Annotated in this window: 55 protein-coding genes, 1 tRNA gene, 3 pseudogenes and 1 riboswitch (2 of these 60 running past the window's edge); of the genes and pseudogenes, 25 read left to right on the top strand and 34 right to left on the bottom strand. The window is 63.2% G+C overall.

Translation table 11 applies throughout. The annotated features are described in order from the left end of the window. The 5 genes from A7X77_RS08925 to A7X77_RS08945 all read right to left on the bottom strand — a co-directional run. Positions 1–50: the start of an ABC transporter ATP-binding protein gene (locus A7X77_RS08925; protein WP_064682589.1), read on the bottom strand. 754 nt of this gene lie to the left of the window's left edge; only the first 50 of its 804 coding nucleotides appear in the window; it begins with the start codon at positions 48–50; its stop codon lies off the left edge, out of view. A 7-nt stretch (positions 51–57) separates the two neighbouring features. After that, entirely contained in the window at positions 58–1,050 is a 993-nt protein-coding gene (locus A7X77_RS08930; protein WP_082928794.1) for a FecCD family ABC transporter permease, read from the bottom strand. Positions 1,051–1,091: 41 nt separating this feature from the next. After that, entirely contained in the window at positions 1,092–2,096 is a 1,005-nt protein-coding gene (locus A7X77_RS08935; RefSeq protein WP_064682591.1) for a FecCD family ABC transporter permease, read from the bottom strand. Positions 2,097–2,115: 19 nt separating this feature from the next. After that, complete coding sequence (locus tag A7X77_RS08940) at positions 2,116–3,081, bottom strand: ABC transporter substrate-binding protein (protein ID WP_064682592.1); 966 nt, start codon at positions 3,079–3,081, stop codon at positions 2,116–2,118. A 146-nt stretch (positions 3,082–3,227) separates the two neighbouring features. After that, entirely contained in the window at positions 3,228–4,322 is a 1,095-nt protein-coding gene (locus tag A7X77_RS08945) for an adenylate/guanylate cyclase domain-containing protein (protein ID WP_064682593.1), read from the bottom strand. A gap of 180 nt (positions 4,323–4,502) precedes the next feature. On the opposite strand from A7X77_RS08945, the gene A7X77_RS08950 reads away from it, so the two are divergent. Further along, a complete protein-coding gene (locus tag A7X77_RS08950; protein WP_010004126.1) occupies positions 4,503–4,727 on the top strand; it encodes a hypothetical protein in 225 nt (74 codons plus the stop codon). 84 nt (positions 4,728–4,811) lie between these two features. Here A7X77_RS08950 and A7X77_RS08955 read toward each other — a convergent pair whose 3' ends face one another. Next, positions 4,812–5,132 carry a GCG_CRPN prefix-to-repeats domain-containing protein gene (locus A7X77_RS08955; RefSeq protein WP_064682750.1) on the bottom strand — a complete coding sequence of 107 codons (321 nt, stop codon included), beginning with the start codon at positions 5,130–5,132 and terminating at the stop codon, positions 4,812–4,814. A 184-nt stretch (positions 5,133–5,316) separates the two neighbouring features. Beyond that, the gene (locus tag A7X77_RS08960) at positions 5,317–5,763 is read right to left on the bottom strand and encodes an SRPBCC family protein (protein WP_064682594.1); all 447 of its coding nucleotides are present in this window, start codon (positions 5,761–5,763) and stop codon (positions 5,317–5,319) included. A gap of 292 nt (positions 5,764–6,055) precedes the next feature. Next, positions 6,056–6,200, top strand: a riboswitch (FMN riboswitch). Positions 6,201–6,280: 80 nt separating this feature from the next. On the opposite strand from A7X77_RS08960, the gene A7X77_RS08965 reads away from it, so the two are divergent. Together A7X77_RS08965 and A7X77_RS08970 are read left to right on the top strand one after the other, a co-directional pair. Beyond that, positions 6,281–6,715, top strand: coding sequence for a 6,7-dimethyl-8-ribityllumazine synthase (locus A7X77_RS08965; RefSeq protein WP_064682595.1), 435 nt, complete (start codon positions 6,281–6,283; stop codon positions 6,713–6,715). Between the two features lie 145 nt (positions 6,716–6,860). Further along, positions 6,861–7,550, top strand: a complete 690-nt coding sequence (locus tag A7X77_RS08970; RefSeq protein ID WP_064682596.1) for a VOC family protein — start codon at positions 6,861–6,863, stop codon at positions 7,548–7,550. Positions 7,551–7,783: 233 nt separating this feature from the next. Here the strand turns inward: A7X77_RS08970 and A7X77_RS08975 are convergent, their stop codons facing one another. Further along, positions 7,784–8,560: a DUF1194 domain-containing protein gene (locus A7X77_RS08975; RefSeq protein WP_064682597.1), complete on the bottom strand. Its 777-nt coding sequence runs from the start codon at positions 8,558–8,560 to the stop codon at positions 7,784–7,786. A 105-nt stretch (positions 8,561–8,665) separates the two neighbouring features. Continuing rightward, positions 8,666–9,568, bottom strand: coding sequence for a LysR family transcriptional regulator (locus A7X77_RS08980; protein ID WP_064682598.1), 903 nt, complete (start codon positions 9,566–9,568; stop codon positions 8,666–8,668). 187 nt (positions 9,569–9,755) lie between these two features. On the opposite strand from A7X77_RS08980, the gene A7X77_RS08985 reads away from it, so the two are divergent. Together A7X77_RS08985 and A7X77_RS08990 are read left to right on the top strand one after the other, a co-directional pair. Continuing rightward, a complete protein-coding gene (locus A7X77_RS08985; protein WP_064682751.1) occupies positions 9,756–10,481 on the top strand; it encodes an SDR family NAD(P)-dependent oxidoreductase in 726 nt (241 codons plus the stop codon). Next, complete coding sequence (locus A7X77_RS08990; protein WP_064682599.1) at positions 10,475–10,963, top strand: RidA family protein; 489 nt, start codon at positions 10,475–10,477, stop codon at positions 10,961–10,963. Before A7X77_RS08985 ends, A7X77_RS08990 begins: the two co-directional genes overlap by 7 nt. A gap of 56 nt (positions 10,964–11,019) precedes the next feature. Here the strand turns inward: A7X77_RS08990 and A7X77_RS08995 are convergent, their stop codons facing one another. Next, complete coding sequence (locus tag A7X77_RS08995) at positions 11,020–11,559, bottom strand: Pycsar system effector family protein (protein ID WP_064682600.1); 540 nt, start codon at positions 11,557–11,559, stop codon at positions 11,020–11,022. A 130-nt stretch (positions 11,560–11,689) separates the two neighbouring features. Here A7X77_RS08995 and A7X77_RS09000 point away from each other — a divergent pair, with 130 nt between their 5' ends. Both A7X77_RS09000 and A7X77_RS09005 read left to right on the top strand, forming a co-directional pair. Then, entirely contained in the window at positions 11,690–15,460 is a 3,771-nt protein-coding gene (locus A7X77_RS09000; protein ID WP_064682601.1) for a FecR domain-containing protein, read from the top strand. After that, positions 15,460–17,430, top strand: coding sequence for a CHASE2 domain-containing protein (locus A7X77_RS09005; protein ID WP_064682602.1), 1,971 nt, complete (start codon positions 15,460–15,462; stop codon positions 17,428–17,430). Before A7X77_RS09000 ends, A7X77_RS09005 begins: the two co-directional genes overlap by 1 nt. An 18-nt stretch (positions 17,431–17,448) precedes the next feature. Here A7X77_RS09005 and A7X77_RS09010 read toward each other — a convergent pair whose 3' ends face one another. Further along, positions 17,449–18,036, bottom strand: a complete 588-nt coding sequence (locus A7X77_RS09010; RefSeq protein WP_064682603.1) for a TetR/AcrR family transcriptional regulator — start codon at positions 18,034–18,036, stop codon at positions 17,449–17,451. A gap of 139 nt (positions 18,037–18,175) precedes the next feature. Between A7X77_RS09010 and A7X77_RS09015 the strand changes: the two genes are divergently transcribed. After that, positions 18,176–18,733, top strand: a complete 558-nt coding sequence (locus A7X77_RS09015) for a DUF308 domain-containing protein (protein ID WP_064682604.1) — start codon at positions 18,176–18,178, stop codon at positions 18,731–18,733. A 154-nt stretch (positions 18,734–18,887) separates the two neighbouring features. Then, complete coding sequence (locus A7X77_RS09020) at positions 18,888–19,868, top strand: SDR family oxidoreductase (protein WP_064682605.1); 981 nt, start codon at positions 18,888–18,890, stop codon at positions 19,866–19,868. A 160-nt stretch (positions 19,869–20,028) separates the two neighbouring features. On the opposite strand, the gene A7X77_RS09025 is transcribed toward A7X77_RS09020, so the two are convergent. Then, positions 20,029–20,781, bottom strand: a complete 753-nt coding sequence (locus A7X77_RS09025) for a nucleotidyltransferase domain-containing protein (RefSeq protein ID WP_064682752.1) — start codon at positions 20,779–20,781, stop codon at positions 20,029–20,031. A 275-nt stretch (positions 20,782–21,056) separates the two neighbouring features. On the opposite strand from A7X77_RS09025, the gene A7X77_RS09030 reads away from it, so the two are divergent. Together A7X77_RS09030 and A7X77_RS09035 are read left to right on the top strand one after the other, a co-directional pair. Beyond that, positions 21,057–21,752 carry a fumarylacetoacetate hydrolase family protein gene (locus A7X77_RS09030; protein ID WP_064682606.1) on the top strand — a complete coding sequence of 232 codons (696 nt, stop codon included), beginning with the start codon at positions 21,057–21,059 and terminating at the stop codon, positions 21,750–21,752. Between the two features lie 10 nt (positions 21,753–21,762). Then, on the top strand, positions 21,763–22,293 hold the full coding sequence (locus tag A7X77_RS09035; protein ID WP_064682607.1) for a gamma carbonic anhydrase family protein: 531 nt from the start codon (positions 21,763–21,765) through the stop codon (positions 22,291–22,293). 317 nt (positions 22,294–22,610) lie between these two features. Here the strand turns inward: A7X77_RS09035 and A7X77_RS09040 are convergent, their stop codons facing one another. Then, positions 22,611–23,312 (bottom strand): methyltransferase family protein, encoded by a 702-nt coding sequence (locus A7X77_RS09040; protein ID WP_064682608.1) that lies wholly within the window; start codon positions 23,310–23,312, stop codon positions 22,611–22,613. Positions 23,313–23,442: 130 nt separating this feature from the next. Beyond that, entirely contained in the window at positions 23,443–23,844 is a 402-nt protein-coding gene (locus A7X77_RS09045; protein WP_064682609.1) for a hypothetical protein, read from the bottom strand. 292 nt (positions 23,845–24,136) lie between these two features. Between A7X77_RS09045 and A7X77_RS09050 the strand changes: the two genes are divergently transcribed. Then, positions 24,137–24,496, top strand: coding sequence for a hypothetical protein (locus tag A7X77_RS09050; protein WP_064682610.1), 360 nt, complete (start codon positions 24,137–24,139; stop codon positions 24,494–24,496). A 15-nt stretch (positions 24,497–24,511) separates the two neighbouring features. Here A7X77_RS09050 and A7X77_RS09055 read toward each other — a convergent pair whose 3' ends face one another. The 4 genes from A7X77_RS09055 to A7X77_RS09070 form a co-directional block, all read right to left on the bottom strand. Then, on the bottom strand, positions 24,512–24,910 hold the full coding sequence (locus A7X77_RS09055) for an ester cyclase (protein WP_064682611.1): 399 nt from the start codon (positions 24,908–24,910) through the stop codon (positions 24,512–24,514). A gap of 356 nt (positions 24,911–25,266) precedes the next feature. Next, positions 25,267–25,665 (bottom strand): Fur family transcriptional regulator, encoded by a 399-nt coding sequence (locus A7X77_RS09060; protein ID WP_004679676.1) that lies wholly within the window; start codon positions 25,663–25,665, stop codon positions 25,267–25,269. Next, the gene (gene znuB, locus A7X77_RS09065; RefSeq protein WP_064682612.1) at positions 25,662–26,477 is read right to left on the bottom strand and encodes a zinc ABC transporter permease subunit ZnuB; all 816 of its coding nucleotides are present in this window, start codon (positions 26,475–26,477) and stop codon (positions 25,662–25,664) included. Before znuB ends, A7X77_RS09060 begins: the two co-directional genes overlap by 4 nt. After that, complete coding sequence (locus A7X77_RS09070) at positions 26,470–27,372, bottom strand: ATP-binding cassette domain-containing protein (protein ID WP_064682613.1); 903 nt, start codon at positions 27,370–27,372, stop codon at positions 26,470–26,472. The genes znuB and A7X77_RS09070 overlap by 8 nt, the downstream gene beginning before the upstream one ends. 101 nt (positions 27,373–27,473) lie before the next feature. Between A7X77_RS09070 and znuA the strand changes: the two genes are divergently transcribed. From znuA to A7X77_RS33435, 3 genes are all read left to right on the top strand, one after another. Next, a complete protein-coding gene (znuA, locus tag A7X77_RS09075) occupies positions 27,474–28,553 on the top strand; it encodes a zinc ABC transporter substrate-binding protein ZnuA (RefSeq protein ID WP_064682614.1) in 1,080 nt (359 codons plus the stop codon). Between the two features lie 112 nt (positions 28,554–28,665). Beyond that, positions 28,666–29,871 (top strand): zinc metallochaperone GTPase ZigA, encoded by a 1,206-nt coding sequence (gene zigA / locus A7X77_RS09080; protein ID WP_064682615.1) that lies wholly within the window; start codon positions 28,666–28,668, stop codon positions 29,869–29,871. Beyond that, a complete protein-coding gene (locus A7X77_RS33435; protein WP_197486814.1) occupies positions 29,868–30,041 on the top strand; it encodes a hypothetical protein in 174 nt (57 codons plus the stop codon). The genes zigA and A7X77_RS33435 overlap by 4 nt, the downstream gene beginning before the upstream one ends. Positions 30,042–30,364: 323 nt before the next feature. Here the strand turns inward: A7X77_RS33435 and A7X77_RS09085 are convergent, their stop codons facing one another. Beyond that, entirely contained in the window at positions 30,365–30,640 is a 276-nt protein-coding gene (locus A7X77_RS09085) for an RcnB family protein (RefSeq protein ID WP_064682753.1), read from the bottom strand. A 461-nt stretch (positions 30,641–31,101) separates the two neighbouring features. On the opposite strand from A7X77_RS09085, the gene chrA reads away from it, so the two are divergent. From chrA to A7X77_RS09100, 3 genes and pseudogenes are all read left to right on the top strand, one after another. Then, complete coding sequence (gene chrA, locus A7X77_RS09090) at positions 31,102–32,334, top strand: chromate efflux transporter (RefSeq protein ID WP_064682616.1); 1,233 nt, start codon at positions 31,102–31,104, stop codon at positions 32,332–32,334. A gap of 127 nt (positions 32,335–32,461) precedes the next feature. After that, positions 32,462–32,844, top strand: a pseudogene (locus tag A7X77_RS09095) (VOC family protein). 93 nt (positions 32,845–32,937) lie between these two features. Continuing rightward, on the top strand, positions 32,938–34,269 hold the full coding sequence (locus A7X77_RS09100; RefSeq protein ID WP_064682617.1) for a hemolysin family protein: 1,332 nt from the start codon (positions 32,938–32,940) through the stop codon (positions 34,267–34,269). Between the two features lie 5 nt (positions 34,270–34,274). Here the strand turns inward: A7X77_RS09100 and A7X77_RS09105 are convergent. Continuing rightward, positions 34,275–35,151: pseudogene (locus A7X77_RS09105) on the bottom strand (chromate transporter); the annotation flags it as partial. On the opposite strand from A7X77_RS09105, the gene A7X77_RS09110 reads away from it, so the two are divergent. Continuing rightward, positions 35,116–35,433 carry a hypothetical protein gene (locus A7X77_RS09110; RefSeq protein ID WP_064682618.1) on the top strand — a complete coding sequence of 106 codons (318 nt, stop codon included), beginning with the start codon at positions 35,116–35,118 and terminating at the stop codon, positions 35,431–35,433. The pseudogene A7X77_RS09105 and the gene A7X77_RS09110 overlap by 36 nt on opposite strands. Beyond that, a complete protein-coding gene (locus A7X77_RS09115) occupies positions 35,414–35,731 on the top strand; it encodes a hypothetical protein (protein ID WP_064682619.1) in 318 nt (105 codons plus the stop codon). Before A7X77_RS09110 ends, A7X77_RS09115 begins: the two co-directional genes overlap by 20 nt. A gap of 241 nt (positions 35,732–35,972) precedes the next feature. Here the strand turns inward: A7X77_RS09115 and A7X77_RS09120 are convergent, their stop codons facing one another. From A7X77_RS09120 to A7X77_RS09165, 10 genes and pseudogenes are all read right to left on the bottom strand, one after another. Further along, entirely contained in the window at positions 35,973–36,275 is a 303-nt protein-coding gene (locus A7X77_RS09120; RefSeq protein WP_064682620.1) for a hypothetical protein, read from the bottom strand. A gap of 124 nt (positions 36,276–36,399) precedes the next feature. After that, positions 36,400–36,475 (bottom strand) — tRNA-Lys (locus tag A7X77_RS09125). Between the two features lie 227 nt (positions 36,476–36,702). Next, positions 36,703–37,614, bottom strand: coding sequence for a PhzF family phenazine biosynthesis protein (locus tag A7X77_RS09130; RefSeq protein WP_010034710.1), 912 nt, complete (start codon positions 37,612–37,614; stop codon positions 36,703–36,705). A gap of 64 nt (positions 37,615–37,678) precedes the next feature. After that, complete coding sequence (locus A7X77_RS09135) at positions 37,679–38,452, bottom strand: NUDIX domain-containing protein (protein ID WP_064682621.1); 774 nt, start codon at positions 38,450–38,452, stop codon at positions 37,679–37,681. Next, complete coding sequence (locus tag A7X77_RS09140; RefSeq protein ID WP_064682622.1) at positions 38,449–39,558, bottom strand: endonuclease/exonuclease/phosphatase family protein; 1,110 nt, start codon at positions 39,556–39,558, stop codon at positions 38,449–38,451. The genes A7X77_RS09135 and A7X77_RS09140 overlap by 4 nt, the downstream gene beginning before the upstream one ends. Before the next feature lie 27 nt (positions 39,559–39,585). After that, positions 39,586–40,425, bottom strand: a complete 840-nt coding sequence (locus tag A7X77_RS09145) for a hypothetical protein (RefSeq protein WP_064682623.1) — start codon at positions 40,423–40,425, stop codon at positions 39,586–39,588. 512 nt (positions 40,426–40,937) lie between these two features. Beyond that, a pseudogene (locus A7X77_RS09150) lies at positions 40,938–41,957 on the bottom strand (ABC transporter ATP-binding protein). Next, positions 41,945–43,639: an ABC transporter permease gene (locus A7X77_RS09155; RefSeq protein WP_064682624.1), complete on the bottom strand. Its 1,695-nt coding sequence runs from the start codon at positions 43,637–43,639 to the stop codon at positions 41,945–41,947. The pseudogene A7X77_RS09150 and the gene A7X77_RS09155 overlap by 13 nt, the downstream one beginning before the upstream one ends. A gap of 7 nt (positions 43,640–43,646) precedes the next feature. Continuing rightward, the gene (locus A7X77_RS09160; protein WP_064682625.1) at positions 43,647–44,624 is read right to left on the bottom strand and encodes an ABC transporter substrate-binding protein; all 978 of its coding nucleotides are present in this window, start codon (positions 44,622–44,624) and stop codon (positions 43,647–43,649) included. 148 nt (positions 44,625–44,772) lie between these two features. After that, positions 44,773–45,540, bottom strand: coding sequence for an alpha/beta fold hydrolase (locus A7X77_RS09165; RefSeq protein WP_064682626.1), 768 nt, complete (start codon positions 45,538–45,540; stop codon positions 44,773–44,775). 191 nt (positions 45,541–45,731) lie between these two features. Between A7X77_RS09165 and A7X77_RS09170 the strand changes: the two genes are divergently transcribed. The 3 genes from A7X77_RS09170 (at position 45,732) to A7X77_RS09180 (ending at position 48,626) form a co-directional block, all read left to right on the top strand. After that, on the top strand, positions 45,732–46,202 hold the full coding sequence (locus A7X77_RS09170; RefSeq protein WP_064682627.1) for a MarR family winged helix-turn-helix transcriptional regulator: 471 nt from the start codon (positions 45,732–45,734) through the stop codon (positions 46,200–46,202). Positions 46,203–46,432: 230 nt separating this feature from the next. After that, positions 46,433–47,491, top strand: coding sequence for an aldo/keto reductase (locus A7X77_RS09175; protein ID WP_064682628.1), 1,059 nt, complete (start codon positions 46,433–46,435; stop codon positions 47,489–47,491). A 91-nt stretch (positions 47,492–47,582) separates the two neighbouring features. Beyond that, positions 47,583–48,626: a DUF2278 family protein gene (locus A7X77_RS09180; protein WP_064682629.1), complete on the top strand. Its 1,044-nt coding sequence runs from the start codon at positions 47,583–47,585 to the stop codon at positions 48,624–48,626. A gap of 253 nt (positions 48,627–48,879) precedes the next feature. Here the strand turns inward: A7X77_RS09180 and A7X77_RS09185 are convergent, their stop codons facing one another. Then, positions 48,880–50,100 (bottom strand): PLP-dependent aminotransferase family protein, encoded by a 1,221-nt coding sequence (locus A7X77_RS09185; protein ID WP_064682630.1) that lies wholly within the window; start codon positions 50,098–50,100, stop codon positions 48,880–48,882. 317 nt (positions 50,101–50,417) lie between these two features. Here A7X77_RS09185 and A7X77_RS09190 point away from each other — a divergent pair, with 317 nt between their 5' ends. Together A7X77_RS09190 and A7X77_RS09195 are read left to right on the top strand one after the other, a co-directional pair. Next, positions 50,418–51,518, top strand: coding sequence for a branched-chain amino acid aminotransferase (locus A7X77_RS09190; protein WP_064682631.1), 1,101 nt, complete (start codon positions 50,418–50,420; stop codon positions 51,516–51,518). A gap of 72 nt (positions 51,519–51,590) precedes the next feature. After that, the gene (locus A7X77_RS09195) at positions 51,591–52,172 is read left to right on the top strand and encodes a class I SAM-dependent methyltransferase (protein WP_064682632.1); all 582 of its coding nucleotides are present in this window, start codon (positions 51,591–51,593) and stop codon (positions 52,170–52,172) included. Between the two features lie 34 nt (positions 52,173–52,206). On the opposite strand, the gene A7X77_RS09200 is transcribed toward A7X77_RS09195, so the two are convergent. The 3 genes from A7X77_RS09200 to A7X77_RS09210 all read right to left on the bottom strand — a co-directional run. Continuing rightward, positions 52,207–52,689 (bottom strand): DUF839 domain-containing protein, encoded by a 483-nt coding sequence (locus A7X77_RS09200; protein WP_156668097.1) that lies wholly within the window; start codon positions 52,687–52,689, stop codon positions 52,207–52,209. 329 nt (positions 52,690–53,018) lie between these two features. Next, positions 53,019–54,038 (bottom strand): ketol-acid reductoisomerase, encoded by a 1,020-nt coding sequence (gene ilvC, locus A7X77_RS09205; RefSeq protein WP_004668557.1) that lies wholly within the window; start codon positions 54,036–54,038, stop codon positions 53,019–53,021. 49 nt (positions 54,039–54,087) lie between these two features. Next, a protein-coding gene (locus tag A7X77_RS09210) for a TetR/AcrR family transcriptional regulator (protein WP_038689891.1) crosses the window boundary here: on the bottom strand, positions 54,088–54,541 show its 3' portion. It continues 212 nt past the right edge of the window; the window shows 454 of its 666 coding nt (coding positions 213–666); its start codon lies beyond the right edge, outside the window — the gene reads right to left on this strand; its stop codon occupies positions 54,088–54,090.

Below are 54,541 nucleotides of genomic sequence, written 5' to 3' on the forward strand. Positions count from 1 at the left end.
GCCTTTCGCTTGTTGTACATCACCGAGAGGTCGGAACAGGACAATGGCATTTCGGCCTCACATGGTTTTGCGCAGCAGCGCGAGCAGGAGCGGCACGCCGAAGACGGCCGTGACGACGCCGATCGGGATTTCCTCGGCTTGGCCGAGCAGCCGGCCGATGAGATCGCCGAGCGTAACGATGACGGCGCCGAGCACGATCGTCAGCACCAGCGCCAGCATGAAATTCCGTCCCGCCAGGAAACGGGCAAGATGCGGCACGACGAGGCCGATGAAAACGACAGGGCCGACCGCGCCGACCGCACTCGCCGCAAGTGCAGAGGATACGATCAGCACGACCGAGAACTGCCTGCGATAGCCGAGGCCGAAGGAGCGTGCGACGGATGCATCGAACTGCAGCAGCGTCAGCGGCCGGTAGATGACCGGCAGCATGGCGAGCCCGGCAATGGTGAAGGGCAGCAGGAAGAGTGCGTGATCCCAGCTGCGGGCGTAAAGGCTGCCCGACAGCCATTCGAGGATGATCTCGATGCGGGCCGATCCCCAACCGGCGATGAGGCCGATCGCCACTGCATGCAGCACGGCCCCGACCGCCACGCCGCAAAGCGTAATGCGCAGCGCACTGAGGCCAAGGCGAAAAGCCAGGAGATAGATGACGCCGCCGGCGAGCAGGCCGCCGGCAAGCCCCGCCGCCGGCAGCCATGCGACCGGCAGCTCGGCAAGCGTGTTCGAGCCCGGCTCGAAGATATAGACGGTGAAGAGCAGGAAGATCGTCACCGACAGCGTCGCCCCTTGCGACACGCCCATCAGCGACGGATCGGCCAGCGGATTGCGGGTGATGGTCTGCAGCAGATGTCCCGCCAGCGAAAAATGAATGCCGGCCAGAATGCCGGTGGCGATGCGCGGCAGCCGGATATCGAGAATGATCAGCCGCGCCTCCGCCGAGCCGCCGCCGGTCAGAACGGCCGCGACTTCGGCCATCGGAATATCGGCAACGCCGAGAAAGATCGCCGCCGCCAGCGACATGACCGCCAACACAGCAAGCATAGCGGCCATGCCGAAGCCTGGCGAAGCAGCCGATGTCGATGCCGGGACGCTCATCGTGCCTCACCCGCAAGGCTCAGCCGCCCACGCTGGACGAGATAGATGAAAACAGGACCGCCAAGCAGCGCGGTGACGATACCGACGGGCAGTTCGCGCGGGATAGCGATGCTGCGCGCCAAGACGTCGGCGACGGTGACGATCAGCGCGCCGAAGGCAGCACAGAGCCCGATCTCCCATCCCGTGCCGCGCGGTCTGAGGAGCCGGGCGATGTGGGGAGCGGCCAGCCCCACGAAGGCGACCGATCCGGCGACCGGCGCGACGCCGGCGACCGGAAGGACGGCGAGGATAAGAATGAGCGGCTTCCACAGGCCGAGTTGCAGGCCCATGCCGGCCGCCGCATGATCGCTCAGCGTGAACATGGCGATGACGCGCCGCAGAAGCAGCGCGCCGACGACGCCGGCGATCGTCCAGGGCAGCATGTAAAAGAGATGCGACCAGGTGCGCCCCTGGAAACCGCCGGCAAGCCAGAAGAGCAGCGACGCCGATTGCGGGCCAGTCAAGAGCAGCACATAAGTGGTGATCGCACTCAGGAAGAGCGAGACGCTGACGCCGCCGAGCGCAAGCTGCAGCGGCCGCCCCTGCCCGCCATGCGACACCCAGAACGTCACCGAGGCTGCCGCAAGCCCGCCGGCAAGGCCGATGAAGGGATAATAGGCCGGCGATATCCAGGGCAGGAAGACGAAACAGCAGACGATCGGCGCGACCGCCCCCGATGTGACGCCGGTGATGCCGGGATCGGCCAGCGGATTGCGCGTTAGCGTCTGCAGCACATAGCCGGAAACGGCAAGGCCCGCGCCGCCGGCAGCCGCCGTCAGGCTGCGCGGCAGGCGCAGCGTCCAGACGAGGATGGATTCGATCTTGCCATCGGGCGCCAAAAGCACGCGGATGGCGGTCTCGGCCGACAGCGTCTTGGCGCCGATCAGCAAGCCGAACATCGCCGCCACAACGGCGGCGATGACGATGAGCCCGATGGCCAGGAATGATTGCCGGGAGCTCATCGCCGGTCTTGTCACTGGCTTAGTTCTGCAGGTCGGCCGGGATCAGCTTGGCAGCTTCCGCCTTGACGTCGACGGCCGGGAACGTGTCGGGATAGAGGTAGTGTGCGGCCTCGCGCAGCACGATCTCGCGGGCGATCGGACCATTGGTCTCGACCCACTGGTCGCCGACATAAAAGACCCGGTTGTTCTTGACGGCCGACAGCTGCGACCAGATCGGGTTGCTTTCGTGCGGGCGATCCGGGCCGGAATCGTAGACGAAGATCACTTCCGGGTCCTTCTCCAGCATGGTTTCGAGGCTGAGGTCGATGCCGAACTCGCCGCCCGGGGTCTTCGGGCCGGGAACATTGTCGCCGCCGATCGCAGCGACGATCGAGGCCGAGGTGTTTTCCGTGTGGAAGGCGAAAGGTGTCGCGCCGCCCCACATGATCAGGAAGCGCGGATGCACGTCCTTCGGCGCCTTGGCGGCGAATTCTGCCAGATGCTTGCGGAAATCGGCGTTCAGCTGCTCGCCGCGCTCGGGCTTGCCGAGCAGCTTGGAAAGGGCGGCGGTCTCGCTGTAGCTCTCTTCGAGCAGCTCCATATTATAGGCGACGTAGGGCGCGATGTTCTGAAGCTGCGCGGCATTGCCGACCGTATAGCGGCGGATCGCGATGATGAGGTCAGGTTTGGCCTCGGAGAGAAGCTCGAGATTGGGCTTGGCGCGCTGGCCGATCTGCTTCATCCCGGCAGTCAGCCCCAGCAGGAAAGCGGGCTCGCGGCCTGCCGTCATATAGGTGCTGGCGACCGGCTTGATGCCGAGCGCCAAAGCGACATCATCGGCGAAATAGGATATCGAGGCAATGCGTTTCGGCTGCGCCGGGACTTCGACGGTCACGCCGCGGTCGTCGACGATCGAGACTTTCTTGTCTTCGGCCTGAGCGACTGCGGCCAACAGCATTGCAGACGCCCCCAGCACGGGGAAAAATTTGCGCATATATCGAGTCATGTTTGCCCCATTCGATGTGCGCACAGGCTTTAGCCAAAAAAGAGGAGTTTCACAATCATGATTCTTGCCGGAGTTTTACGAAGCGGAGAAAGCCGCGGCCGGGAGTAACCCCGCATCTGCGCCTTTCGGCAGCATCAGCGCTGAGGTCAATTCTCGGGCAGGGTGAATACCGCGCAAGGATCGGCGATGCCGCGCAAGGCGTGCTCTCCGAGTGGCACGAGCGCCGCTGTCGTGTTCGCCGCCACCGCCCCGGAGATCAGCACGCTGCGGCCGAGCGGCTTGCAGAGCCCCTCCAGCCGGCTGACAAGATTGACGGCGGGGCCGATGGCGGTGAAATCCAGCCGGTCGGCCGCACCAATGTTGCCCCACAGGATTTCGCCGAAATGCAGCGCGGCGCCGAAAGGCAGCGGCGCCAGCCCCTGCCCCTGGCGAACGTGGTCGAGATGGGTCATGCCGGCCCGGCTGGCGGCGATGGCCCGGAGCGCCGCCTCGCAGGCATCGCGGTCGCCTTGCGCCTTACCCGCCGCAGGCGTGACGGGGAAGATCGCCAGTACGCCGTCGCCGATGAATTTCAGCACCTCGCCGCCGAAGGCGTGCACGGCGCCGGCGACGCGGTCGAACCAGTCATCGAGCGTTGCGATCATCGCGTGCGGCTCCGTCACCTCGGAGAGTGCGGTGAAGTCGCGCAGGTCGGCGCAGAGAAGCGCCGCGCGGATGGTTTCTCCGGTGCCGCGGGCAAGTGCCCCGGCCTGCACCCGCGCCGCGCTGCGCCGGCCGAGATAGGCCTCGAGGAGGGCTGCCCGCGCCTCCCGCGCCGCGAGTGCGGCAAGCGGCGCTGCGGCAAACCGCGCCACCTCGCGCAGACGGTCCGCCTCGGCCGCGCCGAAAGCGTCCACCGCCGCTCCATTGCCCATGCCCGCCCAGCCAAGCACCGGGCTGTCCTGTGACGGACCGATCTGTTGCTCCCATACCGGCCCGAGCCCGGCCAGCCACTCACGGCCGGCCTCGACGGGCGGGGCCGCAGCGAAAGCGAGCGCCTCGATGACGGCTCCGGTCTCCGCCCGCCACAGCCAAGTGCGCCGCGCGATGATCGGATGCGGCACCGAAAGCGTCAGCGCGCCGCCGGCAAGCGGCAGACCATCGCAAAGCAGCCGGCGTCCGAGCTCGGCCAGGAACCGTTCGGGACCGGGCGCGGCAGCGGCCTCGTCAACCAGCCAGGCAAGGGAGGAAGGCAGATCCATGACTCAGGATGACATCGCCCGGAGGCGTCCGCAAGCGGACGGTTGCGCGCCGGCGGCTCTTGCCAAAAACAGTGTCGAAAATCCGCAACCGCGGTGGAAAGCAGAAAAATAACACTTTAAACTTGCGCTGCTTTGATTCCACGATAATGTCGGGTCATCATCCGCGATTGAGGGGTTGCGATGGGCACGACATTCTGGCCGAAAGATCCGCTGGACGGAAACGACATGACGCTGCTGACGTCGATCCTGCGGCGCTGGTGCGCGCGCTATGGAATCGAGTTTACGGCGGACGAAAGCCGTCTGAAGGCGAAGGAACTCGTCGAATGGTTTGAGTTCGGCGTCAAGGATCCGGCCGAACTCGAAGAGCTGATCGACGGCAAGCACTGGCTTGTCAGCCGGATCTAACCTGAGCGCAATTACAGTTTCCAAAAGAATAGGCCGGGCGAAATATCGCGCCGGCCTTCGTCCGTCAGCCTCATGCCGAGGTTTTTAGTAGTCGTCCCGCCAGCGGCGTTCGCGATCCCAGCGGCGTTCATGGCGCCAACGCGGGCCATCCCAGTCGCGGTGGCGGCGCTCCCAACCCCAGCGGGGTGGACCACCATAGAAAGCCACCGGCGGCGGGCGTCGCCAGTTGCGGCGGCATTCGCCCCAGCGGGTCAGGTGCCAGCCGCGGCCGCAGGCGTAGTCGACCTTCGTGACGTCGCTTGTGACCTTGCTCTCGACATTGATTGTCCCCATCGGCATCGCCTGCGCAGAGCCGATCGAAAGGCTGCCAGCGAGCAAGGCAGCCGCGATAGATAGTGCCTTCATCGAAAACTCCATTTCATCCAGCCGTACCCACTTTAGGGCCGCCAAATTGAACTGGAGATGAACCGGGCATTCATGTTTGCAGGTGAAAAAAACTTGCTTTTTGACGGCCGGTCGGAGCGCCGGCCGGCCGTTTTTCCCGCAACGGCAAGCGCTTGAAAAGCGCCCTACGCCCGGGAAAAATCGTTCATGTCCTGCCATAAAAAGGATCCGGCCCCGGATCACGCCCGGCGGCGACCGCGGTGAGCCTCCCGAGATAATGCTCCCAGCCCTCGGCATGGCCGGCGCACTGCTCCTCGTTCGGCAGGCCGCTATGGGTGAGTCGGAGTAACGTCCCATCCGACTGCTCGATCAGGTCGATCTCGACCAGGCTGGAGCCCGGCGGCACGACCTCGCTGCCATCCCATCCGAAGCTGTAGGCAAGCCGATGCACCGGCACGACCTCGCGAAACGAGCCTCGCGCAAAGCGGGCGCCGGTAACGTTGACGAGATAGAGCCCACCCGGCTCCGGCTCGATCTCGGCCTCTGTTCCCATCCATCGCAAGATCCTCTCCGGGTCCGTCATCAGCGCAAACACCGCAGCCGGCGGCGCCGCAATATGCGCCTCACGGCGCACGACAAAAGACTCTGGCATGCCTCCCTCCCATGATTGTGGCGGCCAACCCCACCTGATGCGGGACGGCGCGTGATACTGTTTCGGCGTGAGTGTCCTCATGGAAGCATGTAGGCGGAGGGGCGCACGCAGCAAGGGTGATGGGAATGCGCGTCTCCTTCTCCCATTCGCCGGCTCTCATTGGCGGGCGTGGCACCCGCCAACCGCTCCTCATGCTGAGCCATGCAGCCCGAGAGGGCGAAGCCCCAAAGCACGCCCCGCCCACCAAACCAACTCCCCTATTGCCAGCTCGCCGCCTTGCCCCTATTGTCCGCGCCGTTCTCAGGGCGGGGTGGAAGTCCCTACCGGCGGTATGCAGTTTCGATTGCGAGCCCGCGAGCGCCTTCTCCAGGGAAGGGTCAGCAGATCAGGTGAGATGCCTGAGCCGACGGTCATAGTCCGGATGAAAGAGAACGCGCGTTCCTGCTGCCCTTACCGGCAGCCGGTGAACGTTCGTGATCGCCTTGGGTGACGTGTCTGTACGCCAAAGGAGATTACCATGACACCCACCCGTTATGCCTTCGTCAAAGCCGGCTGGCACGCCGATATCGTCGATCGTGCGCTCGAAGGTTTCCAGCAGCTCATTCCAGCTGAGCAGATCGACGTGTTCGACGTTCCCGGCGCATTCGAAATGCCGCTGCTGTCGCGCGATCTTGCGGCGACCGGGCGCTATGGCGCCGTCATCGCCGCCGCCTTCGTCGTTGATGGCGGAATTTATCGTCACGAATTCGTCGCCCAGGCCGTCGTCGATGGCCTGATGCGCGCCGGCATGGATACCGGCGTTCCGGTGCTGTCGGTTTCGCTGACGCCGCATCAGTATCAGGAAACCGAGCATCACACGCAGATCTACCGCGCGCACTTCGTCGAGAAGGGCCGCGAGGCGGCCCGCGCCGCCCTGACGATCGGCAAGACGCGCGCCGCTCTTGCGGCGTAGGCGACTCGCAACTGACGGCGGGGCTGGCCCGCCGTCTTCTCCTTGCCGACAGAAGAATTGATTCGACGCTCTGCCCGCGCTGTGGTCCACTCGCGCACGACATGTATCGCCATTCTTAATGCGTCCAAACCTCGAGGAGCTGAAGATGAGCAATGCAATGCGCAGTGAAACCCCTACAGAATCCATCAGAACGCGGCCCGCCGACACCAAGCTCGAAGTGGTGGTCATCCCCGTTTCCGACGTCGACCGCGCCAAACGCTTTTATGACGGCCTCGGCTGGCGGCTCGATGCCGATTTCGCCAATGATGCCGATTTCCGCGTGATCCAGTTCACCCCACCCGGCTCCGGCTGCGCCATCATCTTCGGCAGGAACGTGACCGCCGCCGCGCCCGGCTCCGCTCAAGGCCTCTACCTCATCGTCTCCGACATCGAGGCCGCCCGCCGCGATCTCATCGCCCGCGGCGTCGAGGTGAGCGAGGTCTTCCACGACGCATCGGGCGTCTATGCCGGCAAGGACGAACCCTATCTCTTCGGGCGCCTGCGCATCGCCGGCCGCGATCCCGAGCACCGCAGCTACCGCTCCTTCGCCTCCTTCAAGGATCCTGACGGCAACGGCTGGCTGTTCCAGGAAGTCACCACCCGCCTGCCCGGCCGCATCGACGCCGACGAGACCGCCTTCTCCACCTCGAGCGACTTGGCCTCCGCGCTCCGCCGCGCTGCCGCCGCCCACGGCGAACACGAGAAACGCAACGGCGGCAAATACGACGAGAACTGGCCGGACTGGTACGCCGAATATATGGTCAGCGAACAAGCCGGCAGAGAGCTGCCGCTATAGGCAGTGAAAAGCCCCATCCCGAGGCGCGAGACGGGTGCTCCGAACACCAAATGAATGCAGGGAACACTGTTGCAGCGCGTCCTTCGACGCTTCCGGCCTTTAGCCTGCGCCTCGAAGGACGCGCTTCAGCATCGCTCTCGCGGGGCTCACCGCCTGGCTGCCTTCGCTGCCGCCACCATGCCGTCGAGCCAGTCCCGATAGCCATTTATCATCGGGTTGGGCCAGCAGCCCGCTCACCGATCAAACATATCCCGCCACTGCTTCTCCCCGATCAAGCAGTCCGTTGCCGGCTCCACGCCGGCGATCGGCTGCACCGTCGCCGGCAAAGACAAGCCGCTGATCTCCATCACCAGCTTGCGGCGCACGGCGACGGCGAAGTCCTCGATCTTGCGGACCGGCAGCACGAAGGCGCCGGGGCCGCCAATGACGCAGTCGGCATAATATTTGTCGAGCCCGTCAGGCGCATCGGAAGGCCGCAGCATGAGGGCGAGGCCGTTGATGACCATGCCCGATGCCACCGCCTTGTCGCGGACGGGCGTGACGGGATTGCCGGAATTGTTCGGGCCGTCGCCGGAGACATCGATCACCTCCCGCCTGCCCCGGAAGGGGCTGGCGATGATCATGCTGACGCCCTGGGCAATCGCGGTGGAGATCGAGGTGCGCCGCTGCGTGCCGATCGGCCGGGCGTCGACCTTGTCGGCAAAGGCGATCGCATCCTGCTCCGTCGCGATCACCTGCCAGTCGATCACCGAACCCTGGACGACGTAGCCCGCCCATTCGAAATAGCTGATGGCGATGCGGCCGGTGAGCCCGCCCCTCACCGCGTCGATGAATTCCTTGTGTTTTAGCGCCTCGACATAACCGTCGCGCTGGATGCCGATCTCTTCGAAATCCATCGACCGCGAGGTGTCGACGGCAAGCACCAGGGTGACGTCGACCTCGTTTGCCGCAGCCTGCGCGGCCGGCACGACACCGGAAAGACCCATGAGCACCGCAAGTGACGTCAGCATCGGTAGATCCCCGCGCCATTCTCAAGCCGGGCGACTCTAGCACAGCTTGGCCGCTGCCGAACGCGCCGTCGCGCGGGCTCCTTCAATTTTCGGTGATGGCACCCCTCAATGCAACGGCAGCCACAAAGGACTTTTCCATGCCTTCAGCGCGTCGAGGAAGACCTGCAGGCGCAGGGGCAGGAAGCGGCGCGTGGGATAGACGGCGTGCACGAAGATTTCCGGCGACGACCAATCCGGCAGCAGGCGGATGAGCGCGCCTCTTCGGATCTGCTCGTCGCAATAGGTCGAAGGCAGGAGACCAATGCCGTGGCCACGATAGGTGAAGGCGCTGACCGCATCGAAATCGCGGCTCGATGCCGGCCCCGACACGCGCACGTCGGCCGATTTGCGGCCGCTGACGAGATGCCATTCCGCTTCGCCGTTGCGCCCGTTCAGGAGCACGCACCGATGGTCCTTGAGATCTTCGGGCTTTGTGGGAAGCGCCCTCTCCTTCAGATAATCCGGGGCGGCGACCAGATAGCGCACGCTCTTGCCGAGCCGCTGCGCGACGATGGTGGAATCCTTGAGGTCGCCGAAGCGGATGCCGAGATCGATATTCTCCGCGACCAGATCAAGGAACAGGTTAGTGACGAAAAGATCGACTTGGATCTCGGGATAGGCCTTCAGGAAATCGGAGATGAATTCGTAGAAGACCTCTTGGCCCAAGATGACCGGCACCGAGATCTTCAGCAGGCCTTCCGGCTTTCTCTGCGTTTCGGTCAACGCCTGCTCGGCGTCGACGAGATGAGCGAGCGGCTCGCTGCACCTGTCGTAATAGGCCCGGCCCTGCGCGGTGAGGCTGAGCTTGCGGGTCGTGCGCTGGATCAGCGTCACGCCGAGCTGCTCTTCGAGCGATGTCACCTTCCGACTGACGGTCGAAACAGGCATACCGAGCGAATGGGCGGCGCGGCTGAAGCTGCCATATTGCGCCACCTTCACGAAGACGGCGATGTCGTTGAGATCGGCCATGCCGGCATTTTTGCACTGATGCAAAAGAGAATCCAGATATTTCCATCTAATCGAGCAATGACGTTTTCGCCATATTCACCTTGCGAAAACAACCAACAACCCGATGGCGGCGCGATCGCGGCGGCCCCATCTCGAGCGACCCACCTTGCCAGGCCTGCGTTGCCCGAACCAGATTATGGAGTTCAACATGACCAAACAAAGGACTGTCATCGTCACGGGCGCCTCCCAGGGTATCGGAGCAGGGCTCGTCAACGCCTTCGTCGAGCGCGGCTACAACGTTGTTGCCACCTCGCGTCAGGTCAGCGCTTCGGATGCCTTCCAGGCTTCCGACAGGCTGGCTCTGGTCGACGGCGACATCGGCGATCCCGAAACAGCGGCCCGCGTCGCCAAAACCGCAATCGACCGGTTCGGTTCGATCGACGCGCTCGTCAACAATGCCGGCATCTTCTTCACCAAGCCGCTCGTCGATTACACGATGACCGACTTCCGTAAGCTCTCGTCGACCAATCTCGAAGGTTTCCTGCACCTGACGCAGCGGGTCATCAGGCAGATGCTCGCCCAGAACACCGGCGGCAGTGTCGTCAGCATCACCACGCCGCGGATCGACCATCCGATCGCCGGCATGCCCGCTTCCGTGGCGATGATGACCAAGGGCGGCATCGACGCGATTTCGAAGAACCTTGCGATGGAATATGCAAACGAGGGAATCCGCGTCAACACGGTCGCCCCCGGCGTCGTCGACACGCCCCTTCACAAGGACAATCCGAAGGAGTTCCTGAGGACGCTGTCGCCGATGACAGGCATTTCGAATGTCGATGAAATCGTCGACGCGGTGGTCTTCCTCACTGAAGCTCCGCGCGTCACCGGGGAGGTGCTGCACGTCGATGGCGGCGCACATCTGGGCAAATGGTAAACCATGAGAAAGCGCAGGCAGCCGGCGCGGAACGGCGGCTGCAGGAACTCGGCATCACCCTTCCCCCGCCGCCGACACCCTTTGGGGCCTATGTCGAGGCGACGAGAACAGGCAATCTGGTCTTCTTCAGCGGTATGCTGCCGGTTGTCGGCCACGAGCCCCTCTATATCGGCCGTGTCGGCGGCGCGCTGACTTCGGAAGACGGCCGCAAGGCAGCCGAGGCGGCGACGCTGAGCGCGCTTTCCGCCGCCAGGGATTATCTCGGCTCGCTGGACAGCATCGTGAGGGTCGTGAAGCTCGGCGTCTATATCGCCACCGAGGGCGATTTCCGCGACCACCCCAGGGTCGCCGACGGCGCGTCCGAATTGCTGCTTGCGGTCTTCGGCGAGAAAAAGCTCTCCGGCCGCGTCGTCCTCGGCGTTGCCAGCCTGCCCCTCGGGATGCCGGTCGAGATCGAGCTCGTTATCGAAGTGGAGGATTGAATGAGCGGGGCGCGCGCGTCTCAGAGCGCGCCCCGCATTCTTGCCTTCGCTTGCGCTCAGCCTGCCGCCAACAGCAGCACATAGGCAATGACGCTCACCATCAACCCGCGAAAGGCGAAGGTGACGCAGCTATATTTGCTGCGGGCGATGCAGGAAAGAATTTCGGCGTTTTCGAGATACTGATCGAAAAGATAGCGCTCGTCGCGCCGCAGGGCCGCCTCGAAGAACAGGTCGCGGTGCTTGGGCCAGCCGCCCCAAAAAAGCGATGTCGACGTGCCCAGACGACGGGGCAGCACGACGAGGATGGCTGAGAGGATGGAGAAGACCGAGGCTGCGGCAAGCAGGCCCGAGAACAGAATGCTTCCCGGCGCGCCCCCGATATAACGGCCCAGGCTGAAGACTGCCCTCACCTCGCTGGAGCTCACCAAAAAGGCGAGCATGAAAGTAAAGATATAGGCGGCCTTCTGGTCGGATATCTTGATTTGATCATAAAATATGTCGTTGATTTTCTTGATGTGGTCAAAATACTCGGCGCTGACATCTCCGCTCGACGGCCTGCTCTGCATAACCTCCGTGACATTTTCGAATTCGCTCACCTGAATACTCCATCCCCTAAAGTGTTTCCCTGATATTACACTTTGCAACGAAAGCAAGAACACGTGTGCAACGTGCTTGACTTTTCCACTCTGCAAAGACAAAGGGGAAGCGGGGAATGGGGTCGAGGTCATGCGGGGTTATTCCAATAACATCTGTCGCATCGGGGTGGTGCTGGCGTTTGCCGTGCCCGGTTTCGGGCTGCCTGTCATGGCCGATCCCGTGCCGCGCGCAACGCCTGCGGCCGGCTCCGTCATCGCCCGCAAGACCGGCGAGGAGGTCCGTTTCATCGACGTATCGGACTGGCGCGTCGTCGACATCAACCAGGATCTTCTGACCGGCGACGTGCTGCGTACCAATGCCAACGGCCAACTCGCCATCGTCTTTTCCGATCACACCCAGGTCCGCCTCGGCCGCAATTCCTCGCTGCAGGTCAAGAAGATGGCGGCGAGCGGCGATACGGTTCTCAATCTGCAGTCCGGCACGATCTGGGCGCGTGCCGAGCGCGGCGGCCAGGGCCTGACGGTCGAGACGCCTGCGGCAGCCGCCGCCATCCGCGGAACCGACTGGACGATGACGGTCGAGGGCGCCAAGACCTCGATGATCGTGCTGGAAGGCCGCGTCGCGCTCTCCAACCCGCAGGGCAGCGTCGAGGTGAGCCAGGGCGAAGGAGCGGTCGCCACCATCGGCCAGGCGCCGACGAAGATCATCAGCGTCAATCCCGACGACCGCGAGCAGATGCTGTTCTATCTCGACCTGCGCGACGGCTTCGACCTGATGCCGACGTCGCCGCTGCGGGCCGACCGCATGGCCGCGGAGCGGCGCCGCCTGCTGGCGCTGCCGCCGGAGCGGCGCACGACCGAAGACTGGCTGGAACTCGCCGAAGTGCAGAGCGCCTTCGACGGCCGCCAGGCCGCGGCCGCAACCTTGCAGAAGATCCGCGGCCGCAAGCTGACAGCGGCCCAGCAGGCGCGCGTCGACCTGATCGACGCCACCATCGCCGGCTCGGAGAAGCGCTACGGCGATGCCGCCAGGCTGTTTCGGAAGGCCCTGCCGCATCTCGACCCGACGCGTCGCAACATGGCGCAATTCGGCGGCTATTTTGCCCGCTCGCTCGCCGATCCCGCCCTTGCCGAACAGCCCCCGGCCAATACGACCGGCCCCTATGGCGCGATCATGCAGGCCTATACGACGGGCTTCCTGAAGGACCCGCGCGCGGCAATCGAGATCATCAAGAAAGCCGAGCAGCGCTACCCCGACGATCCGACCCTGCCGGCAGTCCGCGCAGAGCTGGCAGAACTCACCGATGACCGCGAGCAGATGAAGGCAGCGATAGAACGCTCGCTGTCGCTCGACCCCGATCATCCGATGGCGCTCTCCGCCCGGGCGAGCTACAAGGCGGTGTATGAGAGCGACATCAACGGCGCGCTTGCCGACCTGAATCGCGCTATCGAGCTTGCCCCCGGTGGGTCAAGCACGCTGAATTCGCTCGGCCTGCTGCAAAGCTCGCGCGATGCCAATGGCGAAGCGGAAAAGGCCTTCAAGAAGGCGATCGAACTCGATCCGCAGGATCCGCTGCTGCACGCCAACCTGGCAATCCTCTATCTCGACCAGGGGCGGATGAAGGAAGCCAAACGCGAGATCGACACGTCAATCGCCCTCGATCCGTCCTTCGACATCGCCCTGCTCGCCCGCGGCCGCTATTACCTGCAAACCGGCGAACGCGACAAGGCACTGCAAGACCTGCTTTCCGCCAGCACCGCCAACCCGGCGCATTCGCAATCCCAGCTGATGCTCGCCGCCGCCCATTATGAAAAAGGCGACCGCATTCCGTCGCAGCAGGCGCTCGACAATGCCGACCGGCTCGACGACAACGACCCGGCTATCTCGGCCTTCCGTACTGCGGTCGATATCGACGATTACGACGCCGACGGCGCGATCCGCAACGCTCAGGAATATCTGCGCCGTTCGCGCGCCCGCGGCGGCGATTACAGCTCGCTCGGCGCCAATGCGAGCGCCGGCTCGACGCTCAACAACGCCTTCCGCCTGCAGGGCCTTGATGCTTGGGGCCGTTATTACGGCGATGCCGCCTTCGACCCCTTCAAAGGCACCGGTTACATCGACCAATCGATCAAGGGCAGCATCTTCCCCTATGTCAACGCGACCAGCTTCAGCGACGACAACATCATCCAGAACCGCGGCAACGCGTCGAGCTACTCGTCTTTCATCCAGGGGCTGCTCATTTCTCCGCACATGCTGTCGGGCCGTTCGCGCTCGGCAACGCTGTTCGACGTACCCTTCATCGAAGGCTCGCTCGGCGGCGGCATCAACAGCGTCGACGGCCATACCAGACGCATCGGCGAAGCCGATATCCAGGGCTATTCCAACGAGACGATCCCGATCAGCTTCTATGGCAACCTGACTTGGGAAGAACTGGCGCTCGATGGGGACTATCGCGACTTCGGCGGATATGCGACCGACAATAAGCTGCTCAGCGGAAACGGCTATCTGACGGCGACGGTGACGCCGGATGACCGCGTCGTGGCCTATTTCAATCATGCCAACAATGATGGAACGTTGAATGCGCTGTCGACGGACCCCTCGCTCTCGGACGCGCTGAACCCCGTATTGCGCTTTTTCGGTTTGCCCCTGGCGCCGGACGAACTGCCGCTCTACACAACTCGGCGAGACACCACCCGACTTACCAGCGCCGGCCTTGGCTGGAGCCATACTTTCGCCTATGAGAACGTCCTCAACGCTGCTGTGCTCTATCAGCAGACCGAAGCCAAAACCACCAACGACATACAATTCGACTGGGCAGACGTGCCGCTTCTCGGCGGCCCCGGCCGGGACATTAGGCCTTTCCTGCAAACCAGCGACGAGAATGACTCGAAGGCCTACATCGCGGCCCTCAGCCACATTATTGGCGACGGGTCGCTGACCTGGCGTTACGGCGTCGAGGGCGGCTGGCTCGACGCGTCGCGCGAGACCTATTTCCATCTCGAGGATGTCATTCCAGGCCTCGTCGACGGCGTAACCGACGGACCCACGAAAGTTGAGACCCGCATCAATATTGGCCGCGCCTATATCGATCTCCTGCACGAAATCACGCCGAACCTGAAGGCCGAATATGCGCTCTTCGGCACGCGCCTGGAAGGCGACGGCGTTGACGTCAGCCGGCTCGAACCACGCTTCGGCCTTGCCTGGGCGCCGACGCAGAACCATTGGCTGCGCGCCGCTTTCATGCGCCAGAGCGCCGACACGGGCGTTCCCACGCTTGCGCCGATCGGCATCCTTGGCCTTCAGGCGAACCAGTTTTCCGTTGGCACTGAGGGGTACGTCGATACGGCGGCCTTTCAATGGGATGCCGAATGGACCGATGGTCTGTTCACCACGGTGGAGTACCAGCATCAGGAGCTCCATGATTTTTCGATCGGTCTACCCCTGATCGCTCTCCCGGCCATCGACAGCTTTCCGCTCTCGCGCGGCAGCATCGACCGCGCCGCCGTCACCGCCAATGTTGCGCTCGGCAACGGTTTCGGTCTTTCGGCCACCTACGCCTACATGGATTCGGAAAACAAGGATCCGGGGACCTTCAATTACGGTGGCTCCCTGCCCTATATCCCGAAGAATTCCGGCCAGATCGCGCTGACCTGGGTCAACGAGGCCAAGGTCAAGGCGACGGTGGCGGCAAATTACATCGGCGAGCGCGACGGCGACGATCTCGGCACCAAGCTCGACGACTATTGGAGCCTCGACGCCCACCTTGTCTGGGAACCCTTCGACAAGCGCATCGAGCTGGAGGCCGCCGCCTATAACCTGCTCGACGAAGAGTTCGAGATCACGCCCGGCGTGCCCGGCTGGGGCCGCGCTTTCAAGGGCACGCTCAAAGTCCGCTTCTGATGCGGACGCAGGAGAAGGCCCGCCAGGCAAGGCAGACCGGCAGCCGCCAATTGAGGCTGCTCGTGCTTTCGCTGACGACGCTGATCGCCATCTCTTTGCTGTCGCGCCTGCCCGCCTGGTCGCTGCTGGAGCTTAGAAGCTTCGACTATCTCTCGACCGTCGACGATCCCCGTCCGCCGCCCGGCGGCCCCGTCATCGTCGCGATCGACGAACCCTCGCTCGCCGATATCAACGCGCAATGGCCCTGGCCGCGCAGCCTGCATGCCGAGCTCATCCGTCAGCTGCGCGCCGCCGGCGCCCGTGTCATAGGTCTCGACATCATCATGGCCGAGCCCTCGAACCCGGATAATGACGCGGCGATCACCAAGGCCGTCGGTCCGGATGTCGTGCTTGCCGGCGATGAAACGCTGATCGAGACGCCGCAGGCCTCGCAGCTGATCCGCGCGACACCGCTGCCGCAGCTGACGGAAGCAGGTGCCGTGACCGGCATCGCCTCGATCGATCTCAGCGGCGACGGCATCTTTCGGCGCATTCCGGGCTATGAGGACGGCTTTGCCGCCATGCTGGCCAAGGCGGCCGGCGTGGCTCCCGAAACCCTGCCGGCCGGCCAACTCATCCAATCCTTCGGCCCGGCCCGCAGCTATCCCACCGTCTCTTATTATCAGGCGCTCGACCCGAAGGGCCTGCTGCCGCCGGATTTTTTCAAGGACCGCGTCGTGCTCGTCGGCCTCAGCCTGCAGAATGCGCCCGCGATCGACAAGGGCGGCGTCGACGCCTTTGCGACGCCCTACACGGTGCATACCGGCAAGCTCGTCTCCGGCGTCGAGATCCAGGCGACGATCTACGACAATATCCGCCGCGGCCTTTCGATCGCCGAAGCCCGGCTGCCGACCGTCGCCGCCTGCATCCTCATATCGGTGCTGCTGGCCGCCACCACCGTCTGGCGCTCGACCGGATGGCTGACGATCGTCACCAGTGTCGCCGCCCTCCTCGCCTTCGCGGCCGTCAGTGCCGCCGGCATCCGCCTTGCCCATGTCTTCGTCTCGCCGCTCGGCCCGACAGTCGCCTATATCTCCGTCGTCTTCGGCCAGGCGGCCTTCGATTACGCCGAGGAGCGCCGCAACAAGCGCCAGATCATCCGCGCCTTCGCCCAATATATCTCGCCCGACCTCGTCAAGCGCCTATCGAACGATCCCTCGCAGCTAAGGCTTGGCGGCGAGCGGCGCACGCTCTCGGTGCTGTTCTCAGACGTGCGCGGCTTCACCACCATCGCCGAGACGCTGAAGGACGATCCAGAGCAGCTGACCGGCCTGATCAACCGACTGCTGACGCCGCTCTCCGACGTAGTCATGGATCACGGCGGCACGATCGACAAATATATGGGCGACTGCATCATGGCCTTCTGGAATGCGCCGCTCGACGATCCCGATCACGCGCTGCACGCTGTGCGCGCCTCGCTCGCCATGCAGGCGGCGATTTCGAGGCTGAACACTCAGCTGGAGCGGGAGGCGGCAGCCCTCGGCCGCAAGCCGCACGTCCTGAAGATGGGCGTCGGCATCAACACCGGCGAATGCATCGTCGGCAACATGGGCTCGACCCGCCGCTTCGATTATTCCTGCCTCGGCGACAGCGTCAACCTCGCCTCCCGCCTCGAAGGCGCTTCGAAGAATTACGGCGTGGCGCTGCTGCTCGGCGAAGAAACCGCAAGGCTCGTGGCCGCCAGCTACACCGTCGTCGAACTCGACCGCATCATCGTCAAAGGCCGCACCGTCCCCTCACCCGTCTTCACCGTCGTGCACAAGGCCGACGCCGCAGCGCTGGCCGCGCATGAGGCGTTTATCCAGGCGAAATATGCCGGAACGCTGATGCCGTCCGATGCCGTTTTCGACAGACTGACGGCCGGTATTCCTGAGCTTGCGGCCTATTACATCCTCGTGCGGGATGCCTTGACCGCCGACGGGAAGGAATGATGTAGCGGTGGTCACCGCTCAGCAACTCGACGCCCGCAGCCCCGCAATCTCAGGTCCAACCACCGCGATGAACAATCCGGGATCGCCGAGAGCCCTCGCCGAGAGCATCGCCCCATGAACCGAGGCCATCAGCATCTGCGCCTGCTCTTCCGGCCGCCTGTCCAGCCGGAACAGGCCCTGCTCCACGCCGGACTGCAGCACCGAGGTCAGCCATGCCGCCAGATTTCGGAAATGGGCGCGCACGCGCAACGCCACCTCATCGGGCAGCATCTGCATTTCGCTGGCAAGCATGGCGCAGACGCAGAAGGGCTGCGAGGCGTTCTCGATGCAGGAACGCCAGTAGTCGATGTAGAACTGCAGCTGATCGGCGGGGCTTGCGGCCTGCTCGAGCAGCGACTGCAAACCCGCCTGCGCCTGCATGGTGTAGCGATCGACCAGCACCGCGACCAACTCTGCCTTGGCAGGAAAATGATGGTGGATGCTCGCCTTGCGGATGCCGATCGCGTCCGAGATGTCGGCATAGCTGAAGCCGTTATAGCCGCCCGCCACGATGAGCGATTGGGCGACATCGAGGATCTTGTCGGAGGTCGAAGCCACTGATTTCATAGCGTCGCCTACCTTCTGGTAGGAAGACCGTCAAGCCCTGAGGCTCCTCTCTCCCGTTCACAAGAAGGTGTGCGCGAACCGAATTGACTCCGTCTGTTCGCCTTCCTACTAGTAGGTAGACAAACAAAGGAACATGTCTATGCAAACTCGATCTTCGAACCAGTCCGACTGGCTGCGATCCTATTATTTCACCCGCGCCGCATTTTCGCTCATCTGGATTGGTGCCGCCATTCTCCTCGCCGGCCAGCCGGGCGCTGCGGCTTTCCTGCTGGTGATCTATCCCTTGTGGGATGCGCTCGCCAATCTGGTCGACGCCCGGGTTAATGGCGGCCTGCGGGCCAATCCGTCGCAGACGCTGAATGTCGCGGTCAGCACGGTCACGGCGCTCGCCGTCATCATCGCGCTTGGCGTCGGCACCCATGCGGTCCTCGCCGTGTTCGGGGCCTGGGCCATCCTCTCGGGCCTGTTGCAGCTCTATACCGGCGCAAGGCGCTGGCGCACCGAAGGCGCCCAATGGGTGATGATCCTGAGCGGCGCGCAGTCCGCCCTTGCTGGCGGCTTCATGATCGGCCGATCGCTCGGCACCGCCATCCCGACGATCCTCGATATCGTGCCTTACGCAGGTTTCGGTGCATTCTACTTCCTGCTCTCCTCGATCTGGCTTGCAGTCGCAGCCTATCGCAAGGCGCATGCATAAGCGCGATCACGCCCTGCGGCGGCAAACGCGCCGCCGCAGGGAGTCGCATCGGCCCATTCAACATCTCGGCAACTGGAGATTTGCGGAAGACGATGACATTCTTTCACGCTATGAAGGGTGATCACAGTCCGCCCCAGACCCCGAGGTCACTCCCATGGCTTTGAAAGTTCTCTTCATTGGCGGCACCGGCCAGATTTCCTACCCTTGCGTCGAACGCGCCGTCGCCGCGGGCCACCACGTCGGCGTATACAATCGCGGCTTGAGAGATGCCGCCCTGCCCGCCGGTGTCACCTCGATCGTCGGCGAACTGGGGTCGAGCGCCTACGCCGATCTCGCCAAGGCCCGATATGACGTCGTCTGCCAGTTCATCGCCTTCACACCCGATCAGGTCGTCCGCGATATCGAGGTTTTCTCCGGCAATTGCGGCCAGTACGTCTTCATCTCTTCGGCCTCCGTCTACGAAAAGCCGCCGCGTCACTACGTGATCACCGAAGAGACGCCGGCGATCAATCCCTACTGGCCCTATAGCCAGGCCAAAATAGCCTGCGAGGAACTGCTGAAAAAATCCGGCAATCTCACCTGGACGATCGTGCGCCCCAGCCACACCGTGCGCACCGGCCTGCCGATCATGATGGGCGACAGCGACATCATGGCACGGCGCATGCTGGACGGCGAGCCGATCATCGCCGCCGGCGACGGCCACACGCCCTGGACGCTCACCCGTTCGGTCGATTTCGCCGTGCCTTTCGTGGGCCTGTTCGGCAAGCAGGCGGCGCTCAACGAGATTTTCCACATCACCTCCGACCGCGCGCATATATGGGACGACATCCAGAAGACGATCGCAAGGCTGCTCGGCGTCGAGGCAAAGATCGTCCACGTGCCGACGGACACGCTGATCCGCTACAACGCGGAATGGGTCGGCCCGCTCCTCGGCGACAAGGCCTGGACCGCGATCTTCGACAATTCGAAGGTCAAGCGGGTGGCGGGCGACTTCACCTGTGCCGAAAACCTCGACGAAATCCTCGCCGACTCGATCATGCACCTCAAGCAGCGCCTGGCCAAAAGCCGGCCGCCAAGGGGCGAGTTGGATGCGCTGATCGACAGGATTTGCGCCGAGCAAGGAGCTCTTGGTTAGGTTTTAGCGCGGCATCCTCCAACGCTCCTCATCCTGATGCGCGCAGGCCAAGGGCCGGAGCCTCGAAGGGCACGCGCCGACGCTGCTCCTCGCCCTTCGAGGCCCATGCGGGGCATCTCAGGATGAGGCTCTCTTGGGCGCGGGCGCCTTGGCGGCATGATTATTCCCGCCGCCGCGCCTCCAACGGAGCCTCCTGCCTGAAGCCGTCGAAACGGCGGCCGCCGTGCGAAGCGACCTCGCGGTCGGCCAATGCGAGGAGCCGGCCGCCATCGCCCTGCGCCGCCAGCCTGAACGCCGCATCGAAATCGTCCGCCAATTGCACATCGAGCCTGCGTATGAGGCGCGGCGCCCATTTGCCGCGGCCGGTCCATGCGCCGCGCCCGAGCAGCATCAGGTCGGCAAGCTTCTGGTAGAGAGCCGCGGCGATGGCGGCGATTTCTTCCGGCGGGCGGTCGCCGCGCAGGTCATCGGCAAGATCGGTGACCTGATAGCGCAGCATGTCGTAACTCGCGCCGGCAAGCGGCTTTGGCCCTGCCGCCAGCACATCCGCCGCCCTCGCCTGGATCAGGCGCGCGCGCTCGCTCTCCGGCCCGACGATGCTGCCGGTTGCAACCATATTGACCATGATGGGATAGCCGCTCTCGGCATCGGCATGAAGATAATGCGCCAGCGTCTCTTCGTCGTGGACGAAGGCCTCGACAGGGAAATCCCCTTCGGTGAAGGATTCCCGCCAGGCTCTTTCCAGCGACGGAAACACCACGACCAGGTCGATATCCGAAAATACGGTGCCCTCGCCGCGCATGAGCGAGCCGGAGACATAGGCGAAGGCGGCCCCGGCATAGCGGCTGGCAAGGGCGCGGCGGGCGGCGGCAAGCGCCCGCTCGGCAATGATCTGTTTCTGGATATGGTCCACGATCTCGTCCTCGAATGGGGAGACGAGCGGCAACAAAAAACCCGCTCGTTTCCGGCGGGTTGGGTCTCGGCAGAATGAACGGAATTCAGTTCACGCGTCCGCCACCCACCGCCAGGCGGCGGTCGTAGACGTCGTGGAGACTGCGAAATTCCTGCTCATGGAGGACAGCGTAGCGCCCGGCGACGGCAGCGTCAATCCGGCAAGAATGCTTCCCCGCCCCGCAGTTTTGCGTCTAAGATGCGCCAAAGACTCGATGAACACAGGAAGGTCCGCCCATGTCCGAGCCCGCCACCGTCATCCCGCTTCCCGCTCCGGTTCTGCTGCCGGTGGATGGCCGTGACGATCGTTTTCCGGTGCGCCGTGTCTATTGCGTCGGGCGCAATTATGCCAACCATGCGATCGAGATGGGCCATGACCCGACCCGCGAGCCGCCCTTCTTCTTCCAAAAAAATGCCGACAACCTGCTGCCGGCAGGCAATGGCTTTCCCTATCCGCCGCTGTCGAGCGACGTGCATTACGAAGTCGAATGCGTGCTGGCGCTGAAAGCGGGCGGCGCGAACATCAAAGCCGAGGATGCGCTCGACTGCATCTATGGCTATGCCGTCGGCATCGATTTCACCCGCCGCGACCTGCAGGGTGAGGCCAAGAAGCTCGGCCGCCCCTGGGAACTCGCCAAGGCCTTCGAACACTCCGCCCCGGTCTCGGCGATCGTGCCGGCAAGCCGCCTCGGCCATCCCGCCAACGGCCGGATCTGGCTGGAACAGAACGGCAAACTCGTTCAGGACGGCGACATCAACCAGATGATCTGGAAGGTGCCGGAGATCATCGCAGAGCTCTCCAAGCTCTTCGTGCTCGCGCCCGGCGATGTCATCATGACCGGCACGCCGGCCGGCGTCGGCGCGGTGTCGAAGGGCGACCGCATCACCTGCGGCATCGACGGCGTGGCGACGCTATCGGTCGACGTCGTGTGAGGAGAGGCCCATGCCCATCTACGCGCTCGGAGGACTGACCCCGAAGCTGCCGCCCGCCGGCCTCCACTGGATCGCGCCGGATGCGCATGTGATCGGCGATATCGAACTCGGCGAGAATGTCGGCATCTGGTTCGGCTCGGTGCTGCGCGGCGACAATGAGAAGATCACCATCGGCGCCGGCACCAACATCCAGGAAGGCGTCATGGCCCATACCGACATGGGCTTTCCGCTGACGACGGGGGAGAACTGCACCATCGGCCACCACGCCATCCTGCACGGCTGCACGCTCGGCGACAACGTGCTGATCGGTATGGGCGCGACGATCCTCAACGGCGCGAAAATCGGCAACAACTGCCTCGTCGGCGCCAATGCGCTGGTGACCGAAGGCAAGGTGTTTCCCGATAATTCGCTCATCGTCGGGGCACCAGGCCGTGTCGTGCGGGTGCTGGATGAGAAGGCCGTCGAGGGCATCAGGCGTTCGGCAGAGAATTATGTGAAGAATTGGCAGCGGTTTGCGCGGGATCTGAAGCAGATCGGGTGAACTGGCGGAGGTTTCTCTCCAGGAATATATCCTCCATCTGCCTTTCGCTTGCCGCCAAGGCGCTCGTCGCTCTCGCTCCTCACCCCGTCATCTGCCCTAACGGGCATCTTCTTCCCGCTGGGGCTAAGGGGAGCAAGCCGCACGGGTCCTCGTTCTCATAGCGAACGTTTCAAAGGGAGCGAGACGCTGCGGTGATTCCGCTTCTCCCCGGCGGGAGAAGATGCCGGCAGGCAGATGAGGGGGTGAGGGGGTGAGGGGCTGAGCCGCGAATGCACGGAGCGCAGCGAAGGGCAACATAGGCACACCACAATCACCCCTCACCACACACCCGGAACCCACCGCCACCGCACCCGCTCCATATATTCCGCATATCCCTCGAGCCCCCGGCGCAATTCCATCTCCTCCCCGAGCGTCCGCCCGAACAGCACGACGACCAACAGGCCCGCGGGAATCAGCGCGTAGAGCGAGCCGAGCGACAGCGCCATGCCGGCGGCGAGCACGATGGCGAAGGCATAGCCCGGGTGACGGATGACGGCATAGGGGCCGCTGTCGATGACCTTGTGGTCGCGATCGGTCTGGATGCGCACGGTCGGCTCGAAATGGCGGTTGACCGATTGCGCCCAGGTGAGGCCGAGATAACCCGCCGTCATCAGGAGATAGCCGATCAGCACGAGCCAGCCCGGCTGCGGCGCCCAGTGGAAGCGCCCGTCATCGAAGGCGCCGACCGGAAGGATGGCGGCGAAGAGGATGATCGTCAGCGTCGCCACCACGGCGTCCCATGGCTTGGTGCCCTTCTGATATCGGCTGCGCGCCGCAAACAGCTCCGGATTCGTCCGCCAGATCCAGGCGATCGCGAAGGCCGTCAGCAGGATGAAGAGACCGAGGAACATCCAGCCGCGCGGCCAGTCGAGCCGGCCCGCCGGCCAGAACAGCGCAGCGAACATGACGATGACTGTTATGGCGAGCGAGCCGAGCGATGGCGCGACGGCCTCGCCGAACCGTGTCTGCTCCTGTGTCATGACCGTTCTCCGCTCCCGCGGACGCGCCCCCGCTGCCGGCAGATGCCGCCCAGGTCTAACAGCCCCAAACCTGATTTAGGAGGTGAAAGGCGCGCAGCAAGCCGACGGCACCGACGAAATGAAAGCCGCCCTACTCCGCCGCTTCCAGAAACTGGCTCGCGCCGGACGAAGCGGCGAGTGCCCGAACCCTGGCTTCGGTCTTGGCAATCAGCTGATAGAATTCGTCCTGCGCTTCGACATCCAGCTGAATGACGGCGTTGACGTCGTCGGGCGTGTCGCAGATGCAGGCGACCGCCGAAATGGGACAAATGCCACCGGGATAACGCTTGCCGGTGCCGGTATAGGCACGGCGGCCCCAGCGCTCGGAATAGACCGTTTCCTCGCGGTCGAGATGGAGGATCGTTCCCTTGCAGGCGGTCACGATGGCTGCCTTGCCGTAAGCGAACCAATGATAGTTCAGCTTGCGGAGAATATATTTGCCAGTGATGTCTTCGCCGGCGAGCTCGGCCGGATTTTCTATCATTCGGATCATGACAGGGTCCTCAACATTTCAGCAATATCCGTCATCTCTCCTTGCGTCGCAAGTCGAAAAACGCTGCTTTTGTAGGGACTTAGTCACAAAGTGTTTCTGATTCTTACATTTTGCACGCCTCAGGCGGCAAGTCGGACATGCAATTCTTCCTCGAATTTGGCGCGGCCGCACCCGAATTCCGCCTTTTCCGAGGCGTGGCCCATGCCCTCTTGCGATTTTTTCGCTCAGAACCGATATGTCTCCATGACGGCCCGCCCTCGCCAACCGCTGGAACCGTCGGCAGGAGAATTTTATGGTCGACGCGATCAAACCCATCACCTCCACTGCCGCATCAGAGCCCACCAAGATCGGCATCAGCACGTCGATCGACGCCGAGCCCGACAATGCCTGGATCGCCGCCCGCCAGTCTGAGATCACCGCCGATCAGCTGGCATTCAAGACAGCCGTGGAAAAGGAAGCGGCAAACGATCTCATCCCGCATGCCGATCTCCTCGTCGATGACGAGGAGGCGCAAAAGCGGCGTGGGCATTCAGCGTCGGAAGACGGCGAACAGCAAACGGAACCGCTCCTTCTCTCCGGTGAAAGCGAGCGGATCGGCACCCGAAATTTCGACGACGACACGCCTTTCGGCGAGCGCACCGCCATCATCTGATCCAGCGACGGACCATCAATTCCCGCCCGCCAGCTGAGCCTCGATTGCCGTCTTGTCGACGACCGACCAGGCCTTGACGATCCTGCCGCCGCGAAATTCATAGATCACGTTCTCGGTGAAGGAGATGCGCCTGGCATTGACATCGAGGCCGAGAAACGTTGCCTTCGGCCGGCAATCGAAGCCGAGCCGGCAGGCAACATAAGGCGGATCGCAGACCAGCATCAGCACATTGAAACGAAGATCTGGAATATCGTCGAAGTCGCGCTCCAGCATGGCGATGTAGCCTTCGAGCCCAAGCCGCCGGCCATTATGGACAGCGCCGTCATCGACGAACCGGCCGAGATCCGCCCAGTCCTGCCGGTTGAGGCAGGCGATATAGCCGCGGTAGATGTCTTCGAGTTCGGTCTTGGTCACGGGCGCGCTCCTGGCTTGCCGACAGCGTCGCGGCAGAGATAGCGCCGAAACCCGCGCTTGCCAGCGGCGAGTGCGCCCGAGCACGAGGCGATCGTCAAGTTTAATAAGGGCAAGAACCATCTCCATTCGCCGACGGAAAATCTGTCGGCGACCTTAGTCCACCCACCCTCATTCCTGTGCTCGTCACAGGAATCCAGTGCGCCCAAGTCCTTGGGCGCGGGGACTTTTTTTGAAAAGTAGTAAGTCATTCACCGCGCGGACGCGCGGTGGCTGGATTCCTGTGACGAGCACAGGAATGAGGGAGGAGAGCTTAGCGCCCCGAACGAAACCCCGTCGGCGCGATAGGATATGGCCACTTACGCCGCACAGGCCTCGCACAGACCGCGGATCTCGATCGTCGTTTTCTCCGGCTTGAATTTCTGCCCGCGTACCCAGGCCATCAAGCGATGGTCGACCTCATGGTCGTGGAACTCCATCACCTGACCGCAGCTTTCGCAGATGGCGAAGGCGACGATGCCGTGGCTGTGGCAATTCTCGCCCGGGTGGGCGCAGGCGACGAAGGAATTGATGCTTTCCAGCCGGTGCACGACGCCGTATTCGAGCAGTTTCTCCAGCGCCCGGTAGACCTGCAGCGGGGCGCGAAAACCATGATCGCGCAGCTTGTCGAGGATGGTGTAGGCGCTGAGCGGGCCTTCCGCCTTTTCGAGCACGTCGAAAACCAGCGACTGGTTCTTGGTGAGTTGCGGTGTCGTCATGAGCCTTGTCCTTGCGCGACCGCGCGATGGCGCCTGACGGGAAGCAGGCTGAGAATGAAGAGAATGAGCGCCGCGACCACGATCGATGGACCTGACGGCGTGTCGTAGGTGAGCGAACCGAACAGCCCGCCGACGACGGCCGCCGCGCCGATCAGCGAGGCGAACACCGCCATGATCTCCGGCGTGACCGAGAAACGCCGCGCCGCCGCCGCCGGAATGATCAGCAGCGAGGTGATCAGCATGATACCGACGATCTTCATGGCGATCGCGATGACGACGGCCATCAGCAGCATGAAGAACAGCCGCGCCCGCTCGGGTCTCAGCCCCTCGGCGTCGGCAAGCTCGGCATTGACGGTTGCCGCCAGAAGCGGCCGCCACAGCCAGGCAAGCGCCGCGAGCACGAACAAGCCGCCGCCCCAGATCAGCGCGATGTCGGTCCTGGAGACGGCAAGGATATCGCCGAACAGGAAAGCGATGAGATCGATCCTGACCCAGCTCATGAAGGCGACCATAACGAGGCCGATCGCCAGCGTGGCATGCGAGAGGATGCCGAGCAGCGCATCGGCCGACAGCGCCTGACGCTTCTGCAGGAAGAGCAGCAGCACCGAAACGAGAGCGGCGACGGCGAAGACGGCGAGCGTCAGGTTGAGTTCGAACAGCAGCGACAACGCCACGCCCAAGAGCGCCGAATGGGCGATCGTATCGCCGAAATAGGCCATGCGCCGCCAGATGATGAAACAGCCGAGCGGTCCCGTCGTCAGCGCCAGCCCGACGCCGGCTAGGATGGCGCGTACGAAAAAGTCGTCAAGCATGGCGGCCCTCCCCGTGGTGGGCATGGGCATGCGAATGCTCATGCCCGTGATGATCGTGGACATGGTTGTGCCCATGATCGTCGCCATGCACATGATGACCGTCGTCGGGGTGGCAATGGTCGGTCACCGAGCCGTCCGCATGGCGCACGCGGCCGTCGGGCAGGTGCGTATGATCGTGGTGGTGGCTGTAGACGGCTAGCGTCTCTGCCGCCCGACTTCCGAAAAGGCGCACATATTCCGGGCTGCGGCTGACGGATTCAGGCGTGCCGCGGCAGCAGACATGGCCGTTGAGGCAGATCACCGTGTCGGTCTCGGCCATGACGACGTGCAGGTCGTGCGAGATCAGTAGGATGCCGCAGCCGCTGACGTTGCGGATCGATTTGATCAGGTCGTAGAGCGCAATCTCGCCGGAAAAATCGACGCCCTGCACAGGCTCGTCGAGCACCAGCAGATCGGGCTTGCGGGCAATCGCCCGGGCCATCAGCGCCCGCTGGAATTCGCCGCCGGAGAGATGCTGCACCTCCGCATCGAGCATATGAGCAATACCGGCGGCGTCGAGGGCTGCACGCATGTCGCGCTCGGGCAGCGGGCCGGTCAGGGTCATCAGCCGGCGCACGGTAAGCGGCAGCGTCCAGTCGATCGAAAGCTTCTGCGGGACATAGCCGACCTTGAGGCCGGCCAGCCGCTCCACCCTGCCCTCGTCAGGCTTCAGCACGCCGATTGCTGCCTTGGCGCTCGTCGATTTACCGGAGCCGTTCGGCCCGATGAGCGTGACGATTTCGCCGCGCGACACGGAAAACTCGACGCCGCGCACCAGCCAGCGGCCGCCGCGCAGGACGCCGACATTCTCGAGCGAAACCAGCGGTTCGCCCTTCTTGTTTGCGGGAGAGAGCATCAAATTTTCCGACAGCGCTGTTGCATCCTGCTATTGCACACGTTATAGCATAACGCAATTGATGTAATAACATAACACTTGCAATTCAAGCGGAGCACCTGATGAAACGCGCCCCGGGCCTTGCCCTGAAAACCCTGGCCCTCAGAATTCCGGCCGTCCTCGCCATCCCGGCCCTGGCAGTCCCTGCCCTGCTCTTTGCCGGCAGCATGCGCGCCGCCGACGCGCCCGTCGTCGTCACGTCGATCAAGCCGATCCATTCGCTGGTTTCGGCAATCATGCAGGGTGTGGGCGAACCGGAGCTGATCGTCGATGGCAGCGCTTCCCCGCACACCTACAGCCTGAAGCCGTCGAATGCACGCGCGCTGCAGGAGGCCAAGGTCGTCTTCTGGGTCGGGCCGAACCTGGAAGCATTCCTGGAAAAGCCGCTCGAAGCGCTGGGCTCGAACGCCAGCGTCGTCGAGCTGGAGAATGCGCCGGGGCTGACCAAGCTGCCCTTCCGCGAAGGCGGCGCCTTCGAGGCGCATGATGATGGCGACCATGAAACCGCCGCGGCCGATGGCCACGGACATGAAGCCGCCGGCACCGGCCACGACGATGGCCACGGACATGAGGAAAACCACGCCCATCACGACGATCACGAAGAGCATGAACACGGGCATGGCGCCTTCGATACGCATCTCTGGCTCGACCCGATGAATGCAAAGGCGATGGCCGCCGTGATCACCACGACGCTGGCCGCCGCCGATCCCGCCAATGCCCTGACCTACCAGGCCAATGCGAAGGCGCTGGACGATAAGCTCATCGCGCTGGACAAGAAGATTGCCGCGACGGTCGCCCCTGTCAAGGACAAGCCCTTCGTCGTCTTCCATGACGCCTACCAATATTTCGAGCATCGCTACGGCATCCGCGTCGCCGGCTCGATCACCGTCAGCCCGGAGACCATTCCGGGCGCCGAGCGTGTCTCGGAAATCCACCGCAAGGTCGGCGAGCTCGGCGCAACCTGCGTCTTTGCCGAGCCGCAATTCGAGCCGCGCCTCGTCAAGGTCGTCATCGAAGGCACGAGCGCCAAATCGGGCGTGCTCGATCCGGAAGCGGCGACGCTGAAGGCCGGGCCGGATCTCTACTTCACCCTCATGCGCGGCATCGCCGACAGCATGAAGGCTTGCCTCTCCAGCGCATGATTGCCGTGCAATTTCCTGGAAAGAGCTGGGCGGAAAGAGGTGGATGACCCCGTTCCGCTTTTTTTCGGCACGATCAATGTAATGATATAACATTAATACCAATGAGGTTCCGATGGACAATAGGCTTCCGGTCACGGTGCTCTCCGGCTTTCTCGGCGCCGGCAAGACGACGCTGCTCAACCACGTGCTCGCCAATCGCGAGGGCATGCGCGTTGCCGTCATTGTCAACGACATGAGCGAGGTGAATATCGACGCCGCCCTGGTGCGCGATGGCGGCGCCAATCTCTCGCGCACCGAGGAACAGCTGGTCGAGATGACCAATGGCTGCATCTGCTGCACGCTGCGCGACGATCTTCTGAAGGAGGTGCGCGATCTCGCGGCACAGGGCCGCTTCGATTACCTCCTGATCGAATCCACCGGCATCGCCGAACCCCTGCCGGTCGCCACCACCTTCGAATTCCGCGACGAGAACGGAGAAAGCCTGTCCGACGTGGCAAGGCTCGATACGATGGTGACCGTCGTCGACGCCGCTAATCTCCTTGCCGATTACGCCTCCGCCGATTTCCTCGCCGACCGCGGCGAAACGGCAGGTGACGGCGACAACAGGACGATTGTCGACCTGCTTGTCGAACAGATCGAATTCGCCGATGTCGTGGTGCTAAACAAGATCGGCACGGCAAGCCTGGAACAGCGCGACGCCGCGCGGAAAATCATCACCGGCCTGAACCCGGATGCGACGCTGATCGAGGCGGATTTCGGCGAGGTGGCGCTGACGGAGGTGCTCGGTACCGGCCGCTTCGACATCGACAAGGCCGAAACTCATCCGCTCTGGTACAAGGAGCTGCACGGCTTCACGGACCATGTGCCGGAGACCGAGGAATACGGCATCCGCTCCTTCGTCTATCGCGAGAAGCGGCCGTTCCATCCGGCCAAGCTCCAGGCTTTTCTCGACAGGACCTGGCCTGGCGTGGTGCGCGCCAAAGGTTTCTTCTGGCTGGCGACCCGCCCGCACCACGTCGGCGAGATCAGCCAGGCCGGCGCGATCGTGCGCACCGGCAAGATGGGCCTCTGGTGGGCAGCCGTCCCCCGCCAACAATGGCCGCAGGAGCCCGGCTTCCTCAACGCCCTCGGCCCCTATCTCGATCCCGTCTGGGGCGACCGCCGCCAGGAAATCGTCTTTATCGGCGCCGACCCGATGGACGAAGCCTGGATCAGGAGAGAACTCGACGCCTGCCTTGTCGAAAGCGATGCCTTTATGCCGGAGCGCTGGCGCAACCTGCCTGATCCTTTCGCCAGCTGGAACAGGCAGGCCGCATGAAGGCGGTTGCGATCAAACGCTATCGCTGCGTCTGCGAGGAATGCGAGCCTTTACCGCCGATCGACGAGCTGCATCCGCAGACGCATGAGCGGGAGGCTGAGGCCGAAAGGCCGAAGCGATTGCTCGGGATCATTGCCGAGCGGGTGATGTCGCCACGCCGATGGGAGTGACGATCTATCTGTGCAGGAAACGCGTCTGATTTTGCGCAATCCGCGTTCCTCTCTCATTCCCGCGTCGGCATGCTGTGGCCACCCCCTCTGCCCTGCCGGGCATCTCCCCCACAAGGGGGGAGATCGGCTGGGCGTGATGACTTCGCCAAACAATGACAGCCTGATGTTTCCGCACGACGGCGGAGAGGGACTGGCGGGCCAACCTTTTGCCGATCTCCCCACCTGTGGGGGAGATGCCCGGCAGGGCAGAGGGGGGTGCTACACGCACGCCTCCCTCTCAGAATCTGAAAGGGCGGCCGAAGCCGCCCTTGCCATATCCGCCATCAACGCCCGGCGATGATGCTGGAGATGATACCGCTGGTGATGCCGATCAGCAGGAAGTCGTTGTCGGCGCGAACCCAGCGATAACCGCGCGGCGGAGGAGCGAGCCGGTAGCGGCGGTAGTCGTTGACGTTGGAGAAGCGGCGGCGCTCGCTGGCGTTGACGCTGTATCCCTTCTTCCAGTGCGGCCGGACGACAGTCTTGTGGATGACCACCTTCTTCTGCACGACAACAGGCGGACGGCGATGATCGTCGGCGCTGGCCTGTGAGACGACCATCGGCGAGAGAAGGAAGGAAGCGGAAAGAAGAGCGGCAAAGATCTTTTTCCATGTGCGGTTCCTCAATTTGGGCACGGGAGAAAACTAGGCCCGAAAAGATGAACTGAAACTGAAAGCTAAATTAAACTTCCGTAATGAAATCCGTGGCCTGCGCGGCGCATCTTACATTTTAGATTATCTTATACATCAACATTCGTGGCCGCCCTCGCCCTTCGAGGCCCTGACGGGGGCACCTCAGGATAAGGTCTGAGCGAAGCTGCGGCCGCCGCCGGAAACCGGAGCTGCAAGACGCACCGCTCGAAGGCCGGAGCCTCGAAGGACGGGCGGGTGAAAGACAGAGGCCAACCACTTCAACGTTAGAATGCCGTCTGCACCTTGCCGCTCGCGCGGGAGCGTGTAGTTTCGGCCGCGCGTCAATTCAGAGGTAAGCACGACATGTCCCACTCCCTGCGGAGGCAGCGATGAGCGCTCGTAACGATGCCCTACCGGTGGCCGAACCCGCCGACGGCTCGCCGTTCGAGGTTTTCCGCGTGTTCCTCAAGCTCGGCCTCACGTCCTTCGGCGGACCGATTGCCCATCTCGGCTATTTCAGGGACGAGCTGGTGGTGCGGCGCAAATGGATCGACGAGGCTGCTTATGCCGATCTGGTGGCGCTCTGCCAGTTTCTGCCCGGACCGGCCTCCAGCCAGGTCGGTTTCTCCCTCGGCGTCCTCAAGGGCAGAGGCCTTGTCGGCGGGCTGGCCGCCTGGTGCGGCTTCACGCTGCCCTCGGCAATCATGCTCTTTGCCTTTGCACTAGGCGCCGCCGCCTTCACCGGGCCTGTCGCAGAGGGCCTGCTCCACGGGCTGAAGCTCGTTGCCGTCGCCGTCGTCGCACAGGCGATCTGGGGCATGGCGAAGAGCCTGACGCCGGACCGCGAGCGCGCCGGCATTGCGCTGGCGGCGATCGCCATCGTCGTCTTCGTCGGCGGATCATTCGGCCAGATCGGCGCGATCGCACTTGGAGCGGCGGTGGGCCTCTATTTCTGCCGCGCCGATGCGCCAGCGCTTGCCGGCCGTCTCGGCTTTCCCGTATCGCGCCGTGCCGGCGCGATCGCCCTTGTCCTCTTTGCCGCCTTCTTCCTCATCCCGCCGCTTCTCGCCAATGCGACCGGCCATCAGGGGATCGCGCTCTTCGATGCTTTCTACCGCTCGGGTGCGCTGGTCTTCGGCGGCGGCCACGTCGTGCTACCGCTGCTGCAGGCGGAAGTTGTCGCTCCCGGCTGGGTGACAAACGAAACCTTCCTCGCCGGTTACGGCCTTACGCAGGCCGTGCCGGGGCCGCTCTTCACTTTCGCCGCCTATCTTGGCACGGTGATGACACCCGCGCCGAACGGATGGGCGGGCTCCGTCATCGCGCTTGTCGCGATCTTCCTGCCTGGCCTTCTCCTCGTCTACGGCATGTTGCCCTTCTGGGATGGCTTACGCACACGCCCGGCCATGCAGGCGGCCATGCGCGGCGCCAACGCCGCCGTTGTCGGCATTCTGGGCGCTGCGCTCTACAGCCCCGTCTGGACGAGCGCGGTGCTTTCGCCGCGGGATTTCGCGCTGGCGCTTACCGGCTTCCTGCTGCTCACCGTCTGGAAGGCGCCGCCCTGGATCATCGTCCTGCTGCTCGCGGCAGGTTCGGCCTCGCTCGTCGCAGCCGGCGCATAGCACCAAGATCGGATTCGATTTTCGCAAGGATTAGGCGCAGATTTGAAACAGGAGCGTCCGCCGCGCGTCCCATCGGGCCGCCGCGCCGGATTCCCCCGCAATGGCGAAAAACACCATGGAGGAAGCCATGCCCGGCATCAGCATGCGTTATATCGTCGACGACGTCGACGCCGCGGTGGAATTCTACACCAGGCATCTCGGCTTCTCCGTCACACTTCATCCGGCACCAAGCTTCGCCATCCTTACCAGAGACGGCTTCCGACTGCTGGTCAGCGGCCGACGGGTCCGGGCGGAGCTTCCCAGGCAATGCCGGACGGGCGAAAACCGGAGCCCGGCGGATGGAACCGTATCCAGATCGAGGTCGCCGATCTCGAGGCCGAGGTCGCCACGCTGCGCCAGGCCGGCGCGCGTTTTCGCAATGACATCGTGCAGGGCAACGGCGGCAAGCAGATCCTGCTGGATGACCCCGCGGGAAACCCGATTGAGCTGTTCGAAGCGCCGAAAAGATGAGCAGAGCGACATCGCAAGAACGACGGCTGCGCCTTGTCAGCCGTGCCCCAGCGTGTAGTTTCGGATTCGCGTCAATTCAGAGGTAGGCAAGATATGTCCGAATCCGCGGGCGGGCTCTTCGACTATGTCGGGATACTAGCCGTGTTTTTCCTCGTCGCCGCCAATGGCTTCTTCGTCGCCGCCGAATTTGCCCTGGTGTCGGTCAGGCGCAGCCGTGTCGCCGAGCTTGTTGCGGCAGGCCGCATGAACGCCTCCGCACTCCAGCGAGCCGTCGACAATCTCGACGCCAATCTCGCCGCCACCCAGCTCGGCATCACCATCTCGTCGCTGGCGCTCGGCTGGGTCGGCGAACCGGCGCTCGCCCATCTGATCGAGCCCCTGCTCTCCTGGCTGCCCGAGCCATGGGCGACGACCGGCGCCCATACCGTCGCCATCGTCGTCGCCTTCGTCATCATTACGGCGCTGCATATCGTGCTCGGCGAGCTCGCACCCAAAAGCCTGGCGCTGCAGCGCAGCGAGGCCACCTCGCTGGCCGTCGTGCGTCCGCTCGGGTTCTTCCTTGTATTGTTCAAGCCGGCGATCTTTACCCTCAACGGCATGGGCAACCTCGTGCTGCGGGCCGTCGGCCTTCGCGCCGGAACCGGGGAATCCTCGTTCCACTCGCCGCAGGAATTGAAGTTGCTGGTCGCCGAAAGCCAGGAAGCCGGGCTCCTGAACCCGGTGCAGCAGCAATTGGTCGAGCGGGTATTCAACATCGGGGACAGACCGGTCTCGGACATCATGACCCCACGTCTCGACATCGAATGGTTCGATGCCGATGACAGCGAGGCGGAGATCCTGAAAACGATCCGCGAATGCAGCCACGAGCAGCTGCTGGTCGCCCGCGGTTCGATCGACGAACCGATCGGCATGGTGTTGAAGAAGGATCTTCTCGATCAGGTCCTCGACGGCGGCAAGGTCCGGCCGCTGGAGGTGATCAAGCAACCCCTGGTGCTGCACGAGGGCACCAAGGTCGTGCGCGTCATCGACAGCTTCAAGGCGTCGCCCGTGCGCCTCGCCATCGTCATCGACGAATATGGCAGCCTCGAGGGTATCGTCACCCAGACAGACCTGCTGGAAGCCATCGCCGGCGATCTGCCGGGCGCCGACGAGGAACCCGACATCGTCGTTCGGGAAGACGGCTCGCTGCTGATCGACGCGATGATGCCGGCCTTCGACGCCTTCGAACGACTGGGCCTCAAGGATCGTCCCGACGCCGATTTTCACACGCTCGCAGGCTTCGCGCTGCATCAGCTTCAGCACATCCCCGAAGCCGGCGAAACCTTCCTCTTCGATGGCTGGCGCTTCGAGGTTATCGACATGGACGGCATGCGCATCGACAAGATGCTCGCAAAGCGCATTGCCGCCGAGGGAGCAGAGGGGTGATCAGTTATCGCCAGCGTCCAGACCATTCCGGCGGCGGCGCAGCTGAGCAGTGTCGCGATGACGGAAGCCTTGAACCGGAAGATCGCGATCGCGGCGGCGGCAGACAGCGCCATTGCCGCCGGCACGGCCGATTGCAGCACGGGGATATCGAGCCGCAGGCCGCCAAAGCTGACGACGGCAACCTCGGCAAACAGTGTGTGCAGGCCAAACCAGATGGCGAGGTTGAGAATGACCCCGACCACCGCCGCCGTTATCGCCGACATTGCCGCTGCCAGCGCGATATTGCCGCAGCTTTTCGATGAACGGCGCCCCGAGGAATATCCAGAGAAAACAGGGCACGAAGGTCACCCATGTCGTCAGGATCGCTGCAAGCGTGGCAGCCTGCATGGGATCCAGTGATCCAGGATTGCGGTAGGCGCCCATGAAGCCGACAAACTGGACCACCGTGATCAGCGGTCCCGGGGTCGTTTCGCCCGGCTTCAGCCAGCCAAAGTGCTGCACGGCTTCCTGCGCGACATAGGCAAGTACGGCATAGGCCCCGCCGAAGGTGACGACAGCCATCTTGCTGAAGAACAGGCCGATCTCGGCAAAGACGCTGTCCGCCCCGAAGACCGCGTAGACCGCAGCGACCGGAATGAGCCACAGGGCAAGCAGCACCGTCGACATGCGCAAGGACCAGGCGAGATTCGGGCGCGCATGCGCCGGTATGTCCTCGCCCAGCATTGAATCGGCATCCGATAGCACCGGCCCGCTGCCGGCCTTGTGCCCGCCGCCGGTCTTGAAGGCGGCAAGCCCGGCCCGGCCGCCGACAAAGCCGGCTGCGAGCACGATCAGCGGGAACGGCACATGAAGAAAGAAGATGACTACAAAGGAAACGTCGGCATCGTCGCCGGCCTGTTCTTCGGCCTGAAGGCGGCCGTGCTCGCCATGGCAAAATCATGCGCAAAGAGACCCACCCATGTCAAGCGCTCAGCCCGCCAGGGCGGCGGTGCGCTGACATCGCCCACCGGCCGCGCCGCAGGTTTAAGCGCCGATTCTGGCAGGCTGCAGGCGGAAATCCCTGATATTGCTCGCCTCGCGGCTCCAGAATGGAACAAAATGCTCTTTGCTCCATTTCTTTGTCACCGCAAGAGGAGAAAGTACCATGACGTACGACCCCAATAATGCCAACGACCCGAACCGCCCGCTGAATCCGAATCTGGATTTGCGCACGACTCCGACCGCGCGCACCAGCAATACGTGGGTTGTCTGGGTTGCTGCATTGGCCGTGATCGCTGTCGCTGCATTCGCCTATTCGCAGTGGAGCAGCACCCCCGGCACCTCCCCGGACACGACAGCCTCCACGACCCAATCCGAGCCGGCGCCGGCTACGCCGATCGCTCCGACCGACAACAGCGCAACGCCCGCACCCGCACCGGCACCAGCCCCGGCCACGCCGCCGGCTGCCCCTGCCCAGCAGTAAGCGCAACGTCGCAGAAAGAAGCCGACCCAAGGCCGGCTTCTTTTCCGCGGCGGGGCCTTGAACGTCGCCACGCAAGCCTTATCTAAGGGCCATAGAGTTTGTCTCTGACGGTTGACCACGGATGTACTGGCAGCCGTTGTCGAGACAAATCGAGGAAGGGTCGGTGCGAGTTTCGCCCGGCCTTTTTTCTTGCCCTGTCGCTCGGCGCCAATGCATACCTTCTGGTGCCCGCATTCCGATCTTATTTGGGGATCCTGTTGTAGAAGGATTGGGGATCGTACACGCACTCATAGTCGAGAAGGCACATTTTGCCGTCCGCATCCCTGACCGTTGCCGTGTCGTATTTGTCACCCAGATTGCACCTGGCCGGCGGATAACGGAAGCTGCGACCGCCGATCCCCATGCGCACGAAGACCTTCTTGTTCTGACGGATGATCTGCGCAAGCTCGCGGCAGCTATGATCACCCGCTCTGACCTCCGTTGCGCCGGCGGCAAAAGCCGGCAGCGGCAACGATAGAGCGACGGCAAAAACGACGATTCTCATGACCCCTCCGCTTGGTAAAGAAAGATAGGGCGCGCATAGACAGCCGCTGCCAGTCCTAAGCATGCGGCCCGCTTCGGCGCAAGACCCGCCTTGACCTCTAATATCTCAATCTTATCAAGAGATTTGGTGGGTGATGTAGGGCTCGAACCTACGACCCGCTGATTAAGAGTCAGCTGCTCTACCAACTGAGCTAATCACCCGTTCGCGCTTGGCTGCGCGGTGTGACGGGGCGTATAAACAGGATCGGCTGGCTTGTCCAGCGCATCGACGAAAATTCTTTGGTTTATCTCAAAGATTTTTCCGCATGGCCGAAATGCGGCGCACGATCCTGAAAGCCGGCGCCGATCTTCGCAAGGATTATGCGCAGATTCAAAGTGATAAAGCTTCCACAGCGCGTCCTGTCGGACGCAGCGGCGTTCTTATGAAATCAAAGGTCGAGGGTGCCGCTGGCCAGCCGCACCGCTTGACCGCCGATCCGCGCGTTGGAAATCGCCCCGCCTTCGACGTCTATATGCAGGTGGATGAAAGAGGGGCGACCCATCTCGACGCCCTGCTCGATCATGATCGGGTGGTGCCCGTCCGTCAGCCGGTCGAAATGGCGGATGGCCCCGGAGAGTGCCGCTGCCGCCGCGCCGGTGGCCGGGTCTTCGACAATGCCCATGCCGCTGGCGAACATGCGCGCATGGAACTTCGCCACGTGGTTGACGCCGCCGCGACAATAGACATAGGCCGAGGCCAGCGCGCCATCGACGAAGGGCACGATCTTTTCCCAGAGCTGCGGATCGAATTCCACCCGCTGCGCCGTGCCGACATCGTGCACTGGAATGAGCAGGAACGGAACCCCGGCGCTCCAGAGCGAAGGAACGTGATTTTCAAAGCCGATCTCGGTGACCTTCAGTGATAAAGCGTCGGCGATGCCGAGTTTGTCGAGCGGCATGACGGCCTGCTGCGATTTGCGCGGCAGGTCGAATTCGGCAAAGCTCGCCTCGCCCTCCCTCAGCCGCACGGCGCAACGCACCGGCCCGACATTTTCCTCGAGCACGGTAACGAGATCGACCGCCGCGGCACCATGAGCCCTTTCCGCCAGCGCGATCGCCGTGCCGACCGTCGGATGGCCGGCAAAGGGCAGTTCGCGGCCAGGCGTGAAGATCCGGAGCTTCGCCGCATAGGCGGGATTGGTCGAAGGCTGCACGAAAACCGTCTCCGAGAGATTGATCTCCCGGGTGATCGCCTGCATCGCCTCGTCGCTGAGATCGTCTCCGTCGAAGACCACCGCCAGCGGGTTGCCGGCAAGCTTTCGATCGGTGAACACGTCATAGACGCTGTAGCTTCGCGCCACATCGGCCTCCCTGAATCGTCATCGCGCCGTCAACCTGCCCGACCAAACGGCTGAGTGCAAGGCGCTAACGCCGGTTACCCTTTCCGAAATACCAGTCGATGACGGGCAGCATGGAGACGTTATAGGGATGGGCGGCGGGATCGGCCGAACGGATCGCCGCCGCACCTGCGATTTCCTTGTCCTCGGCGACCAGCATGTGGGCCTCGATCTGCTTCACCATCTCGTCTGCCGTCAGGTCGAAGCGGAAGAGCCTGAGCAGCGTCACCGTGCGCCTGGCATGGCTGGCAAAGAGCCCTTCCCCCGCGACCGCGTCGGCCAGGTCCAGTCCGGTCTCCTCGTGAACTTCGCGGCGCATATTGGCCTCGATGTCGCAGCGCCCGTCGATGATATCCTCCGGCTCCAGCGAGCCGGCCGCGAAATAGACCTGACCGGGATTGGCGGTATGCGCGCCCATGCGGATCGCCACGAGGGCGCCGTCGGAGCTTTCGAGCACCGGATAGGCGAAGATGTGCAGGCCGCCTTGGCGCTGCGGCTGCCGGCGCCACCACATGAAGGCAGAAAATGGAGTGACGTAGCCCTCGCCCGCAATCCCCTCTTCGCTGAACGACAGCCGCTGCTGGAACACCAGGCGGCCGTCGAACAGCGCCGGGTTGGCGGCGGTTTCCTTCGCCCAGTTTTCACGGATTGCCGCTTCCTCAGCGAGGACGAAGGGATGGGTGCCGGGCAGCACACGCAGGTCGACGCCGGCGATCGGGAAAACGGTCGCTTCCGGCGGCCAGTCCACAAAATCACCGGAAATATCGCCGGTCGGAAATTTCAAGTTCAAATTTGTTTTCATGGGAGATCCAGTGTCATGACGACGGGGCAATGATCGGAGGCTTTCGGCCGGTCCCAGCCGGTGCGTGGATATCGCTCCACCTCCTGGCCTGGCGGAAAGACGGTGCGGTAGGGTTGGCCGTTGCGGATGATTTCGGGCAGACGGCCGCTATTATGGGCGGCAAGTGCCGGCGAAAGCCAGATATAATCGAGCTGGCAAAGGTGCTGCTCCTGCGGTCCGCGCGCGTGATAGAGCGTCCAGCGGTCAAGCGGCTGGCGACGGACCACGACATTTTCGGCAAAGCCGTCATGACTGAACACGTCGAGCGCGCTTTCGGCTTCTAGCTGATGCTCGAAACGATAACCGGCGCCGCGCCGGCCGACAACGTCGACGCGCTCCTGATAATCGTTCATATCACCACAGATGGCGAAGCTCTTCTTGGCGGTGCGGCCGGCGCCGAACCTGTCCTCGATTATGCGGCGCACCGCGCGCGCCTCGGCGCGACGGAGCGGCAGTGTCGATTGCCGCCCATCCAGCCCGTCGCGCGGATTACCCATCGATTTGAAATGCACGACATAGAGCGAGAACGGCCGGCCGCCGATCAGAAGATCGAGCTCCAGGCAGTCGCGCTTGAAGATCTTGTCGTCGATGCGGTTGGTGAGCGCCAGGTCCTCATCGAAGAGATCGAAGTCGCGATAGGTCGTCATCGCATGGCTTCTGATGTCCTTGAGCTCGATCTTCTGGCCGTCGCGCGTTTCCTCGCGCATCAAGACGGCGACATCGATGCCGCGGCTGTCATTGCCCTCGACCAGGAATTTCTGGCGGTAGCCGTTTCCGACCATGCGGAAGAGATAGCCATATTCGAAGGCCTGCAGCGCCGCCATATTGTCGATTTCCTGCAAGCAGAGAATGTCGGCATCCGCATCCGCGATGGCGAGCGCCGTCATCTGCCGGGTGTCGTCGGTGGCGGCAATCACCCGCGCCTGTTCGAGCTGCTGATAGATGCCCTCGCTATTGACCTCGAAAAGCTTGATGACGCGGTCCTGGCGCAGCTGGTTGCGGAAGCCGGTGAAATCGAAACGGGTCAGCAGGTTTTCGACATTGAAAGTGGCGAGGCGAAGCGACATGGCGGGAATCCGGTTGCGGGCGGTACCTTAACCGGCAATTGCCACAGGGAAAGGTGGCGGGACCAAGAAAGTTGCGGACAGGCATGGCTTTTGCCGAGCTCGAATGCGATAGCCCGCCTCCCTCAGAGCCGCCAGCCGGCGCGGATGGACCCGCACTGCATCATCCGGCACGACAGCCGCGCGGCTGAAGGCGCGCAACGGCTGGCAAAAGGCGCCGCCACTGACCCGTCCCTCAGACGATTTAGTCGCCTTCGACGATACGGCAGGCGCGAAACCAAAAACCCGGCCCATTTTGGCCGCCCGCAGAGCCTGCGTAAGACGGCCGCTCAGGAAAAATATGCGGTTTAAGGGAGGGCTTACCCACAAATCGGGGCCTTCGAGGGCAGCCGGACTAACGGCCACCTCGTCGTCATGAAGATTCGGCCACATACTCACAGTACCGTCGCCAAATTCCATGACCTTTTGTGAATACTGGCGCAGGAAAGTGTCCTTGCGCTCGCCGATGTTGAGACAAAAATAATCACCCTCCACCGGCGTCTTGCGGTCATGCTGGAAAAGCTTGATCGGATAGAGCGAGGAATGCCCAAGCTCGAATTGGCGGAGCACTTCGGCGCAGGCCGCTGAAACCACTACCGCGCCTGCGGCAAGCACGAGATCCGCCAGCTTCTTTTCCTTCTTGTCGGGATACTTGGCAAATATCTCCTTTGGAAAATGCTCGGCGGACATCGGCTCGCCGGCTTCGTTCAACTCGGCCATCTGGCCAAGACTCATGCCCGTCGGCAACAGATCAGCGGTAAACGCCTTGATCCGTGTTGAGTCCATGAAGGCGCGGCTGGCCCAGACCCTTGCATTTTCCGATTGCGTCATAGCGATAATAATCTCCTGATTCAGTTCACATGGGCACAGGCCAAATCCTGCCCAATAGTAGGGTGAAGTAGATTGTTCCACTCACGCTCGTGGCCAAGTTCAACGAGAGATTATTAACCGCATTTGGCAAGCGAATTCGTAAGTGACGACACACCCATTAATCAACGATACTTCTGCATAGAAAAAAGAAGTCTGCGAACACTCCGCCACTCCGAACTGGCATTTGCAGCTAGGACCACTATTCATGATAGACTTTAGCTATGTTGCCAACTATAATTTGCAACACGCTCTGCAAATCTTTACCGATGGGGATCGCCAGCGCCGCCATCGGCCGCGTGTCGTCGGTGACCACGAAACCCGCGGCTGCTCAAGCTGCTGATAGACGCCCTCGCTCGACCTCATGACGCTTCAAGAGCCAGCTCCCCTCGGTGGCCCTTGGGCTCGTCAGGGATGCTTCCTCCCGGCGATTCATGTGTTCGGCTTTGAACCGTCCCCTGTTCTAGGCAGCTCCATCAAAGTCGCCAGCCTGCGCGGATGACGACGCGCACGGCCTCACCAGTCACGACAGCCACGCGGCTGAAGGCGCGCAGCGTCTGGCCGTTGCGGAGGGTCAGCTTGACGGCGTAGCGCTCGCCCTCGAAAAGCACGGATTCGACGGTCGCACGAGCTCCCTCGCCGCCGATGAGCACATCTTCCGGCCGCACCAGAATATCGGCACCACCGGTATTGGCCGCCTGCAGCGCGTCCTGCAGCTCGTGCCACTCCAGATGGCGTTCGCTGCCCATCACCGGCAGCGTCAGGATCGCGCCGCGTCCGATCAGGCCGCCGACGATGCGCCCTTCCGGCCGGGCATAGATTTCGGCCGGCGGCGCCACCTGCAGCAGGCGCCCCTCCGACATGACGGCGACGTCGGTCGCGAGCGCCATCGCCTCGCTCTGGTCGTGGGTGACGTAGATCATCATCGCGCCCGAGCGTTGGTGAAATTCTCTAAACGTCTCCTCCATCTCCTGCTTCAGGTGCCGGTCGAGATTGGCGAGCGGCTCGTCGAGGAGGACGACGTCGGGCGATGTCACCAGGCAGCGGGCGAGCGCCACGCGCTGGCGCTGGCCGCCGGAGAGATCGGCCGGCCGCCGCTCGGCATAATCGGCAAGCCGCACGGTGGAAAGCGCCTCGCCGACTTTCGTTCGGTATGCCTCGCCGGAGACGCCGCGCACCTTCAGGGGATAGCCGACATTGTCGGCGACGCTCATATGCGGCCAGAGCGCATAGGACTGGAAGACCATCGCCATGTTGCGCTTCTCGGGCGGCAGCGATTAGGCAGCATCGGCAAGCAGCCGCTCGCCGAGATGGATGGAGCCGTCGGAGGGCGTCTCGAAACCGGCGATCATGCGCAGAACCGTCGTCTTGCCGCAGCCGGAAGGCCCGAGCAGCGCCAGGAAGCCGCCCTCGCGCACATCGAGCGAGACATCGCTGACGGCCGCGCGGCCGGTACCGAAATCCTTGGCCACCCGGTTGAGGATCAGTTTCGCCATGGGACCACCCCTTTCGGCAGGTGTTTCGCCAGGAGTTCGAGCAGCAGCATCATGACGACGACCATGAGGACGACCAGCACCGAGAGCGCCGAGGCAAGGTCGGAGCTGCCGCTGTCGTCGAGATTGTAGATGGCGACGCCGAGCGTCTGGGTGCCGGCCGACCAGAGCAGTGCCGAGATCGTCAGCTCGTTGCAGGCGATCAGGAAGACGAGGATGACGGAGGCCCCTGCGGCCGGCGCTATCAGCGGCACAATGATGTCGGAAAGCCTTCGGAAGAAGCCGGCGCCGGAAAGCCGTGCCGCCTCCTCCAGCGCCGGATCGAGCTGGTGGAAGGCGCTGACCACGGGCTTCAGGCTGACGGCGAAGAAGGAAGAGAAATAGGCGATGAGGATGATCCAGATCGTGCCGTAGAGCGAGATGTGGAGGAAGGGGATGGGGGCGGCGAAGACCAGGATGAAGGCAACCGCCATGACGATGCCGGGCAGCGAATAGGGTATCTCGATCAGGCTCGCGATGATCCGGGAGGCCGCATCCTTGCGCCGCGTCAGCATATAGGCCGCAAGCACGGTCACCACCAGGAGACAAGCGGCGGTGGCGCCAGCAAGCGAGATCGAGTTGACGAAAGCCGTGCGCGTCACCGCCTGCCGGAAGAGGATCTCCTCGAAGGCATAGAGCGACATGGTCTTGAAGGTGAGCGGCACGCCGTAGGCCGGAACCAGCGCGCCGGCGACGAGCGCGAAGAAGGGTGCGGCGAGCATGAAGAACAGGATCGCCCAGAGGAGCGGCGTGAAGACGAACCGCCAGGCGCCGAGCTCGAAGGCCGCACTCGCCCCGGACAGGCCGATGACGCGGTAATCGCGGCCTCTGAGCGCCCGGTCCTGGATCATCAGCCCGGCGACCGAGATCATCGCGATGATCGCCGACAGCACGGCGACGTCGCCGAAGGTGCGGCTGGTGAAGGCGGAAAGCTTGGTGAAAATCAATGTCGGCAGCGTGAAGATCGAGGCGGGAATGCCGAGAATGGCGGGGATGCCGAAATTGCCGGTGCAGGAGACGAAAGAGATCGCCGCACCCGCGATGATGCCGGGCAGCGACAGAGGCAGGATGATGTCGCGGAAGACCCGAAAACTGGAGGCGCCGGAAAGCCGCGCGGCCTCGACGCCGTCGCGCGGCAGCGTCATCAGCCCGGCCCTGAGCGCGAGGTAGACGAGCGGCGCATGCTGGACGCCATAGAGCAGCGCGATGCCGCCGACGGAATAGAGCGGCTGCGGCGAGCCGAGCGGCGGCGCTAGCGAAAGCGCCTTCAGCAGCGGGCTCGACGGCCCCGACATCTGCACCCAGGCAAGCGCCGTCACCTGCGGCGGGATCATCATCGGCAGCACGAAGAAGAAGCTGAGCGGCCCCTTGCCCGGAATATCCGTCAGCGTCAGCAGGAAGGCAAAGAGACAGCCGATCAGGAGCGAGACGATCGTGCCGAGAACGGAGGTGACGATGGTGTAATAGGTGGCCTGCCAGAGCGCCGGATCGGCCAGCACATCGGTGACGCCGCCGCTGGCGAAGGCCGCGATCCCGACCATGGCGAGGCGAGCGAGCGGCAGCACGCTGAGGATCAGGACGGTAATGATGATAAAAGGAAACAGCCAGGCGGGCTGGCTGTTTCCTACTCTGACATAGCCTGGCATGAAGAGATCAGTTCGAGCCGTAGATGCCCGAGAAGGTCTTCAGATCCTGGTCGGTATTCTTCAGCGCTTCTGCGGCATTGACCGGCAGGACCTTGATCGTGTCGCGCGCCGGGAAGCCTTCCGGCACCTTCATGCCGTTCCGGGCCGGGATATAGCCGAGCTTGAGGAAGCCTTCCTGGCCCTTTTCGGAGAGCACGTAATCGACGAACTTCTTGGCGGCCTCGGCATTCTTGCTGCTGGCGAGGATGCCGACCGGCTCGGTGACGGCGGAAACGCCTTCGCTCGGGAAGACGAATTCGACCGGGGCACCCTTGGCCTTCTCGCGGATCGGCAGGTAGTCGACGACCATGCCGTAAGCCTTCTCGCCCGAGGCGACCGACTTCAGGACGCCGCCATTGCCGCCGGCGGCGATCGCGCCGTTCGCCTGAAGCGACTTGTAGAAGTCCCAGCCGAGGCCGGGAACCGCGGCAAGCGTTTGGGCATGGATGAGGGCCGCACCCGAAGCAAGCGGGCTCGGCATGGTGACGAGGCCCTTGGCTTCCGGCTTGGTCAGATCCTTCCAGCTCGCAGGCTTCATGCCGGCCGAGGTGTTGTACATGATGCCGGTGGTGATCAGCTTGGTCGAGTAATAGTAGCCGTCGGCGTCATAGAGCGAGGCGTCGTATTGGACGGCTTCCGGCGACTTGTAGGCGAGCAGCTTACCCTCTTCCTTCAGGCGCTCCAGCGTCACCATGTCGGCGATCAGGAGAAGGTCGGCGACCGGGTTGCCGGCCTGGATCTCGGCCTGCAGCTTGGCCATGATCTTCGGCGTACCGTCGCGCACCCAGTCGACCTTGATATCGGGATTGGCGGCCATGAAGCCATCGACCGTCGCCTGCGCGTCTTCGTTCGGCTGGCTGGTGTAAAGAACGAGGTTTGCGGCCGAAGCCGGAATGGCAAGCAGGCTCGCGGCGAGAAGGGCTGCGGCGGAAACGATCGTCTTCATAGGGAGGAGTCCTCGGGATTGCGTCACCCCTCCCTTATTAGGGGTCGTTGACAGCGATGTGACAGGCCGCCACAAGTCAAAAATCGCCGCCTTGCCGCCGGTGCAGCAAGGCCACGGCGCTTGCGTGCCATGGCCGTTTGAACGAACTCTACTTCGCAGCTTCCTCGATGAGTTCTGCCACCTTCTGCGGTTGCGAAACCATCACGACATGGGAGGCGCCATCGACGACGACGGTCCGCTTGGACCCTGCCCGCTCGGCCATGAAGCCGAGGGCTGCGGCCGGGATGTTCTTGTCGCCGGTGCCGTAGACGAACCACGACGGCAGCTTCTTCCAGGCCGGCTCGCCGGATTTGTCGGTCAGCGCGGCCTCGGTGACCGGGCGTTGGCCGGCCGCCATCAGGGCCGCCTGCTCGGCCGGCACGTCGCTGGCGAACTGATCATGGAACTTCGCCTGGTCGATATAGAGATCGACACCGCCGCCGCTGAGTTTCACCGGGGCCGCCAGCGCTCCGCTTAGCGTGCCGCCCGGAAACTTGCCGGCGAGATCGGCAACCGATTCCCCTGCCTCCGGCGCGAAGGCCGCGACATAGACCAGCGACTTCACGTTGTGATGGCCATTGGCCGCGGTCGAAATGACCTGGCCGCCATAGGAATGGCCGACGAGAACCACGGGGCCGGCGATGCTGCCGACGACGTCGGAGACATAGGCAGCGTCATTGGCAACGCTGCGCAGCGGATTGGCGGCCGCTACGACGGGGAAGCCGTCCTTGCGCAGGATTTCGACGACGCCGTTCCAGCTGGATGAATCGGCAAAGGCGCCATGGACGAGGACGACGGTCGGCTTCGCCGGCTGAGCAACGGCAGCACCGGAGAACAGAGCGCCCGCCAGGGCGACGGCAGCAGCAAACTTGAACATTGGTTATTTCCTTTCGTCGGTTGAGTGTCGGAGGAGCCGAAGCGGGTTTGGGGCGCTTCCCGCTTCTCGCGTTCGTCATTTAATTTGTAAGCGATTTATTTGTACACGATCTATTTAGTGCATCTCTTCCGGGGCGTCAATAGCTTGCAAACAGATCGCGCACAAATTATATTGAGCCGAAGGAGAGCGTGATGAAAGACACCACATCGAATGATCTCGCCGCCGTGCCCAAGATCGATGAAATGCTTTGCTTTTCGATCTATTCAGCCGGCCACGCTTTCAACCAGCTTTACCGTCCCCTGCTCGACGAATTGGATCTGACCTATCCGCAATTCCTCGTCATGACAGCGCTGTGGGCGCGTGACGACCGCACGGTGAAAGATCTCGGCGAGACGCTTTTCCTCGATTCCAGCACCCTCACCCCGCTGCTGAAGCGGCTGGAAAATGTCGGCCTCGTCACCCGCAACCGAAATCCCGCCGACGAACGCCAGGTGCTCTTGCGCCTGACGCAAGAGGGGCAGGCCCTGAAAAGCCGCGCCACCCATGTGTTCGACTGCATCGGCAAAGCTGTCGGCCTCGACGCCGAGACTGTCGGCAAGATCAGGGACACGATCGCTTCGATCCGCGACACCATTCACAACAAGGATAAGGGCGAGGTCTGACGCGAGTCCGCCTCCCCGCGCCGCTGCGACGATTTTCGTTCGAAAAGCCGATAGCATATTGTAGGATCTATCGGCTGCCGGCACGCGCGATCGGTCATCACCGCCACGCGGCCCGAAGATGCCGGCGCCCGCAATCTTGCCCAAGCCTCACGCAGGCGTGAACCACGCCGCCATTGCCATTCGGCCGCGCTGAGGTACGTCAATCGTGTTTCGATGAAGGAGGAGTTTCAATGGAATATCGTCTGCTCGGCCGCTCCGGCCTGAAAATCTCGACATTGACCATGGGCACGATGACCTTCGGCGGCGTCGGCTGGGCGAAGATGGTCGGCGATCTCGGCGTATCCGAGGCGAAAAAGATGATCGATATGTGTATCGACGCCGGCATCAATCTGATCGACACCGCCAACGTCTATTCATCGGGCGAATGCGAAAACATCATCGGCGAGGCGCTCGCCGGCAAGCGGCCGCAGGGCGTGCTGCTCGCAACCAAGGCCCGCTTCGGCATGGGCGACGGTCCGAACGACCGGGGTCTTTCGCGCTACCACCTGATCCGCGAATGCGAGGCAAGCCTGAAACGCCTGAAGACCGATGTCATCGACCTCTATCAGGTGCATGAATGGGACGGGCAGACGCCGCTCGAAGAGACGATGGAAGCGCTCGACACGCTGATCCGGCAGGGCAAGGTGCGCTATGTCGGCTGCTCCAACTATTCCGGCTGGCACATCATGAAAGCGCTCGGCATCGCGAACGAGCACAAATACCAGCGCTTCGTCAGCCAGCAGATCCACTATACGCTGGAAGCTCGCGACGCCGAATACGAGCTGCTGCCGATCTCGATCGACCAGGGCCTCGGCGTCCTGGTCTGGAGCCCGCTGGCCGGCGGCCTGCTCTCCGGCAAGCACCGCCGCAACCAGGCAGCACCCGAAGGCACCCGCCAGTTCGCCGGCTGGACCGAACCGCCGATCCGCGACGAAAACCGCCTTTGGAACATCGTCGAGACCTTGGTGGCGATCGGCGAAGAGCGCGGCGTCTCAGCCGCTCAAATTGCCCTCGCCTGGCTGATCGGCCGCAAGGCGGTCACCTCGGTCATCATTGGCGGGCGCACCGAAGTCCAGTTTCGCGACAACATCGCCGCTGCCGAGCTGAAGCTGACGGAAGAAGAGCGCAAGCGCCTGGACGCCGTCAGCCTGCCGCCGATCCTCTACCCCTATTGGCACCAGCTGAACACGGCAAGCGACCGATTGGGTGAAGCCGACCTCGAACTCTTCGGCCCGCACCTCGAGCAATAGCAGCCGAGGCCTGCACGGCGGAGGATACGCGTCACAAAAGATGCACTTTATCGGTGCTAGCATGAGATCCCGCCACCGCAGCGAGGTTCTCATGCTGAAGAATTACAAGGTCCTGAAGGGTACGGCGAGCGCGCTCGCCCTCGATGACGACAACGATCCCCATATCGAGATCCGCATCGAGGCGGACGGCGTCAGTTACCGCATTGCGCTGAACGTCCGCTCGAAGATGTCGCCCCACGACCTGCTCTACGCCAATATCGTCGATTTCAAACACGCGGCACTGACGGAGGCGCTCGAAGCTCTGCCGATGGGCCTGACCGACATCCGCAAAGACCGCCCGGAGCTTGCGATCGATTATGTCCGCGGCGGCCTGATCGAACGCGAGGATATGGATGTCGCACCCTTCCAGCTCTCCGGCCCGAAGAACGATCTGAGGGAATTCATCGAGCCGATCGTCGAGGAAGGCATCACCGATCCCGACATCCACTTCTATGCCTTCGGCGAAGCCTGGGGGCCGGAGCACGGCAAGCCCGATCAATATTTCGATTTCGAGCCGGGCAACGGCATCCACGACATCCACATGAACCAGGGTGACGGCGGCAGCTTCAAGGCCACCAACGGCCCGAACCAGGACGGGGCGCTGCTCGTCCATTTCACCGATACCGACGAATGGGCGGCGATCTTCCTCTGCTTCCAGTCGCAGAACTGGAACACCGATGCTGAGACCGGCCACCCCGTCTCCGAAAACCGCGGCGGCCAGGGCCGCGGCGAAGGCACGCGCCGGCCGCAGCCGGTCGTCGCCTCGTCGTTGCGCATCATCGCCGCCTTGATCAATCCGGTGAATGGCGAAGGCGGCACCGAGGCCGAAACGGTGACGCTGATCAACCGCTCCGATATGTCGGTGTCGCTCGACGGCTGGAAGCTGGAGGACGAAAACGGCCGGACGCAGACGCTATCGGGAACGCTTGCCGCAGGCGAGATCCGCACCATCGCGCTCGATGCCGCAGCCGGCGGCCCGCAGCTCGCCAACCGCGGCGGCGACATCATCCTCCGCAACACCGACGGCGCGGTTGCCGACCGCGTCGGCTACGGCAAGAGCGAAACCGCGAACGAGGGCTGGACGACGATTTTCTGATTGGGTGCTGGTGCACTGATTTGCGAAAAGTATGGCAATGGAAGGATAAACGCTTACCCCTTTCCTCTGAGAGAAGAAGGCGGAAGCGCTCGTCACAGGAATCCAGCGTGCCCAAGTCCTTGGGCACGAGAGAGTCTTTCACGAATAAGAGTAAATCACCGCGGGGACGCGCCGTGGCTGGAGTCCTGTGACGAGCACACTAACAGGAATGGGGACGGCGGTGAATGTCACTGCCTCTTCTCATCCCTCCCGGTCACCCGTCGATCTCATCGGCAATCAGCTTGCCCAACCGGCCAATGCCGTCCTCGATCATCTCCTCGTTGGCGCAGGAGAAGCTGACGCGGAAGGTGTTGACGCCGGAGCCGTCGGCGAAGAAGGCCTTGCCGGGTACGAAGGCGACCTTGGCGATTTCGAGCGATTTCGCCAGGAGCTTGGCGCCATCCATGCCTTCCGGCAGCGTGACCCAGATGAACATGCCGCCTTCCGGCTTCGTCCAGCTCGTGCCTTTGGGCATATACTTTTCGAGGGCCGCCAGCATGCAGTCGCGGCGATGGCTGTAGGCGGCGTTGATCTTGGCGACCTGGGCATCGAATCCGCGCTCGGCGACATGGCTGATCGCGATCTGGTTGATGGTCGAGGAATGCAGGTCGGCCGCCTGCTTCATCAGCACCAGCTTGCGGATGACGGGCGCATTGGCGACGATGAAGCCGACGCGAAGACCGGGCGCCAATGTCTTGGAGAAGCTGCCGCAATAGATCGTGCGGGTATCGTTGATATGGCCCTTTTCGGCAATCTCCAGCGCCAGGATCGGCGGGATCGGCTCGCCGTCGAAGCGCAGCGACTGATAGGCGGCGTCCTCGATAACGGCGACATCGAGTTCTTCGGCAAGCGCCAGTACCTGCTTGCGGCCGGCGAGATCGACCGTTTCACCGGTCGGATTGGAGAAATCGGCGGAGAGATAGGCAAATTTCACCTTGCCGCCGGCGGCGGCTGCCGCCGCGCGGTAGGATTCCGGTGTCCGGTTGCCGCCTGGCGTCAGCTGGTCATAGGCCGGCTCATAGGCGTTGAAGGCCTGCAGCGCGCCGAGATAGGTCGGCCAGGTGACCAGCGCAGTATCATCAGGCGACAGGAACAGCTTGCCGAGATAATCGAGCCCTTGCTGCGAACCGGAGACGATGAAGATGTTGTCGAGTTCGCAGGGAATGCCGAGGGCCGCCATCTGCTTGGCCAACCATTCGCGCAGCGGCTTGTAGCCTTCGCTGACCGAATATTGCAGCGCCGAATTGACGGCAGGACCGGCGAAAATATCGGCGTAGGCCTGCTTGAATTCCTGATCCGGAAACAGCGCCGGATCGGGAATGCCGCCGGCAAAGGAGATGATTTCGGGCCGGTCGAGAAGCTTCAGGAGCTCGCGAATTTCGGATGCGCGCATGCGCGACGAGCGCGATGCAAACATGGTGTCCCAGTTCAGCATGGGGTTTCCTCGTATTTTTCTATAATACGGCCGACAAACCATGCGGCGGAAATTATGTCAATAATACTGACCTATTTTCTTGTCGTGGTGACATGTTGGAAGACCTCATATTCCAAAGCCTTGGATGTTCCGGATCTCCCTGGATATTGACGCCATCCGATATCGAAGCCGCTCGGTCCCGTATTTGCTCGACAGCAGCCACATCAAGCGATTATTCCTCCGATCAAAGCCGGAACCGACTGATTCAGACCTTTCCAAGACCGGCTCGGCGGCGGTAGTGTCGCCGCCACTCTTCAATTTACTATCAAGGTGCAGCAATGACCGTGACGTCGGCCTCTCAGGAAATCAAAATCGAACTCCACAAGTCTCCCGTCTCGGACGCCGAACGTATTAAGGCGCTGGAGGCGCCCGGCTTCGGCAAGCTCTTCACGGATCATATGGTCCTGGCACGATGGACGGCCGAGAAGGGCTGGCACGATGCGAAGGTTACGCCGAGGCGGCCCCTGGAGCTCGATCCTGCGAGCGCCGTGCTGCACTACGCGCAGGAAATCTTCGAGGGCATGAAAGCCTACAAGGCGGACGATGGCCGGATTCTGCTCTTTCGGCCTGAAGAGAACGCACGCCGCTTCGCGCAGTCGGCGACCCGCATGGCGATGCCGCCCGTACCGGAAGAACTCTTCCTAAAGGCGGTTGAAGAATTGGTGCGCGTCGACAAGGCCTGGATACCGTCCGGCGATGCCAGCCTGTACCTCCGCCCCTTCATGTTCGCCAACGAGGCGTTTCTCGGCGTTCGTCCGGCTCAGGAATATGTCTTCTGCATCATCGCCTCTCCGGTCGGCGCCTACTTCAAGGGCGGCGCCAAGGCCGTCTCCCTTTGGGTCGAGACCGAATACACCCGTGCAGCCGCCGGCGGCACCGGTGCTGCAAAATGCGGCGGAAACTACGCAGCCAGTCTCGTGGCGCAAGCCGAGGCGTCGAAGAAAGGTTGCGATCAGGTCGTCTTCCTCGACGCCGCAGAGCATCGTTGGGTCGAGGAACTCGGCGGCATGAACGTCTTCTTCGTGATGAACGATGGATCGGTGGTCACCCCGCCCCTTGGCGGCACGATCCTGCCGGGCATCACCCGGGCCTCCGTGATCGTGCTCGCCGAAGAGAGGGGATTGCGCGTCGAGCAGCGCCCCTACTCGTTTACGGAATGGCAAGACGACGCTGCCAGCGGCAGACTGGCCGAAGCGTTCGCTTGCGGCACCGCCGCAGTCCTGGCGGGCATCGGCCTGGTTCGACATGCCGGCGGCGAGTTTCTGATCGGAGACGGACAGACCGGCAAATTGACCAGCGAACTGCGCCAGCAGCTCGTCAGTCTGCAGAAGGGTGTAACGAACGATCAGCATGGCTGGACGCGCCTCATCCCGACCTGAACTCGGTCGTGCGCCGACCGCCTTCGGAGAGACACCTTCAATCCAACAGACCTTGGGGATCGGACGCTCCGCATGCACCGTGACAGCACCTCCGCCTTCTACGACGAAAACGCCGAGATTTATGCAAATCGGGCGCGCAGCCTGCCAAAGCAGCAGCTCGATGCCTTCCTCGCGCGGCTCGCACCGGGTGCCGCAATCCTCGAACTCGGCTGCGGCGGCGGGCAGGACAGCGCCTACATGCTGTCGCAGGGTTTCGACGTGACACCGACCGACGGCTCGGCGGAGCTTGCAAGGCAGGCGGAGATGCTAATCGGCAGGCCGGTCAAGGTCATGCTGTTTCAGCAGCTCGACGCCGAAAGCGCCTACGACGGCGTCTGGGCGCATGCGAGCCTGCTCCATGTTCCGAGATCCGAGCTCGCCGACGTTTTCGCCCGCATTCGCGGTGCGCTCAGGACCGGCGGCCGCCTTCATGCAAGCTTCAAGGCAGGCGAAGCAGAAGGCCATGACGGTTTCGGGCGCTACTACAACTACCCCTCCTCAGAGTGGCTGTCAGAGCTTTTGACCAAAGGCGGCTGGCGCGACATTGCCATCAGCGAAAGCGACGGCAGCGGCTATGACGGCAAGACGACGCGGTGGATCACCGTATGGCGCTGAGGGCCGCATAACGCGATACCGGCGCGGCGACAGCTCATAAAGGTGGCCGGAAGAGGGGCTCGTCCCGGCCGCTTATGGCATTCGCAGTGAATTGGCAGCCTGACCGCCACTCGCCCCAAGGCTCGACGCGGCGTTTCCTGTCGTCAGACTGCAATCTTGCCGCCGCCGGCCTTGGTATCGCAACGACCGCAGGACGCACCGGCATATCAGGTTTGAAGTCCGGCCAGCGGGCCGAAACGTCCTCGTAATAGGATGGGCGGTCCATGGCCCGGCCAGTCCTCGCCGCCATCGCCAGGATGCTGCCGGCGACGAAGGCGGTTTCGTCATCCGGCGTGAAGAGAGCGGGCCGCACATTTTGGCGCCGACCGGCACGCGGAAGAACGGTTTCGAGGTGGCGCGCCGCCCCTTCCGTATCGACGGCCCATAGTCCGTCGGTGCGGCCGGTGGGCTTGTTGCTGTTGCCATCCGTCGACACCCAGAGGCGGCCAGCAACATCGACGGCACACGTATCGGGCATGCCGAACCAGCCGTTCTTGGTCGTTTCGGTCGAAAAGGTCGCCGACGGCCGCAACCGAGGGATCGCAGCACTTGAGGAGCACTTCCCACTTGCCTGACGTGGCAGTGAAGTCGCCGTCGTTGCCGATGACCAGCGATCTCGTCATCATGGCTCCAGCCGCTGACGTTGCGGCCGGCGCTTCGACCGCTGCGTCCTTATGTCCGGCTAGTGCGACGCAAGCAGAAAGCCGCAACCGAAGGCAACGGCTTGGCTGCACGACATGCAGGGAGGCAAAACTGCAAAGCGCGCCGCATGAACCAGGTTCGATGCGGCGCGCTCTTGAAAATCGCTTAGTTGACCGACTTGTCGACCAGCTTGTTCTTGCCGATCCAGGGCATCATGCCGCGCAGCTTGGCGCCGACTTCCTCGATCTGGTGGCTGTCGTTGTTGCGGCGGATGCCCTTGAAGCGGGCAGCACCGGAGCGGTATTCCTGCATCCACTCGGAGGTGAACTTGCCGGTCTGGATGTCCTTGAGGACGCGCTTCATCTCGGCCTTGGTCTCTTCGGTGATGATGCGCGGACCCGTGACGTATTCGCCCCACTCGGCCGTGTTGGAGATCGAGTAGTTCATGTTGGCGATGCCGCCTTCATAGATCAGGTCGACGATCAGCTTCACTTCGTGCAGGCACTCGAAATAGGCCATTTCAGGCGCGTAACCTGCTTCGGTGAGCGTTTCGAAACCGGCGCGGATGAGCTCGACGAGACCGCCGCAGAGAACGACCTGTTCGCCGAAGAGGTCGGTTTCGCACTCTTCGCGGAAGTTGGTTTCGATAATGCCGGAACGGCCGCCGCCGACGCCGCAGGCGTAGGAGAGAGCGAGTTCAAGGGCGTTGCCGGAGGCGTTCTGGTGAACGGCGACGAGGCAGGGAACGCCGCCGCCCTTCTGGTATTCGCCGCGAACCGTGTGGCCCGGGCCCTTCGGCGCGATCATGACGACGTCGACGGAAGCCTTCGGCTCGATCAGGCCGAAGTGAACGTTGAGGCCGTGGGCGAAAGCAATCGCAGCACCGTCGCGGATGTTCGGCGCGATATCGGCCTTGTAGATGTCGGCCTGCAGCTCGTCCGGCGTCGCCATCATCATCAGGTCGGCCCAGCCGGCGGCTTCGGCAACCGTCATGACCTTGAAGCCGTCGGCTTCCGCCTTCTTGACGGTCGGCGAACCGGCCTTGAGAGCGATGACGAGGTTCTGGGCGCCGCTGTCCTTCAGGTTCAGCGCGTGAGCGCGGCCCTGCGAGCCGTAGCCGATGACGGCGACCTTCTTGGCCTTGATGAGGTTGAGATCGGCATCACGATCGTAATAGACGCGCATTTGAAGTTCCTTCCCTTGTGCTTGTCCTGTTGACTGTCTTAAGGCGAAATCAGCCGAGAGCCGGCATCTCCGCCAGTACCTTTTCCGTGCCGTAGAGCCGGAGGAAGGCGGTCACCGCCTTCTCCGCCTGGCGCGCGGTATCCTTGAGGCCGGGTTCGCCGAGCAGCATGCGCACATGCAGGTCGGAGACCACAAGGCCGTAAAGCGTATGATAGGCCTCGTCGGCATCGGCAAAGCGCAGGAGCCCTGCCCTCTTGCCGGCATCGATCAGCGCCATGGCGCGACGGTCGATCTGGCGGCGGCCGCGTTCGAGCAGCAGCTTGCCGAGCTTCGAGCCGTCGCGATGGGACTGGCCGATGGCGAGCCGGTTCAGCGCCAACGAGACGTCGCCGGCCAGCACTTCGAGCAGGTCGCGCGCGAAGATGACGACATGGTCGTGCAGGCTCGCCGCCGTCAGCCGCTCGCCGTTGCGCTCGAAGGTGCGCACCTTGCTTGCCTGATAG

Source organism: Rhizobium bangladeshense (assembly GCF_001662075.1).
In the GTDB taxonomy this organism is placed as follows: Bacteria; Pseudomonadota; Alphaproteobacteria; order Rhizobiales; family Rhizobiaceae; genus Rhizobium; species Rhizobium bangladeshense_B.

What these genes read in the sequence shown, in the direction of transcription:
- A7X77_RS08980 (WP_064682598.1), bottom strand. Translation starts at nt 9,568, where the DNA reads ATGGCCGATCTCAACGACATCGCCGTCTTCGTGAAGGTGGCGCAATAT.
- A7X77_RS09160 (WP_064682625.1), bottom strand. Translation starts at nt 44,624, where the DNA reads ATGAAGACGATCGTTTCCGCCGCAGCCCTTCTCGCCGCGAGCCTGCTT.
- A7X77_RS09165 (WP_064682626.1), bottom strand. Translation starts at nt 45,540, where the DNA reads ATGTTCAAGTTTGCTGCTGCCGTCGCCCTGGCGGGCGCTCTGTTCTCC.
- A7X77_RS09030 (WP_064682606.1), top strand. Translation starts at nt 21,057, where the DNA reads ATGTCCGAGCCCGCCACCGTCATCCCGCTTCCCGCTCCGGTTCTGCTG.
- A7X77_RS09020 (WP_064682605.1), top strand. Translation starts at nt 18,888, where the DNA reads ATGGCTTTGAAAGTTCTCTTCATTGGCGGCACCGGCCAGATTTCCTAC.
- A7X77_RS09015 (WP_064682604.1), top strand. Translation starts at nt 18,176, where the DNA reads ATGCAAACTCGATCTTCGAACCAGTCCGACTGGCTGCGATCCTATTAT.
- A7X77_RS09040 (WP_064682608.1), bottom strand. Translation starts at nt 23,312, where the DNA reads ATGACACAGGAGCAGACACGGTTCGGCGAGGCCGTCGCGCCATCGCTC.
- A7X77_RS09045 (WP_064682609.1), bottom strand. Translation starts at nt 23,844, where the DNA reads ATGATCCGAATGATAGAAAATCCGGCCGAGCTCGCCGGCGAAGACATC.
- A7X77_RS08975 (WP_064682597.1), bottom strand. Translation starts at nt 8,560, where the DNA reads ATGCTGACGTCACTTGCGGTGCTCATGGGTCTTTCCGGTGTCGTGCCG.
- A7X77_RS09175 (WP_064682628.1), top strand. Translation starts at nt 46,433, where the DNA reads ATGGAATATCGTCTGCTCGGCCGCTCCGGCCTGAAAATCTCGACATTG.
- A7X77_RS09110 (WP_064682618.1), top strand. Translation starts at nt 35,116, where the DNA reads ATGAAGAAAGAAGATGACTACAAAGGAAACGTCGGCATCGTCGCCGGC.
- A7X77_RS09005 (WP_064682602.1), top strand. Translation starts at nt 15,460, where the DNA reads ATGCGGACGCAGGAGAAGGCCCGCCAGGCAAGGCAGACCGGCAGCCGC.
- A7X77_RS08945 (WP_064682593.1), bottom strand. Translation starts at nt 4,322, where the DNA reads ATGGATCTGCCTTCCTCCCTTGCCTGGCTGGTTGACGAGGCCGCTGCC.
- A7X77_RS08985 (WP_064682751.1), top strand. Translation starts at nt 9,756, where the DNA reads ATGACCAAACAAAGGACTGTCATCGTCACGGGCGCCTCCCAGGGTATC.
- A7X77_RS08955 (WP_064682750.1), bottom strand. Translation starts at nt 5,132, where the DNA reads ATGAAGGCACTATCTATCGCGGCTGCCTTGCTCGCTGGCAGCCTTTCG.
- A7X77_RS09035 (WP_064682607.1), top strand. Translation starts at nt 21,763, where the DNA reads ATGCCCATCTACGCGCTCGGAGGACTGACCCCGAAGCTGCCGCCCGCC.
- A7X77_RS08960 (WP_064682594.1), bottom strand. Translation starts at nt 5,763, where the DNA reads ATGCCAGAGTCTTTTGTCGTGCGCCGTGAGGCGCATATTGCGGCGCCG.
- A7X77_RS09120 (WP_064682620.1), bottom strand. Translation starts at nt 36,275, where the DNA reads ATGAGAATCGTCGTTTTTGCCGTCGCTCTATCGTTGCCGCTGCCGGCT.
- A7X77_RS09140 (WP_064682622.1), bottom strand. Translation starts at nt 39,558, where the DNA reads ATGTCGCTTCGCCTCGCCACTTTCAATGTCGAAAACCTGCTGACCCGT.
- A7X77_RS09100 (WP_064682617.1), top strand. Translation starts at nt 32,938, where the DNA reads ATGTCCGAATCCGCGGGCGGGCTCTTCGACTATGTCGGGATACTAGCC.
- A7X77_RS08940 (WP_064682592.1), bottom strand. Translation starts at nt 3,081, where the DNA reads ATGACTCGATATATGCGCAAATTTTTCCCCGTGCTGGGGGCGTCTGCA.
- A7X77_RS08970 (WP_064682596.1), top strand. Translation starts at nt 6,861, where the DNA reads ATGAGCAATGCAATGCGCAGTGAAACCCCTACAGAATCCATCAGAACG.
- ilvC (WP_004668557.1), bottom strand. Translation starts at nt 54,038, where the DNA reads ATGCGCGTCTATTACGATCGTGATGCCGATCTCAACCTCATCAAGGCC.
- A7X77_RS08990 (WP_064682599.1), top strand. Translation starts at nt 10,475, where the DNA reads ATGGTAAACCATGAGAAAGCGCAGGCAGCCGGCGCGGAACGGCGGCTG.
- A7X77_RS09200 (WP_156668097.1), bottom strand. Translation starts at nt 52,689, where the DNA reads ATGCCCGATACGTGTGCCGTCGATGTTGCTGGCCGCCTCTGGGTGTCG.
- A7X77_RS08965 (WP_064682595.1), top strand. Translation starts at nt 6,281, where the DNA reads ATGACACCCACCCGTTATGCCTTCGTCAAAGCCGGCTGGCACGCCGAT.
- A7X77_RS09135 (WP_064682621.1), bottom strand. Translation starts at nt 38,452, where the DNA reads ATGAAAACAAATTTGAACTTGAAATTTCCGACCGGCGATATTTCCGGT.
- A7X77_RS09190 (WP_064682631.1), top strand. Translation starts at nt 50,418, where the DNA reads ATGACCGTGACGTCGGCCTCTCAGGAAATCAAAATCGAACTCCACAAG.
- A7X77_RS09195 (WP_064682632.1), top strand. Translation starts at nt 51,591, where the DNA reads ATGCACCGTGACAGCACCTCCGCCTTCTACGACGAAAACGCCGAGATT.
- A7X77_RS09070 (WP_064682613.1), bottom strand. Translation starts at nt 27,372, where the DNA reads ATGCTCTCTCCCGCAAACAAGAAGGGCGAACCGCTGGTTTCGCTCGAG.
- chrA (WP_064682616.1), top strand. Translation starts at nt 31,102, where the DNA reads ATGAGCGCTCGTAACGATGCCCTACCGGTGGCCGAACCCGCCGACGGC.
- zigA (WP_064682615.1), top strand. Translation starts at nt 28,666, where the DNA reads ATGGACAATAGGCTTCCGGTCACGGTGCTCTCCGGCTTTCTCGGCGCC.
- A7X77_RS09050 (WP_064682610.1), top strand. Translation starts at nt 24,137, where the DNA reads ATGGTCGACGCGATCAAACCCATCACCTCCACTGCCGCATCAGAGCCC.
- znuB (WP_064682612.1), bottom strand. Translation starts at nt 26,477, where the DNA reads ATGCTTGACGACTTTTTCGTACGCGCCATCCTAGCCGGCGTCGGGCTG.
- A7X77_RS09010 (WP_064682603.1), bottom strand. Translation starts at nt 18,036, where the DNA reads ATGAAATCAGTGGCTTCGACCTCCGACAAGATCCTCGATGTCGCCCAA.
- A7X77_RS33435 (WP_197486814.1), top strand. Translation starts at nt 29,868, where the DNA reads ATGAAGGCGGTTGCGATCAAACGCTATCGCTGCGTCTGCGAGGAATGC.
- A7X77_RS09115 (WP_064682619.1), top strand. Translation starts at nt 35,414, where the DNA reads ATGACGTACGACCCCAATAATGCCAACGACCCGAACCGCCCGCTGAAT.
- A7X77_RS09060 (WP_004679676.1), bottom strand. Translation starts at nt 25,665, where the DNA reads ATGACGACACCGCAACTCACCAAGAACCAGTCGCTGGTTTTCGACGTG.
- A7X77_RS09145 (WP_064682623.1), bottom strand. Translation starts at nt 40,425, where the DNA reads ATGACGCAATCGGAAAATGCAAGGGTCTGGGCCAGCCGCGCCTTCATG.
- znuA (WP_064682614.1), top strand. Translation starts at nt 27,474, where the DNA reads ATGAAACGCGCCCCGGGCCTTGCCCTGAAAACCCTGGCCCTCAGAATT.
- A7X77_RS08930 (WP_082928794.1), bottom strand. Translation starts at nt 1,050, where the DNA reads ATGGCCGCTATGCTTGCTGTGTTGGCGGTCATGTCGCTGGCGGCGGCG.
- A7X77_RS09000 (WP_064682601.1), top strand. Translation starts at nt 11,690, where the DNA reads ATGCGGGGTTATTCCAATAACATCTGTCGCATCGGGGTGGTGCTGGCG.
- A7X77_RS09170 (WP_064682627.1), top strand. Translation starts at nt 45,732, where the DNA reads ATGAAAGACACCACATCGAATGATCTCGCCGCCGTGCCCAAGATCGAT.
- A7X77_RS09180 (WP_064682629.1), top strand. Translation starts at nt 47,583, where the DNA reads ATGCTGAAGAATTACAAGGTCCTGAAGGGTACGGCGAGCGCGCTCGCC.
- A7X77_RS08950 (WP_010004126.1), top strand. Translation starts at nt 4,503, where the DNA reads ATGGGCACGACATTCTGGCCGAAAGATCCGCTGGACGGAAACGACATG.
- A7X77_RS09155 (WP_064682624.1), bottom strand. Translation starts at nt 43,639, where the DNA reads ATGCCAGGCTATGTCAGAGTAGGAAACAGCCAGCCCGCCTGGCTGTTT.
- A7X77_RS09185 (WP_064682630.1), bottom strand. Translation starts at nt 50,100, where the DNA reads ATGCTGAACTGGGACACCATGTTTGCATCGCGCTCGTCGCGCATGCGC.
- A7X77_RS09085 (WP_064682753.1), bottom strand. Translation starts at nt 30,640, where the DNA reads ATGGTCGTCTCACAGGCCAGCGCCGACGATCATCGCCGTCCGCCTGTT.
- A7X77_RS08935 (WP_064682591.1), bottom strand. Translation starts at nt 2,096, where the DNA reads ATGAGCTCCCGGCAATCATTCCTGGCCATCGGGCTCATCGTCATCGCC.